Below are 56,066 nucleotides of genomic sequence, written 5' to 3'. Positions count from 1 at the left end.
TGGTTAACTGCCCGTCGTAGTTCTCCGTGGTGTGCAGCGGTACAAAAGCATCCCCAATGTAGTGGCCCAAGTCGGCGGAAAGATTGATAATGGCTACTGTGTCGCGCTTCTTGAAGGCTTCGGTTAGCTTTTCCTTAATCTCTACCACCGTCCATGGCACGGTACCGTACTTGTGCAGGGTATCGGCGGTGTACTTGGCCGTGGCCTTCTCCCAGGCTTTGGGCATGGCGCCGAAGGGGTCCTCACCGAAGTGGTCCATGTCGATGAAATGCTTGCTTGCCTCGCTTGGGTCCTGGTCGCGGCGCTCATCGGGGGCAGTACTGAGCTTCACTAACTCGCCCATGTGCCGGTAATAGAAGCCCCGCATGGAAGAGGGTAGGGCGTATACGGCTAGCTGGGCGATAGTACGGTGAGCAAAAAAGCCCCAGCCCGGCGACAGTAGCGGGCATAGCAGCACAATGAAAAGCGTGAGAAACAGTTTTTTCATAGCAACAAGAGAAATCCGCAGACCGCGGGTCCGTAAAGTTCGGAAATTGTTGCGTATCAAGTACCAAATCCGGTTTAACACTTGCGGTACTGCTGTACTATTCCAAGTAGGCTAGATGGCCAGCAAGTGGAGGAGTAGCGCTTGCTTATAGATGTGTACTAGGTGTAGCCTGCCAGTGCTTGGCTGAGCGCGTAGCTTAAAAGCAAATAGGCTACTTTGCCTGCTCTCACCCTCTTCTGCTGAAAAGACGTGCCCAGCATTTCCCGCAAGAAACTCAACTACACCATTCAGCCGCCCCTGCGCGAGTACCTGCATCGCTACGACCGAGAAATCGTGCTGCCTGTGTCGTACCGCGACTTGCTGCACATCAGCGGCGCTTTTCCGCTGACTGACCGGCAGGGGCGTGATACGCTATGGGAAACTGTGTTTTACGAGCCCCAAACGCTACGTGAACTCAGCCAGGGACTTGCTGAAGTATATGCTCTGCTAAAAACGGCCGGCGACTTATCATTCACAGAGCACCTACTAGCCGACCGCATTGACTACTGCCGTTTCGGAAATAGTAATCCGTTTCGGGTGCGCATTGTCAATCAGCTGAACGACAACTACGACTACTTTTATATCAAGCAGGCCGATGCGTCTCGGGTGTATGGGTTAGAGCTAGAGCACCTGCTCTCTCCCAACCGCCTGAGCTACTTGGTGAGTGGTGATACGCTGGTGGAAGAGCACATAGCCGGCGTGCCCGGCGACGATTTTATTCGGACCCGGTTGCCCAAGCTGCAATTCAACCAAGTACGCTTGGCCAAGGAGTTTGTGAAGTTTAACGAGCGGTGTTTTGCTCGCCTACTTGGGGATATGCGCTCCTACAACTACGTAGTAGACATCACGCCCGACTTTGAGGATGAGCAGTACCGCGTGCGAGCCATTGACTTCGACCAACAGAGTTACGAGGGCCGCAAGTCTATGTACTTGCCTCAGTACTTCAAGGACAACCGCCCGGTAGTGGATTTGTGCAGCCGTTTCCTCAAGCCCGAGAGTATTCGGCAGTACCAAACCGAGGAGCGGGTGCTCATGCTGCGCCGGGTGCGCTTGGAGCGCTACCGCCTCAAAGCCCTCATGGACTGCATGCGAAGAGATGACCTAGCCCCAACAGAAAAGCTGCAGCAGCTTCGTCTGGAGCTAAACCACCACCACGGCACCACTAAGTTCGACCACTGCCACACCATGGGCGATATGGTGCGCCTGAACTTGCAGTTGATGCTGAGCCCCTTGGATATCCGGCAGCGGTAGGACGCTGGCTTAAGCCGAAGCGGGCGCTACTTGGTGGCGGTCTAGCAACTCAGCTAATTTCTGGTAAATAAACTCCGTGGCCTGCTGGCGAATAGCGTCGCTGGAGCCATCAAACTGCTGCCGGTATTCGTGAGCGTGCTCCAGGAACAGAATCGTGACGAATACCGTGCCCACGGGCTTATCGGGCGTTTCTGATTGCCCCGGCCCGCACAAGCCCGTCACGGCCACGCACACATCGGCCTTAGGCAAGTTCTTGTGCAAGCCCAGTACCATCTCGTTGGTAGTTTGCTGGCTTTCAGCGGAGTAGGTATCGAGGGTAGCTGGTTTAACCCCCAGTAGCTGCTGCTTGGCATCGGTATGGTACGTAACGACGGAGCCGAGCAAGACTTCACTCACGCCTTCTGCCGGAGCTAGCTGGGCTGCTGCTAGGCCGCAGGTGCAGCTCTCGGCCAGGGCTAGCGTGAGCTTGTGCTTGATAAAGTCTTTGATGAGAGCAGTAGGGGCAACCTTTTTCATAGCGAGGGATAAACAGCGAAGTCCCAACAGTACGCGCGATGCAAGAGCATGGGTATAGCTCAGCTTACGCAGCAGTAAGGCTAATTTGTAGTATAAAGCAGATGATCAGTAGGTTATAAAGAATGAGTTGGGCTGCTAAGGCGAAAGTTTTCTGCAAATAGCCTTATTGTATTCGCTCTACTCTTGCCGGTATACTACTCCTTGCTTCATCACAAAGCGCACCTTCTGCATGGCTCCTATATCCTGTAGCGGGTCGCCCTCCACCGCCACTACGTCGGCGAGCTTGCCTGGCTCTAGCGTCCCCAGGGAAGAACTCTGCCCGAGTAGTTCGGCGGCGTGTACGGTGGCACTGCGCAGAGCTTGCAGCGGCGGCATGCCGGCTTCCACCATGTAGCGAAACTCCAGAGCATTCACTCCGTGCCGGAATACGGCGGCATCGGTACCAAACGCAATTTTTACTCCTGCTTTGTAAGCCCGCCCAAACGTTTCTTGGAGCTTAGGCCCGATGGCTAAGGCCTTGGGTGTCACCAGGGGCGGGTAGTAGTCTGGGATTTTGGCAGAGTCTGCCACCGATTTGCCGGCTGTGATAGTGGGCACGTACCAAGTGCCGTATTTCTTCATCAGCTTCATGGTCTCGTCGTCCATGAGGGTGCCGTGCTCAATGCTGGTCACACCCGCCCGAATGGCCCGTTTCATGCCTTCCGCTCCGTGCGCGTGGCAGGCTACTTTGAGGCCAAGGTCGCGGGCGGTTTCCACAATGGCCCTGATTTCCTCTTCCGTCATTTGGGCGCCGCTTCCATCCTTCGCCACGCTCAGAACCCCGCCCGTGCTGGCAATCTTAATGAGGTCGGCGCCACGCTTGTACTGTTCGCGCACAGCCTGCCGGCACTGGTCGGGGCCGTTGGCTACGCCTTCACTGGGGCCCGGAATGCCCATTAGGTCTTGGCGGTACCCATTGGTGGGGTCCATGTGGCCGCCGGTGCCCGAAATAGCCTTGCCTACGGTAAAGATGCGCGGCCCCACTACTTCGCCCCGGGCTACCGCATTGCGTAGGGCCAGGTTTACCCCCGAGCCACCCAAGTCGCGCACGGTGGTAAAGCCAGCCATGAGTGTCAGGCGCGCATGGCTAAGGGAGCCGAATGCCACATCGGCGGGATTCTGGGTAAACTCCTGCAAAAATTGGTCTTTGCTGGTTTCGCCTTCCAAGTGCACGTGGCAATCGATGAGGCCAGGCATCACCGTGCGGTTCTTCAGGTCAATAACCTTGTCATTCCCAGTGGTAGGGGCGGTGTAACCACGCTCCACGGCCACTACCCGGCCGTTTTCCACCACCAGGGTCATCTCCGGCTGCAGGCGGTCCTGGCGCATATCCAGCAGGCGCCCGCAGTGCATATAGGTTTTTTGCGCCAAGGCCGGCGTGGTTGTCAGCAGGGAGAAGCCTACCCACATGGCGGGGAGTAAGCACAGGCGGGTACAGGTAGCAAGCATATGTAGCAAGTGAAGAGGAAGTGATAGGGCGGAAGATACAACGGAAAAAAACGCTGCATGCAGCACAAAACCCCACCGAATACGTACCTTCCGGCCAGCGGCCCGGCGGCCGTTTGCGTACTCGTTATCTTTTCACTTCCTTCTCTTATGGCTACGCCCGAAGAATTCGAAGCCGCTGCCCAGCGTGCTCAACAGCTCCCTAGCAAACCTTCCAACACTGTGCTGCTCCAACTATACGCCTTGTATAAGCAAGCCTCCGAAGGCGACGTAACCGGCGACCGGCCGGGCGGTTTCGACTTCAAGGCCATTGCTAAGTACGACGCTTGGAGCGGCCTGCGCGGTAAGGCCCAGGATGAAGCCCGCCAAGAATACGTAGAGCTGGTAACTTCCCTGTTCCAAAACGCCTAGTTGGCACTAGCCCGCCACTACAAAGGCCCGCTTCCAGCAGTTGGAAGCGGGCCTTTATGCTATGTATTGAGCTGGCACCTAGCCTAGCGGCTGGGCTCCAGCATCGGGAGCAGCCGGGGGCGGGGTGGGCTTTGCCGGAGCGGCGGGCGTAGGCAGGTCGAACGCTACGGCGTTGTGCTCAAAGTGGCCTTTGTGGGAGCCGTCGCAGAAGGGCTTGTTAGACGAGAGGCCACAACGGCAGATGCTTACCCGCTCGCGGCCACCTAGGCCGTAGGGCTGGCCTTGGGCGTCCACAATTTCGAAATCTGTGCCCTCTACGCGAAGAGAGCCGTTGCTGAGAACAGTGAGCTTAGTAGCCATGAGATGCGGTGCTGGTAGAAGATATGATGGATGCAAAAGAAAGTAGGAAGCCCAGCCGGAAGTAGCATATAGCCAGGCTTACTTGAGTCAGAAGAATGCTGTACGACTGCTTAGGCGTGCAGCTCCTTACGTAGTACGTAATCATTCATCCAGTAGGGGCCAATGGGAATATCTTCCTCCCGGTGCTGCTGGTACCCCAGGTGCTCATAGAACGCCAGCGCCGGGTTGTGGCGGTTTACGTTCAGCTCTAAAGTATGGCCGCCAGCTTGGCGCACGGCTGCCTCCACGGCCCGCACCAGATGTTGCCCGAGGCCTTGCCCTTGGTGAGAGGGTAGCACATAAATCTTGTGCAGCTTGTAAAGGCCATTGGTAGGCTGGGCGGAGAAAGAGGCGTACCCACTGGCCTCATCCTCAGTGTAGAGGAGCAGGAAGGTGTGGCCCTGTTCCGTCATTTGCCGAGTGAGCGAAGCCGGCGTGTAAATCACCCGGTACATGTACTCAATTTGCTTCCGCGAAATGATAAACCGGTAGGTAGGTTCCCAGGTAGCTTCAGCTAACCCAATGATGGTAGGAATGTCCGCCAGCGTAGCGGGTTGGATGTGCAAAGAAGCGGCGGCAGAAGCTGACATAGCCTGCAAAAAACGGTATAATTTAACGTAAAACCGAACCCTAATCGGGCTTGGCTTCGTTTTTGGGCCGGATATTGCCTGTTCTGCTAGACGACAGCAACTGCGTTTGCCGTTGTACTTCATTCACCCACCCTTGCCACATGAAACATTTCCTGCTTTTACTTACTGCCGGCCTGTTTACTGCCTCTGCCGCCTTTGCGCAGCAAACTCCCCCTGCTTCCCGGCCCCGCACCACTACCACGAGCAAGACCACTACCACGAGCAAAACAACGGCCTCCGTGGAGCGAGACTTGCGAGACTTCAGTGACTGGGTAAACGCTAAGCTAGATCAAGCGGAAGTAAGTGTACGACGTGAGATGCCCCGTATTACCGCCGAGTACGACCGGCAGAGCAAGCGCCTTGACCAAGCCGTGGATAGCCTATCAGTAGAAGGGAAACGGGAGTACGCCACGCAGAAAAAACGCTATGCCAACTGGTCGGCGCGTCAGGATAGCCTCAATAAAGCAGCCCGGCGCCCCGAAACAGTTCAGCAAAGCCAGCGCCGCCTGCTCGGTGAAGACGTCGTCATCAGCCGGGCGCGGGCCACGGAATTACCTGACCTCTACTTCCGGCTGGTAGAAACCATGCGTACCGAGCGCAAAAACTGGACGCAGACCGACTGGAGCGCTGCCAGTGCCGTACTAACCAACCTGAACGCCCGCTACGAACAGCTCCGCGACCAACTCCCACTGGAAGAGCGCCTGCGTATTCGGAGCCTACAGGGTGAGTTCCGGACTTTAGAGAAAGCGCGGGACGTAAAAGACGTCATGAACGAATAGGCAGGCTGGTAGTACTTCACTAGCTCTTGATAGAAAAAAGCCCGCTGGTTTGCCGTTTAAGTGCGCAAAGCCAGCGGGCTTTTTCTGTCCGGCACGTTACAGCGGGATGGGCCCGTGCTGGGAGCGGTACTGTAGGCGCAGCCACTGCCACGCCGTGGGCACATCATGAAACAGCTGAATAGGAAGGTATTGCTTTACCCGCTCAAAAAACTGAATGCTAGCCAGCTGATTGTGCATGTCGGGCGAGAAAACGTAGGCTATGGCTCGTAAGCCCTCCCCGGTGGCATCAGGTAGCCACTCGTATTCCAGCCACGACATGGCTTCGCTCCAGTCGCCGGTGGCATGGCTTTTATCATTGAGCAGGAGTGGATAATGCAGAACACTTTCATACGTAAGGTAGCCTTGGGCGCCAGTTATTACCTCGCGGCTAGTAAGATTGCCGTACCAGGTGGCATACATCAACTGATGGGTAGGGACCTGCTCCAGCTTTACTAATAGGCGGCCGTGCGAATCTAACAGCGTGCCTAGGGGCTGCAGGGGAATGGTATGCATTGGGAGGGGAGAAGTAGGTTATAGTAGTGCGTTGGTTGTAAGGAGTATATATATCTAATATAGGTATTTATATGCCACCACCTAGGGAAGCAGCATCGTTCCGGAGGAACCGTTACTTTTGCATCCCCCAATCCTTTTTCTCGTCTTCCGCGCTTCACTCATGCATATTGCAATCGTCGGCAACATTGGCGCCGGCAAGACCACGCTGGCCAACAAACTGGCGCATCATTTCAACTGGGAGGTGTTCCTGGAAGATGTCGATCATAATCCTTACCTCAAGGATTTCTATGACGACATGCCCCGCTGGGCGTTTCACTTGCAGGTATATTTCCTCAATAGCCGTTTTCGCCAAACCCAGCGCATCAAAGAGCTGCAGCAGGCAAGCAAAGGCGTTATTCAGGACCGCACTATTTACGAGGATGCTCACATCTTCGCGGCCAATCTGCACCAATCGAGCCTGATGGCGGAGCGGGATTACCTGAATTACCTGGGCTTATTTGAGTCCATGATTAGCATGGTAGAGCCCCCCGACCTGCTGCTTTATCTGCGGGCCGATCTGCCGAAGCTGGTGTCGCAGATAGAAAAGCGCAACCGCGACTATGAGAACAACATCAAGATTGAGTACCTGCGCAACCTCAACGAGCACTACGAGCACTGGATCAGCAACTACAAGCATGGTAAGCTGCTCATCGTTGATGTAAACAACCTCGACTACGTGCACAACCCCGAGGATTTGAGCGTTATCATCGAGAAAATCAACAGCACCTTGTTCGGGCTGTTCTAAGCAGCTTACATGTAGCGACCAGTAGGTAACTAACAAACTGCCCCTACCTCTCTCGAAAGCAAACGCCCCGCTGTGCACAGGCACAGCGGGGCGTTTGCGCATAGTAAGGCGTTGTGCTGTAGCGTTAGTCAGCGGCCATGGCTTCGTTGAGAAAGTGTACAAGTGGTAGTGCAGCTCGCCAAGCGGCCAAGACGTGGGTGGGAAAGTCGGGGCGCAACACTTCGGCATCCGGTACAGGTTGCCACACAAAGAAGCTCTTGAGGCGGAGCCACTCCACATCGGGGTCAGCGCGGTCGTAGCCTTTGGGAGCTGTTTTGAGCGTTTGCGTCATGTCTAGGCCCGCGGGAAAGTAGCGCAACAGCTCTGCCTCTTGGCGCATTGCGTGGAAGGCCTCGGGATTGTAGTGGATTTCCTGACGCACGCGGGCCAGTTGGGCGGGCTCGGGCAGCCAGCGCCCCGCTCCAATATAAGTTTCGCCGTCGGGCTGCACAGCCACGAAAAAACCAGCCCACGGACTGTGACGGCCGCCGCGCTTGATGCCCGCTCCCATGTGGCGCTTATAGGGCTCGTCGCTCTGCTGAAAACGGTCGTTCTTATTGATGCGAAACATAACGTCTTGGGGCTTAATGCCCGTAAGGGCGGGCTCTAGCTGCGTAGCTCCACGAAGCAGCTCTGCCACAAAGCCCGTGTACTCGGCCCGGGCGCGCTGGTAGTCGGCTCGGTGGGCATCCATCCAGGCTTTGTTGTTGTTGGCGGCCAGGTCCCGCAGAAAGGGCAATACGAAGTCTAGTGGCATAGCAAAAGGAAAAAGCGCCGATAACAGCACGGTCCAAATAACACCGCCCCGCACCGGGGTAACGGTACGGGGCGGATAGCAGGCGGGTTCTGAGTGTAAAAGCTAGTGTTGGCCTAGGGCTTGTGCATTACCAATGGGGGTGCGGTCATTTAAAGCCCAGCTAAACGATTGGTATTCAATGGTAGCTGTGGGTTGAATAGGGGTGCGGGCATAGCGGTTCAGGAAAGCAATGAGGCTGTTTCCGTACCGAACTCTGCCGAGTAAGCATCAAATAACCCCGACACCTGTACTTGCCCCGAGGCAAGCTGATTGAAGGTCGGGTCGTTGATAAAGCGCCGCGCCTGGGCGTCCAACTGCTGATTGATGCGGGTGCCGTCGTAGGCTTCTGCTAAGGGCGCCGGGGCCGATGCGGCCGTGTAAAGCAAGCCAAAATGCACGCGCGGGTCGTGAAATTGTGCTGTGAGCATCTGGCGCTCAATCTGGTTGAGCGAGTAGGACTGGCCGCCTACTTCTACTACTGGCGCGTCCCAGGGCGACTTTTGGCCGCCTACTGTCTTCACCCGGATGTCGTTGATGCTGCTAATAGGGTAGTACTGCAATACCAAATAGGTAGCAGCAGCATTGTAGGTATTCAGCCAAAACGCCTTCGCGTCGTTGGAAGACCAAGCCGGATTACGCGGATTCACTTTACGCAGACTCAGCAGATAATCCAAAAGTTTATCCTCTTCTTCAAGCATGCCTTGGTAGTCTACGTGACCATCAAGGGTGGAATGTTGCATGAGCAAGGCGTTCCACGGCTCGTGTAAGAGTTCCAATGCATTGTTATCGTCGGCTTGGGCGGCAAAGCAAGGAAGCATGAATAGGAATAGTCCTCCCAAGAAGCGGTACAGTAGGCGTGATACGGTAGGCATGCAGTAGATGAGGGCAAACAAGGACAGAAGCAGGCGCTTTTACAGGCATATGTAAAAAGCACAAGCTGGGCAGAATATTCCTGACCAATGAAGCAAGGTGGTCAGGAATGGATTATCTGATGAATCAGTATTACAAAAGTATAATGAACATTCTATGTTTACAAATGGCAATTGTAATTTGCAGCTATAGTATTGCAATATGTGTAGTGACATTAGTTTGATTACTAAAATCAACGCCCTTGCGGGGTGCTAGCAAGCCTTTTCGTTGGGTTAACCCATACACAAGCGGTTATAGTCTTTGATATAATTTTTAACAAAAACGTAAAGAGTACAGTAACTGTCTCTAGAGGGAGTTGTTGATTAATTGCACTTAGCTGGTGTTTTGGTTGTAAGTGAACAGGGGTTTATACTGTGTATAATGCTCGAAAAATCCGATATTTGATGTTGCTTAGCTGCCAGTAGGCTATTGAGTATTTACCTTACGCCCAGTAGTATGGATTCCGTTTCAGCCCTTTCTCCTGCTTTGCCTGCTACCCTGGCAGAAGCACATGCTGAAATTCAGTTGCTCCGTGAAAAGCTAGCCGAGCAACGCATGCTAGCGCGCATACCGGCGCAAAATCCGCATCCCATCTATCGGCTTGGGCCTAATCAGCAGCGGTTATATGCTAATCCTGCCGCCGACCGCCTAGCCGCAGGATTGACGGAAGAAGAGCTGGAGCAGGCGCGTGAGCAAGCCTTCGGGTGGGCCATGGATGCGCTACTAAATGGCCAAGATGCCCGGCATGAACTGCGCATCGGAGCCCGTCAGTTTCAGGCTTGCATTGTGCCCTTCCCCGAGGAGGAATACGTAAACTTGTACTTGGTAGAAGAAACTGAGCGAGTAAAAGCCCAACAACTGCGCGCTGCTCAGCAAGAGTTTACTCAGCAGGTGCTAGATACCGTTCCTATTCTGGTGTACGTGCGCGACGCCGAGGGTAAATTCATATTCGAGAACAAAGCAACGAGTGAGCTAGGCGAGCAATTGGCCGCAGCTTCGCTGATATCCACAAATGTGCGGGCCGCTCAGCGCCAGCAACAGGAGCATTACAAAGCCAGCGACGCCAGGTGCTCTTGACGGGTAAGGAGCTTATTGTAGAAGATCCATTAACGCTGCCCTCCGGCGAGCAGCGTTGGCTGCACACTATCAAGCGGCCACTACAATGGAGTGATGGCAACGTACATGTGCTGGGCGTAAGCACCGACGTAACTGAGCTGAAGCAGGCTACGGAAGCTGCCCGCGCTGCGGCCCGGGCGCAAGAAAACTTCTTGGCCAACATGAGCCATGAAATCCGCACGCCTTTGAACGGCGTGCTCGGCATGGCGGCACAGCTCAGCAAAACTCAGCTCGATGTACGCCAACAAGAGCTGCTTACTATCATTCGCTCGTCCGGTCAGCACCTGTTGGGGGTTATCAATGATGTGCTGGACATGGCTAAGATCAGCTCGGGCAAGCTGGAATTTGCCCAGGAGGCCTTTAACCTTTGCGATTCTATGGGCCAAGCAGTGCAGCCGCTTGCCCTACAGGCCCAGGAAAAAGGCATCAACTTCGAAGGTACCCCGCTTCGTAATTCCTGCCCGTACCCCTGGGTTATTGGAGATGCCCATCGGCTCAACCAAATTCTGATTAATCTGGTTAGCAACGCCATCAAGTTTACCCCAGTTGGGGGACGTATCAGCGTAGGAGGCTACCTGCTAGCCGAAACCTCGGACTATATTGAGGTAGAATTCCGGGTTACGGATACTGGGGTTGGCATTGCGCCAGATAAGCTGACGCGCATTTTCGAGAACTTCACCCAAGCCTACGCGGATACAGCCCGGCACTTTGGCGGCTCTGGTTTGGGCCTGAGTATAAGCCGCGCCCTTGTGGAACAGATGGGTGGCACGCTACAAGTAGAAAGCCAACTGGGTAAGGGCAGCACCTTTACTTTCCAGTTGATGCTACCCCGCTCTACTCCCTCGGCGCCGGTAGCCTTTGCTCCTAGCTACGACACGGGCGCCCTGCGCGGCAAGCGCGTACTACTAGTAGAGGACAATGAAATTAACCGTTTGCTGGCCGGCTTGCTCCTTGAAGAATGGGGCGTGACAATGGACGAAGTGGAAGATGGCCCCACGGGCATCGAGCAGCTCCAGCAGGCCGCCTACGACGCCGTGCTGATGGACATACAAATGCCCGGTATGAGTGGCTTGGAGGCAACGGCCGCTATTCGCCAGCTTCCCAACCCGCATCATGCGCGAATACCTATTGTGGCGCTTACTGCCAACGCTTTCGCCAATGACGCGGAGCAGTACCTAGCTGCTGGAATGAATGCATGCGTGGCCAAACCCTTTGATGAGGCTCTGCTCTTCAACACCCTGGCAAACTTATTTGGCCACTAAGCTCCGAGTAGGGAAAGCCAACAAGAAACAACGCCCGCGTACTTGCTACCAAGCACTGCTGCATTATTAGTAGTGCTTGGTAGCAAGTACGCGGGCGTTGCAGTAGTTAGACGCCGGCGTACTCGCTAGCAACGGCTGATTTATAGCTAGTGACAGTCAAGGTATCCCCGACGCGGATGTTACCGGAGGTAGGGCCCGTCACGTTTTGCCCAAACATGACTTTCCCTCTTTGGGTGCGGTAGGAGGCCAAGGTGCGCAAGGGTTCCGCAGCAGGATGCTTAGTGGCCGTGCGTTGATCAATAGTTGTGAGAACACAGCGCCCGCAGGCGCGCACAGCTCGGAAGGCTACGTCGCCGATGTAAAATTCCTGCCAGCTATCCTCAGCGAAAGCCTCACCGCCGGCAAATACTAGGTTGGGCCGGAACCGGTCCATTCCCACAGGCTCAGCCAGACGGGCGTTCAGATCCGTTAACGATTTCTGTCCAATGAGCAGGTAGGGGTATTGATCCGCAAAGCTCACCAACTGTCCCTCGGGATTTAGCTCGGGCTCCACATCGCGCCGCACCATATCCGACATGTAAACGAGCTTACAGGGCTGGCCTAATGCTTCGGAAAGCCACTCGTCGCATTCCGGACGCGCGCGTGAGGCAAAGACCATGTCGTCCCAAATAGTCACGAACAGTGTTTTATCCGGTGTAGCTGCGAAGGGCACAAAGAGCGGTAGCAGATCGGGCCGAGCTTGGTGCCGAAGCAAAAAGCCGTTGTAGGCGGGCTCTACCTTCAAGTGAACCATGGCGGCTGTTTGCCGTTGGGTCATGAACTGGTTGCGCTCATTCACAATCAGCCAGCGCCGGTCGTGACAAAGACCGCGGGCTCCTACTGCCGCTTCGGTAAGCCGGATGCCGCCGAGTGATTTAACCGGATAAATGTACAGGTCGGTGAGGACGAGGGGAGAAGCAATAGACATACCCCAAAGGTAGGGGGTCTTCCTGTTTTATGCGCGCCAATTAATGGAGGGGACGCTTTTTGATCATACCTCCCTTCGTGTCCTTTACCGAGTGCATCACCATGAAGGCTTGGCGGTCGATGAGTTCGACCTCTGTCTTCAGCTGGCTGATTTCCAGACGGGTAATTACGGTAAACACGATGTCTATGGGGTTGGGCTGCTGGCCGTGCGTACCAAAACCGCGCTTACCATTGTACACCGTAGCACCACGGCCGAGCTTTTCCGTAATCATGCGCCGAATGGCGTCGGAGCGCCCCGATACGATAGTTACCCCCGTGTACTCTTCCAAACCATCAATAACGAAGTCGATGGTTTTGGCTGCCGAGAGATACGCCAGAATGGAATACAAGGCAGTTTCAATGGATAGCACCCAGGCGGCTACGCCAAAAATGAGAATATTAAATACCAGAATGATATCACCCACGCTGGCGCTGGACTTTTTACTGAGGTAGATGGCCATTATTTCGGTGCCATCGAGTACGCCGCCGCCGCGCATGGCTAGGCCAATACCAGCGCCCAGGAAGAAGCCGCCAAATACGGAAATCAGCAGTTTGTCGGACGTGACAATGGGGAAAGGGACGGTAGCCAGCACAATAGCCAGCCCAACGATGCCTAGCAGAGTACGAATAGCAACACTGGGGTCAAGCTGCCGCCACGCCATCAGCACGAAGGGCAAGTTGAGCACTACAATAAGAACCGGGAGCGGCAAGTGAAAAATGCGCGTAACCAACAGGGAAACACCAGTTACGCCGCCATCCAAGAATCCGCTGGGTAGTAAAAAGCTTTCGAGCCCGAACCCGGCCGAAAAGACGCCCACCACCATCAACAGCGTATTGGTAATCTGCCGTCTCAGCCAGTTTGGATCGGCGTTTGTCTCGTCATCGCCACCGGGCTGCGGAGGACGTGGGGGAAGGGGAGTAGGGGTATTAGACTTTCGTAACTTATTGAGAAACATGAGTTGGGGAATGAGCATAGGCAGCAAGTAAAGTCATGGTTTGATCTATATCCTGTACGACCCCGGAGCTGTAATGTTAATACTAGACAAGTGTATTGGCAGAGGATTGCGCCGGTTGGCGCGGATTTTGGTCCGAAATAGTCAGCCAATATTGTTCTGGTTTCTAGGAAAGCGTATCCGCTGTTTAGAAGATGCCCTCCGTTAGTTTTCCACTATCTCGTCCGCCGCGCCGATTAACCCAGTACGCTTTTCTGAGAGGCTATCGGGGGCGCGCTCAGTTTGCTGCCACTGTGCTTCCCGTGGCTGGTATGTTGGCTGCATACCCCGTGCTAGCCTCGGGCGAAATCATGCAGCTTGTACTAGCCGCTGGGCTCATCGTCATCTGCACCACCGTGCTGGCCTTACTTGCTGTGCCTCGTTTTCACGATGTGGGCCTGAGTGGGTGGTATACCCTGTTGCTGTTGATACCCGGCCTGAACATCCTGGTATTAGGCGCCTTACTTATCTGGCCGGGGCGCCCGTCAGGAAGGTGGCAGCAGGAAGTGAAAAAAGTGGCCTACCCATTGCACAGCACCCAGCAAGTGCAGTCAGCAACCTAACGAAAGACTACGTAGTAGCTGCACAGTAAAGCTGTAAACCAACTCAGGCCCGCATATGTAACCTATGATAGGTAACACATGCGGGCCTGAACTGAATATTGGGCTAAGATGGTTTACTGCGCTACCTGCTGGCGGGCTAGCTCCACGGCGCGGTACAGATTTACTACCCCGCCAGCCTCCGACAACTCCCGAAAATCAACGGTCTTGTTGGTGCCAGGCTGCTGCACTTGGGTATGTACTGGCGTAGCCGACGCCATAATGATGGACTTGAGCTGGGTGGCCGTTAGGGTAGGGAAATAGGACTTGAGCACTGCCGCAATACCCGATACCACCGGGGCAGCCATACTGGTGCCGCTCTTGTTGCCGTACTGGCTGCCGGGAAGGGTAGAGTAGATCTGGTTGCCGGGCGCAAATACGTCCACCGCATGGCGGCCGAAGTTGGAGAAGTCGGCGGCTAGGCCTGCGTCATTGGCGCGGGAAGATGCCCCCACCGTTAGCATGTTCGGAATGCGCTGCCCGTTTTGGAAGACCGGCGCGGGGTACTGCATGGTCTGATCGAGGTTCTTGCTCTCATTGCCAGCAGAATGAACGAGTAGCACTCCCTTAGAGCCGGCGTATCGGATAGCCTCTTCTACCGCTGGGCGCTGAGGCGAGTAGTACTTGCCAAAGCTCATATTGATAATGCTGGCCCCGTTGTCTACGGCATAGCGAATGGCATTGGCCACGTCCTTGTCCCGCTCGTCGCCGTTGGGCACGGCGCGCACAGCCATGAGCTGCACGTTGTTGCTCAGGCCCATGATGCCAACAGTATTGGTGCGGTCGGCCCCAATAATGCCGGCTACGTGGGTGCCGTGGCTGGGGTCGGGTCCGTACAGGTCGGCGTTGCCATACCGGCGCTCCTTCACATCATCCGGATGATCTTGCACAACAGTGCGCGGATCAAACTTCAGATTCAGCGAGTAGTCGAGCTGGTTTTTGGTATCTGTCACGGCTTCTTTGATTTCGGCTAGTACCGCATCAAGGGAAGGGTAGCCTGCCTCACGCAGGTTTTCGTAGAGCCCAGCCGTGACGCGCAGCAAGTTGGGGTCTTGCGTGGGTGGGTGGTGGAGCGTGGCCGTGTCGAGTTGAGTAACGTTCAGCGCCTGCTTGAGCATGGAAATGCCTTGGGCATTCTCGTCGTAGGCTTTCTGCATGTCGGCCAGGCGCTGCGTGTTCTCCTTTAACTTTTCGTCGTAGCTCTTTTTCACCTTCACGTAGAGGTCGTAGTCGGCACGTTGGGCTGCGGGTACGCTGGTGCGCGCTTTGCCTTGGAAGCGGGGTTGCAGCTTAGCTAGCACGCGGGTGTCCTCGTACGTGTCAATGTCCACGTTGCGGCCGTCGGGTCCGCCCAGAAAGCTCCAGCCGTGCACGTCGTCCACGTAGCCGTTCTGGTCATCGTCGCGCTTGTTGCCGCTAGTTTCCTTGGTGTTTTTCCACAGCAAGCGCTTCAAATCCACGTGGGCGGTGTCAATGCCGGCGTCGATGATAGCCACGGTTACCAGCGTAGGTACCCGGTCTTTCAGAAGCTCCTGGTAAGCCCGGCGGGCACTGACACCCATTACGCCGTCTTGCTGAGGATCAAGAAGGTACCACTGCGGGTCGTTGGTGGGGGAAGCCGGGGTGGGTGCTGAGGTAGGGGTTTGTGCTACGGCTAGTGTGGGCAGCAAAAACGCCAAACCCAACAGGTTCCGGCGAAAGGAAAGGGGAAAGGACATTGGGAGAAATAAGAGGCGAGGGGTAAAACGGCCTATACGAAGGCTGGAAGAGGAAAGGCTGATTCGAACAACGTAGATTCAAGGTGTTTGCTACAGACGCATATTTCAGGCCATAGACGCATTCAAATCGGATTCTAAGGGGAAACCCTGTATAAGCTGATGAGTTAGGCTAGGTTAGCCAGCGTAGGGCATCAAGACAGTGCTACATTAGCTTTACCGCTTGGTCTCGATAGCCACGAGAGCTAAACAAATGCCGCCGCCGCTGTTTATGCTGCAGTGGCGCCGGGGGTATGCCCTGGGTAAGCCCCCTCTCCTGACAAGAGTGGCTGCAACCTGCCGCCACGGCCTGTATCTTTACCGCTCTGCTACCTTCCTGACTGAACCGAATGCGCCTACGTTCCATTGTTGCGGGGGCTTTGCTGGCCCTGCCGCTGTTGCCGGCTGCTGCCCAAGCGCCCAAAACGTATTCTTCCTCCGAAATTCTATTAGGGCTTAAAAAGCTCAATGTGTTGGGCTCGGTGCTCTACATGGCAGCTCACCCCGACGACGAAAATACGCGCCTCATTGCTTACATGGCCAACGGCCGCCTGCTAGAAACGGGTTACCTCAGCTGCACCCGCGGCGACGGGGGCCAGAACCTCATCGGTCCGGAGCTGCGCGAGCAGCTCGGCGTTATCCGGACCCAGGAGCTGCTGGCTGCCCGCCGTATTGATGGAGGTCGGCAGTTTTTTACTCGCGCCAATGATTTTGGCTTCTCTAAAACGTCCGACGAAACCTTTACCATCTGGGACAAAGAGCAGGTATTGGCCGATATGGTGTGGGTGATCCGGCAGCGGCGGCCCGACGTGCTCATCACCCGCTTTCCACCCGACCCCCGCGCCGGTCACGGCCACCACCAGGCCAGCGCCATTCTGGCCGCCGAAGCCTTTGATGCTGCCGGTGACCCCAAGCGCTTTCCCGAGCAGTTGAAGTATGTGCAGCCTTGGCAGCCTAAGCGCCTGCTCTGGAATACTGGGAGCTTCTTCGTGAAGCCGGGCGAAAACATGGATGGCTACCTGAAAGTAGATGCCGGCGGCTACAACCCACTACTGGGGCAGAGCTACGGCGAAATGGCCGCCCGCAGCCGCTCCCAGCACAAAAGCCAGGGCTTCGGCTCCGCTGCAACCCGTGGCGAGGCGCTAGAGTATCTGCAATACGTGAAAGGAGACAAGCCTAAGTCCGACCCCTTCGAGGGCGTTGATATGACTTGGAACCGGGTGCCCGGTGGGGCGGCCGTGGGCAAGCTCGTAGACGAGGTGATTCGGAAGTACGACCCAGCAAATCCTTCGGCAAGTGTAGCAGGGCTGCTAAAGGTAAGAGCAGGAATTGTGAAGCTTGACCAACAAGCCAAGATGTTGGGAGGGTCAGTAAGCTCTAAAAAACCAGACTATCACTGGCTCAAAAGCAAGCAGGAACAGATAGAAGAACTGATTCGGGCTAGTTTAGGCCTCTACCTTGAAGCTACTATCTCGGAGCCCACGGTTGCTCCCGGTCAGGCAGTAGCCGTACGCCTTGATGTGCTCAGCCGCTCAGTCGTACCTATAACTGTGCGTGGCGCAGGCGCCCTGGGCTTCGGCCGCGACACTACGGTGAATGCTACGCTGAGCGCTGAGAAGGTACTCTCCCTGCGGTTGCCCATCCGATTTGCGGCCCAGCTTTCAACTTCACAACCCTATTGGCTTCGCGAAGCAGGTACGGTAGGAATGTACCGTGTGCCAACTGAATTACTGCTTGCGGCAGGAGGAGAGCGGAAAGCGACGCAACTACCTGGTGTGGCTGCAGCGCCTTCTGAGCATATACCAACTGGGGAAGGAGGTGCAACAACACAGGAGCGCAACGCTATGCTGCTGGTCAATCAGCAGAACCTCATTGGGTTGCCTGAGAACCCAGCGGCTGCCTACATAGGACTACAGATAAATGTATTGGGAAGTCCGTTGTTCTATAGTGTGCCAGTCCAATACAAAAGCACCGACCCGGTAGAAGGGGAGAAATACCGCCCACTGGCCGTGGTGCCACCTGTGGCAGTAAATATTGGCGGGCGCGCCTACGTCTTCGCCGACAACCAACCCAAAATCGTTCCGGTAACACTGCGGGCTGGCAAGGCCGGGGTGAAAGGAGCAGTGACCCTTACGTTGCCCAACGGCTGGAAGTCGGAGCCGGCGAGCTTCAACTTCGACCTCGCCAGTAAAGACGCCGAACAAACTGTGCAGTTCCGGGTGCAGCCCGGCGTGGGCGCCGCGGAGGGCAAAACGGAGTTGCGCGCCGTAGCCACTGTGGATGGACAGCAATACTCGCGCGGCTACCAGGCCATCGAGTACAACCATATCCCAACTCAGGTGCTTTTTCCCGAAGCTATAGCTCCGCTGGTGAAGCTAGACCTTAAGCGCAAGGGCCAGGAAATTGGCTACCTCATGGGAGCCGGCGACGAGGTGCCCGACGCCTTGCGCCAGATTGGTTACAACGTGACCTTACTGAAGCCCGAAGACATCACCGACCAGAACCTGCGTCGCTTTGATGCTGTGGTGCTGGGCATACGCGCCTACAACACCCTCGACCGACTCAAAACTCTGCAGCCAACGCTGTTGAAGTACGTAGAAAACGGTGGCAATATGGTGGTACAGTACGTGGTGAACCGCGGCACCGTCATCCCCCAAATTGGCCCTTACCCACTTACCCTGTCTTCCGACCGCGTGACGGTAGAAAATGCAGCCGTCACGTTCTTGAAGCCCCAGCAGCCCCTGCTGAATACGCCTAACAAGATAACTGCCAAGGATTTTGAGGGTTGGGTGCAGGAACAGGGCCTGTACTACCCGTCGCAATGGGACCCGAAGTACCAGACCGTGCTTAGCTCCCACGACCCCAACGAATCGGCTAAGGAAAGTGCCATCCTGGTGGCTGACTACGGCAAGGGCCACTACATTTATACCGGTCTTAGCTTGTTTCGGGAACTGCCTGCTGGCGTGCCCGGTGCCTACCGCCTGCTTACCAACATGGTATCGTTGGGTAAGTAAGCCTGCGGCCGATAGTTAAGCCATAGTCACTACGTGCGGCAGGGCTGCCTTTTGCTGCCGCACGTAGTGGTGTATCATCGAGTAGCCTCATGCCTTTGTTGCAGGAATGAGGTGTTGTTTGTTGCTCTACGTACTGCCTCATGCCCACCCACCCTGAAACCGATGATCAACCGCCGCTGCTTCCCTCGTGGCGGGCGTGGTACTGGCTGGTGCTAGGCGCCTTGACGGCTGAAATTGGCTTTTTTGTGTACCTGACGCGGCTATTCGCATGAGCACACTCGATTGGCTGGTGCTGGGTAGCACGTTGGCACTCATCATTGGCTACGGTACTTGGCGTACTCGTCGCGAAGGGCAGTCGTTGGACGGGTACCTGCTGGGGCAGCGGCAAGCGTGGTGGGGCATTGGGCTCAGCATCATGGCTACCCAGGCCTCGGCCGTTACGTTTCTTAGCGTGCCCGGCCAAGCCTACGCCGATGGCATGCGCTTTATACAGTTCTACTTTGGGTTGCCGGTAGCATGGTGCTCATTGCGGTGGTAGTCGTGCCCATTTACCACCGCCTGAAAGTATATACTGCGTACGAGTACCTGGAAGGCCGATTCGACCGGCGCACGCGCACGTTCACGGCCCTCCTGTTTCTGGTGCAGCGGGGCCTCAGCAATGGTCTTTCGCTCTACGCACCCGCCTTGGTGCTATCGGCTATTCTGGGCTGGAATATTACCCTGACGGTGTGGCTAATGGGCGGGCTGATGATTGCCTACACCGTATCGGGTGGCACGCGGGCCGTCACGGTAACCCAACACGGCCAGATGGCCGTCATTTTTGCGGGCATGGTGGCTGCTGGCTACTTGCTGGTGCACTACCTCCCAGCCGGCGTAGGCTTCACGGAAGCTATGCAGCTAGCCGGTCATCAGGGCAAGCTCAACCTGGTTGACTTTCATTTCGACCCCAAAGACCGCTACAACTTCTGGTCGGGGATGACGGGCGGCTTGTTTTTGGCCTTATCGTACTTCGGCACCGACCAAAGCCAAGTGCAGCGCTACCTAGCGGGGCGCAGCATCACGGAAAGCCGCTTGGGCTTGCTGATGAACGGACTACTCAAGATTCCTATGCAGTTTGGTATTCTGCTAATTGGAGTGCTGCTGTTCGTGTTTTATCAGTTCAATGCCCCACCTGTTTCCTTCGATCAAGCCCTTTTGAATCAGGTGCGTAGTAGTCGGGTAGGGGCGACTATTCTGCAGGATGCCCAGGAAAACCACGATGCCTTATTTGCCGCCAAACGTGCCGCTACCTTGGATATGGTAACCGCTCTGCGTTCGAGTGACCCTGGCTTGGTTGCCGCAGCTCAAACGCATACCCAAGCTGTAGATGCTGCCTTGGCTGGGCAGCGAGCGGCCGTTTGGGAAGCTCTTAAACGCGTTACTGCCACTAAGGAAGGCCCAGCTACCGACTACATCTTTCTTACCTTCGTGCTCAAGTACCTGCCGCGGGGCGTGGTAGGCTTGCTCATTGCCGTAGTACTATCCGCCGCTATGGGCTCGGCGGCGGCTGGGCTTAACTCTCTGGCTTCTACGTCGGTCATTGATATGTACCAGCCCACCCGCCCCGGCCGCTCCGATGCGGAGTACGTGCGCGTCTCGCGGTGGGCCGCCGTGGGGTGGGGCGTGCTGGGTATTGGCTTTGCTACCTTTGCCGCCCGCCTCGAAAACCTCATTCAGGCCGTCAATATTCTGGGTTCTCTCTTCTACGGACCTATTCTGGGCATTTTTGTGGTGGCGTTCTTCCTGAAAAACGTGGGTGGCCGCGCCGTGTTTTGGTCCGCGGTAGTGGCGCAGGCCCTAGTGCTACTCCTGTTTTGGCGCACCGATATTGCTTACCTCTGGTACAACATCATTGGGTGTGTGCTGGTGGTAGTAGGCAGCGTGCTAGGAAAAGCTGACCAGCCAGCCGCAGCCTAAACGTAGCGTGGCATCTACCGCCCGCCGCAATGCAAACGCGCCCGATTCCAACTGGAATCGGGCGCGTTTGGTAGCTAGGAAGCCAGAAGGCTACTTCTTCTTGCTGGCGTTGTTAGCGCTTACGATCAGCATCTCGTTCATTTTCACGTAGTCTGTGTTTTTGGCTTCTGTTGCCAGCTTCTTTGACTGCTCGGCGGCGGTTACGGCACCCTTGTAATCCTTCATCTTCATGCGGATTTTGGCTTCCGTGTGGAGGTTCCAGAACTTAGGGTCAGTGGCGTTGGCCTTTTGCATCCAGGTCAGGGCTTGCTTCAGGTCCTTATCGTTATCGAAGTAGTACACGGCGGCGGCAGCCAAGTCACCATTGGAAGGGCTAGCACTCTTGGTCACCTTCTCATCAATCTGCGCCATCACCTTCGACTCCACGTCCGTCATAATGCGGAACTTGGCGCTGGTGGTTTCCCACTGCATATCCACAGTGGCAGTAGCGGGCGTGAGGTCGGTGAAGTTGATGGTGAAGGTTTCTACCTTGGTTGGCAACTTGCTGGGCTTCACCGTGAAGCTAGCCACGTTTTCGTCGTCTTTGAAGCTGGCTACGTCGGCACCGGCTTTGGTGCTTTTGTTGAGCACTACCGTCCAGGAGGCCTTGCCCGGAATGGTATAGATGCCGTACTCGCCCGCGGGTACTTTCTTGCCTTCGATGGTTACATCATCCGAAAACTTAATGCTGGTAGTGGCATTGGCACCCGTGCGCCAGCGCTGCCCAAAAGGTACCACTGCGGCAGTAGTGCCCTCGCCGAAGCCTACGCGGCCCCGGAGGCTAGGACGTGAATACGTGATAGTAACATCCGTAAGGCCTACGCGCTGCTGTATGGTGCTCTTGGGAGAGGCCTGAGGAGTAGCAATTTGAGCGTGGGCACTGCTGGCGAAAAGCAAACCGCTCACGAGCAGCGTAGCGCCCAAAGAACGGAAAGAAGATGTCCGGGAAGTGGTGGTCATCATGAGGCAAATACGATGGAAAAGGGTGAATTGCGGTAGTAAAAATAGGTAAATCCTCACACTAGAGTGGTAAGCAAGGGGCAGTGAGAAATGCTGTGAGCCGCTTACCCACTACACTCGGCGCTGCGCAATGTGGTGCTGGGTGAGGAGTTGCGCCACCATAGCCGGGGTAGCCGGAGCCTGCAAGCAGCGCATGTTGAGGTAATAACAGGCCGTTTCGGTAGGATAGAGTAGGAGCCAGTCAGGCTGCACCCACACTGCCCACCGAATTAGGCTCCACTTACCCGAAAATTGGCCCAATGTGTTGCGGCCGCTGATTTCGGTATCCGTGAGGGTAAAATCGGTAGGCTGGTGGGCGGCCGTGTTCCTCGCGTACCCCCGGCGTAGCTGGTAGCGCACTAGTCCAAAGCGCAGCAGCGCGTATAGTACCGCTACCGCCAGAAAAATAAGGGAAGAGGATGAAGGAAACTGGCCGTTCTGGTATACTTCCAGTCCCACTCTCAGGGCTAGCAACCCCACCGCCGCACCCAGAATCCAGTGGTTCAGGCGGGTGCGGGGGCGGGCGCGCCAGAGCCGAAAGTTCACAGCCACAAACTCATTGGCGGAGAGCTGTACGCCGGACAGAATGATGGGGTGTAGCTTCATCAGGAGGCGAAGGTAGGCCCCGACCCGCTTACTTCCTGTTTGCCAATCAAAGCCAGCACATCTATGGCCGTATAGGGGTCTGGCACTTGCCGCAAATCCAGGTAATAGCAAAAGTCGGGGCCAGGGTAGAGCAGGAGCCAGTCGCCCACCTGCTGCACGCGGGTCAGGTCGGGCCAGCGCAGCCGCTGCCAGCCCTGGGGCCACTGCACAGCAAGGCCTGCCTCTGCTATCTTAAACCCCAGTGGTCGGGGCTGCGCTTGGTAGGTCCGGAATACCCGGCGGTATTCTAGCCACTGATGTAACAGCCCTGCCACCGCGAAAAGGGTCATCACTATAGCGTAAAACAGCGCAAGTCCCGGCTTAAACCAGAAAGCAATTCCCACGCTCCCAGCCAGGGAGGCCAGCCACACCTTCACCTTGCGTTTCCACGAGTCGGAGGTAGCTGGCTTCTGCTAGTTGCCCAACTCCGGGTAGCGCTGCCGTTGCTGCGTCTGGTGAATTAGCTGGTACTCTTGGAACGTAGGAGGGGTAGCGGGGAGGCTAATTATAGGGGTATTGTCTCCCATTTATATATAGCTCTGTTCTGGGCTCAAGGTTGGTTAAGAGGTTATACAGCCGAAAGATTGATATGTCCATAGGACGCTTAAAGCATATAAAAGATACAGCATCACGGGCTTGCTGATCCACTCGTTCCGCAGGTATACCATTCTCTATCACTCCAAAAAAAATATCTGCTACCTCATCGGCCAACAAAGCATTTCCCTTCATAACAACAGTAATACGAGTTGTAGACATATGATTGTGTGTATACAGAGTTGTCAAATATAAAAACGGGCGACGCACAATGCGCCGCCCGTTTTGGGTAGTTCGTCTAAATCCACACCTTACGTTAGCTCAAACTGCAGCTTGAGCAGGTTGGCATAGAGGCCGTTTTCGTCGTTGCTGAGTTGCTCGTGAGTACCTTGCTCCGCGATGCGGCCACCCTCAATCACCAGAATCTTATCCACCTTGCGGATGGTGCTGAGGCGGTGGGCAATGATGATGCTGGTGCGGTTCTGCATAAGCTCGTCCATGGCCTGCTGCACCAGTTTCTCGCTTTCCGAGTCGAGGGCGGAGGTAGCTTCGTCGAGGAGCAGGATGGCCGGGTTTTTCAGGATGGCGCGGGCAATGGCAATGCGCTGGCGCTGTCCGCCCGAAAGCTTAATGCCTCGCTCGCCTACTACCGTATCCAGCCCTCGGGGAACGACTGAATGAACTGCCAGGCATTGGCCCGGCGGGCGGCATCGACAATATCAGCCTCCGGCGCGCCGGGGCGGCCGTAGAGAATGTTTTCCCGGATGGTACCGCCAAACAACATCGTTTCCTGGGGCACAATGCCGATGTGCTGACGCAGCTCCGTCAGGTCTAGGGTATTAATGTCGCGGCCATCAACGCTGATGGTGCCGCCACTGAGCTCGTAGATGTGCATCAACAGCTGCACAATGGTACTTTTACCGGCCCCCGAGGGCCCCACCAGAGCTACCTTCTCGCCCGCTTCAATACGGAAGCTAATATCTTTGAGCACCGTAAGGTCCGGCCGGGTGGGGTAGCGGAACTGCACATTCTCGTAGCGGATGTCGCCGTACACCTGTAGGGAAGTTGCACCAGCCGGCCGGGGCTGATGCACTGGTTCCGATTCCTCGTCCAGGATTTCGAGAATGCGCTCCGAAGCGCCGAGGCTGCTCTGAATCTTCCCGTACATCTCACCCAAGCCACCCACGGAAGCCCCAATGAACATGGTGTACAGAATAAACGATACTAAGTCGCCCATATCCAGGTGACGCGGGTCAGTCTTGGGCAGCTCCACGTAGGTAGCGCCCCGCCAGAGCACCAGAAAGATGCCACCGAAGATGGCTACGATAATGAACGACACGAATGCGCCGCGGTAAATGCTCGATTTCAGAGCAAACTGCACGGTGCGGTTTAGGCCAGCCGCGTACCGACTCACCTCATGCTGCTCGCTGGTATAGGCCTTCACGGAGTTGATGCCCTGCATGGTTTCCTCTACTACCACGTTGGTTTTGGCTAGCTCATCCTGGGTTTGTTTGGAGAACTTGCGAATGCTGCGCCCGAACAAAAAGGCCAGCAACACCAGGGGCGGAAACGTAGCCAGCATAAACAGCGAGAGGCGCCACGACTCCCACATGATAAAGGCCACGCCAGCCAACAGCGTCAGAATCTGGCGCATAAACTCAGCCAGGGTCAAGGTGAACGTATCCTGAATGTTAGCTACGTCGGACGTCAGGCGGGAGGTGATTTCGCCCACCCGGCGCTGCTCAAAAAACGGAATCGGCAGCGTTACCAGCTTCTGGTAGAGCGTGCGCCGAATGTCGCGCACCGTAAATTCGCTGACCCGTGAAAAAAAGAAAATTCGCCCGAAGGAGAACAGGCCCTGTACTAGCACTACCCCAAATAACAGCAGCGCCACGCCTGTAATGGTGCGAGGTAGGTAGGCCGGTAGCTTGGTAGTTTGGTGATTAGCGATGTTGACCAGATAGCCCAGCATCTTGGGCATTACCATGGTGGAAATGCTGCTAAGCAGCAATAGCAGCAGCCCCGCAATAAATGGGCCTTTGTACGGCAGTACAAAGCGGAAAATCCGCAGTCCACGTTGAAAAGTCTCTTTCGTAAGCTTGACCTTGGGGGCATCAGCCTCCGTTTGGCCACTGGTATTCATTCCGCTTCTGGCTGCCATTTTTGTATAGAAGCGAGAAGTGAGCAGTAGAAAGCGATAAGCAAGAAGTGAGAAGTACAACCAACTGCTACACGAGTCTGATTCTTACTTCTCACCTCTTATGCTTAACTTCTAGATACTCACTTCTCCATCAATTCATTATTCAAATTTGTTTTTGCCCTGTTCTACTTTTACATCAGTAGAGTTGCCGAAAGGTACGGGCAGGCGCACCTGCACGGCTACCGGCTGCCCCTTGCGGGTAGCTGGTTTCCAGGCGGGCATTTGGCCCAGCACCCGCAGGGCCTCCGTGTCGCACTCCGGGGAGAGAGGTTGCAGCACGGTGGGGTTGGTGAGGTGGCCGTCGGCTTCCACGGTAAAGATCATGACCACGTTGCCGCTGATTTGCTTGACGCTGGCCGCTTCCGGATACTTTAAGTTTTGCTGAAAAAAGGTGTTCAAGCCCTGGGCACCGCCCGGAAATTGCGGGGGCGCGTCGGGGCGGTTGGCGGCCGGTTTGGCCTGGGCCTGCATGCGCCCAGCCCGCAACTCAATGGGCTGCTTGGCAGGAGTAGCAGGTGACTGGGTTTGGGCCTGTGCCCCGCCGGCGGCCAAAGCTACGAGCCCGAAAATGAAGAACAGATGTTTCATAGGGTAAAGGAAGGTAGCGCCCGGTGCGAAAGCTCCGTGCGGGGGTGTAAAGGTACACCTCCCTAAACAACGCCTATGCTACGGGGTTCAATTCTAGGTTGCGCGGACGCGAAATAGCCAGCAAGCCCAGGAATGTAAGTAAACCGTTCAGTATCAGGATTTCGAAGCCGAACTCGTACCCCCACCAGTCTTTGGAGTTGGCATTGATGAACCAGGTCAGCAAGGGTGCCACCACGCAAACGGGTAGCACCAGCTTGTCGTGGAGGCCGCGGCTAGTGAAAATGCCGAAGGAATACAGGCCCAGCAGCGGCCCATAAGTATAGCCCGCCGCCTTAAATACTGAGGTAATCACGCTCTGGTCGTTGATGGCCCGGAAAATCAGGATGATAACGATAAGAACTAGCGAGAAGCCAAAGTGCGTGAGTTGGCGCACGCGCTTTTGCTGGGCCTCCGGGTACTGCTTAATAGTAAGCATATCTACACAGAAGGAGGTGGTCAGGGCCGTAAGGGCCGAGTCGGCGGAGGCGTAGGTAACGGCAATAATGCCCAGGATGAACACAATGCCCGCGAACAAGGAAAAGTGGCTGGTAGCCAACAGTGGAAACACGTTGTCGCCAATAACTTTACCAGTAGTTGGGTTGGTAGGCAGGCTGATGCCTTTGGCCGCCGCAAATTGGTAGAGCAGCACGCCCAACGACAGGAAAAACACGTTTACTACCACAATGGCAATAGTAAACCAGAACATGTTCTTCTGGGCATCCTGGAGGTTGCGGCAGCTTAGGTTCTTCTGCATCAAGTCCTGGTCGAGGCCGGTCATGACAATAGTAATGAAGGCGCCCGATGCAAATTGCTTCCAGAAAAACTTGTCGTCTTTGGGGTCGGAGAAGTAAATCTGCGACATGGTGCTTTCCTTCACCGTTTTTACCAAGCCCGCAAAGCCCAGATTCAACTCGTTGGCCATTAGGTAAATACTCACAGCTACGCACACCAGCATAGCCAGCGTCTGGAAAGTATCAGTCCAGAGGATGGTCTTGAGGCCGCCGCGGAACGTGTAGAGGTAGATCAGGAAAATGCTAACCGTCACTGTTACGGCAAATGGCACGTTCAACTGGTCGAACACCGCAAACTGGAGCACGCCCGCCACCAGAAACAGCCGGAAGGCCGCCCCCACTGCTCGTGAAATAAGAAAGAACAGGGCTCCGGTTTTGTAGCTCCAGAACCCAAACCGCTGCTCTAGGTAGGTATAGATGCTCACTAGGCGCAGGCGGTAGTAGAGGGGCATTAGCACCGTGCCAATGACTACGTACCCCACCGTGTAGCCTAGTACTACGGCCATGTAGCTCCAGCTCTGGGAAGCCACCATGCCGGGAATGGAAATGAACGTGACGCCCGACAGGGAGGTGCCAATCATGGCGAAGGCCACCATGTACCAGGGCGCGTTGCGGTTGGCAATGAAGAACGACTCGCTCGTGGCCTTGCGCGAGGTGAGGTAGGCAATGATGATGAGGACGACGAAGTAGCCCGCAATCAGGCTCAGAACGAGGGTAGGAGACATTGCTAGTGCTTGGTGGTGTGAGCTCAGGTTGAGGTCAGAGACCAGGAAACCAAAACTTCATACCTCAAAGCTACTCTCCCCCGCTGACAATAACGCACCCACCTCGTTGGCCACCACCATCGTGCCCTACACGCCACGCCTCCTAATTTGTGCCTAGCGTGCGAGTACCCGCGTAGTAATACAGCTCAGCCAAGGTTTTCTCGTAGCTGGCCCGCATGCTTTCCTGCTTCAGGCGCAAGTCAATAAGCTTGGTTTCGCGGCTGTTGATAAGGAAAATAGTGCTTTCCCCTAGTTCGAACTTTTGAAGCTCGGCCTGTAGCAGAAGCCGTTGGTTGGCAATAGTTTGAGCTTGTACAGCGAGTTGGCGCTCGTAGGCCTTTAGGGTGTTGTATACCGCGCTTACTTGGTTGAGAATGGTGCGGCGGCTCTGTTGTTGTTCCAAGGTGGCATCCTGCACCTTGATGCGCGTTTGCTGCAGCTTGCCCCGTTCCTGGCGTAAAAACAACGGAAAGGCAAAATCCACCCCCAATTTGTAGTTGTCCCACCCGAAATCGTAATAGGCTGGCACCTCGGAGCGGTAAAAGTCACCGCGGCTCAAGAGCGTACCGCTCACGTTTATCTTGGGCTTGAGCAACTCACGACGGTAGCGCTCCTCCACACCCAACTGCCGAATTTTGGCGTCGAGCTTAATGAGGGTAGGGTGACGAGCCCCGGCCAAGGCCACCAACTGCTCAAATTCCGTGGAGTCTACTGACCCAAGGAGGGGGCGTTGGGGTACGGCATAGGTAGGCAGCTCTACCGGCTGGGCATCCTTGTTCCACAAGTGGTTCGAGAGTACTAGGCGGGCATTTTGGAGGTCTACTTGCAGTTGCTCGGCTTGCACCTGCCGGTCCTGCACCGTAATCTGTGCTTCCACCGAGTCGATGGGAGCTTGGTCGCCGAGGAGGGCGCGCCGGCTGATTCCGCGGAAGCGGGTGTCCGCCAGCTCTACCCCTTCCCGAATGAGAATAGACTGCTGGTAAGCATAGTACCAGTTCCAATAATCCTTGGAAGCCTGAAGCCACACCTCGTTGATTTGCTTTACCTGGTCAGCCTCGGCAGCCGTTACCAAAATGCGGGCTTGGCGCAGGGTGCTGCGGCGGGCATCGATAAGCAGTCCCTGCCCCAGCGGTACCGACAAGCCTACGCCCGCCAGTCCGTCCAGAGGGGTGCGGTATTGGGGGTTGACGTAGGTACCCACCATACGGTCGTAGCCAGCTTTCAAGTCGATGCCGCCCGGCCAGAGGGGTACTTTCAGTTCGTTGGACCAGTTGTTATAATAGTCGGTACCCCCGAACAGCTTCCGGTCAAAGCCAGACCCTACTTTGGGGTCGAAGCCGCCGCGGGCTGCCAGCACCTGCGCCTGCGCATCGGCGCTGAGCAGGGCAGCTTGCTTGACCACGGGGTGGTTGGCAAATACCAGGTCGGCGAGGTCTTGTAAGGAAAAGATACGGGCCGTATCCACGGGAGGTCGGTCGGCGGCTAGCTGCCGAGTTTGCACTGGTGCGGGCTCCAGGCCGGGAGCTTGGGTAGGGAGGCGCGGCGTCTGGGCCGAAGCGAAGAAGCTAGCCAGCAGCAGTACTACACCCAGGCTGCCCGTAAACGAAGTTTTTATCATCGTTCTACTACTTCTTTTCGGCGGTTGCTTTCACGGGAGTGTCCTTGGGTTCGGCCTGTAGGCTAGGGGGGAAGCCATTGAGCTCCCGCCAGATTTCGTACCACACTGGCACAGAATCCAGAATTACCCAGCCGTACACGCCCGAGCCTAGGCGCAACTGTGCGGGCCAATCCCGGTCCTTTTCGTGATGCTGGTCGGGGCGTACCAGCAGGCGGTAGCGCCCATTGGTGCTGCTCACTACGTCAATCACCGTTACGGTGCCGCCAAAGGTGCCCACGGCTACCGATGGCCAGCCCGAAAACTGCACGGCCGGCCAGCCATCGAACTGCAAGCGTACCTGGCGGCCCGGCTGAATCAGTGGCACGTCCATGGCCCGCACGTACAGCTCCACGGCCAGTACGGGCGCGTCGGGCTGTAGCGTAACAATGGATTCGCCTTCCTTGATGGTTTCACCAATACCAGCCTTGAGCGTGCGTACCACATAGCCCGCCTGCGGGGCCCGTACTACGTACAAGCCGCGGCGCACCTCCACGTTGCTGATCTTGTTGCGCAGTGCGGCCACTTCGCCCTCCGAAGAAGCGCGGCTTGATACGGCAGAGCTGCGGTCCGATAAGGTTTTAGCCAAGTCTTGCTCGTACTTGGCTCGCAGGTTGGCTAGCTCAATTTGGGCATTTGCCAACGACTGCTTGGAGTTCAGTAGCTTGTTGCGCTGAGCCGTTACCTTGGCTAGGTCTTCTTGCAGCTTCAAGCGGCGCGATTCAATGTCCGTCAGGGAAAACAGGCCATTCTTGTAGCCATCTTCGTAACGAACTAATCGGGCCTGGGCTATTTGGTAGGAGTTGTTGACAGCTACCAGGTCAGCATTGTCGATGGAAACCGTGTTACGGGCTTGTTCCACCCGGTTGCGAGCGGCTTCTAACTGAACGCGCAGGGTGAGCTGCAGCGCTTCAATCTGCTGGTCGGTAGCTTGTATTTTGGCCGCGTTTGCCGATACATTGCCCTGCTTGGCGGCAAGCTGCTCGCGCAGACGCTCGGGTAAGTTGGGGTCAAAGTATTCGTCTTTGATTTCCGAGATGGTCAGCAGCGTATCGCCTTTGGCTACCAACTGGCCTTCCCGCACGGCCCAGTGCTCAATGCGGCCCGCAATGGCGTTCTGCACGGTTTGGGGGCGGTCCTGAGGGCTCAGGGTCGTGAGCGTGCCGGAGCCCTCAATGGCTTGGCGCCACGGCAAAAACAGAATAATAAGGAAAACGATGGCTACGGCCATTAATACGCGGCCCAGCAGTCGGCTGCCTTTGGGCTCGAGAAGCTCTTTATGGGAGCGTTGCAACTCCTCTTCCCACACCGCGTCATCTACGTTCTGGTTCGATAGATTAAGCATGAGTTCCAGTAGTTTTTTTCTCGTCTAGGGGTAGGTCGGTCACGGCAGCCAGCTTTTCCGTGCCCGTCAGCATATCAAACACAGTGCTCACGCCGGTCATCAGCTTTTCAATAGAGCCGCTGATTTGCACGATAAGTACTTCGGCGGCTACAAACTGGCCCAGCGTCATTTGCCGCGACACCACAAACAAGGTGCCCGCAATGAGCAAGCCTCCTGTGAGAATGGTGCGCAAGGCCACGGCCCAGCTAAAATACTGGCGCAGCACCCGGAAGTGGCCGTTGCGGGCCCGCAGATAATCGGCCGTCAGCTCGTCGGTGCGCTCTAGGGCCCGGTGCTGCTCGTCCGGATTGTCGCGAAACTTGGGCAGTTCGCTGGCTACTTGTTCCAGCCAATCTACCGTCTCGTACTTGTGGGCTGATTCCTCGATGCTGGTGCGCAGGGCCCGCCGGTAGTTTATCACATAAATGAACCCTAGCATCAGCAAGGTAAACAAGCCAAAGCCAATGAAAATGGGGTGGTAGAAGGATAGTACAATAACCCCAAACAGGATCTGGATGCCGGCAAACATCAGGTCGATCAGGAGCTTGGTGAGACCTTTCTGTACCGTCAGGATATCGAAGAAGCGGTTAACTAGCTCAGGCGGGTTCTGGCCTTCCAGAGCCTTGGGCTCAATGCGGGGTAGGCGGTAAGCAAACTCAATGGCTGCTTTGGCGAATAAGCGTTGCTCAATGGCTTCCACCAATGTAAGCTGGCCCACTAGCAGGACGCCGCTCAGTAGCACACCAAGCACTACAACTGCAATCAGGATGTACGTGGAGTTGAATACAGCTCCCGTTGATACCAAGTTGAACACGGCCTGCGTGCCCAACGGCAGCGTTAGACTAATGAGGCCCGTGGCAATGGCGTAAAAAAGAATGTAGCGGATCGAACGCCGTTCCGTATCGAGCATACGGGTAAGGCGCTGCCAGGGGGTAGGTGGGGGGAGCGATGCAGAATGTGATGCCATAGGGGTACTGGGTAGCGTGACTACCGGAGGCGCTGAAAATGATTCGGACGGCTTATTACTGTCGAGCTAGTACGTGAAAAGTACTAGAAAAGCTGACTCGAATGGTTTCCTCCAGTGCTGCTACTCTGTTGAGTTAGTTATTCTTCAGAACTGAAATGGCAACACTAGCAAAATTGTTCTCAAATTTATAATTAAAATCGTATTAAATATAAATATAACAAGTTTGTATTGAACTAATATATAATATTTAATGCTATTTTAACAATTTTGTTAGACCCAGACTTCCTTCTGCACGTCTTGGAGGCCTCTATTCCCATTCTTGCCAGCGAAGTACCTCGCCCACGGCTGGTGCGTGCAGTTCTCCGCGCAGCATGCTACCATTGGCTACTAAGTGCAACTCTCGCAACGGTTCGGAGGCCGGCTCATCACTCAAATCGAAGGTGCCGTAGTGCATGGGCACGATGTGACCAGCACGCAAAATATTTACGGCCTTAGCGGCTTCGTGCGGGTTCACGTGGCTTTGGCTCATCATAAAGGCCGGCTTGTAGGCACCAATGGGCATTAGCACAACGTCGAGAGGACCAAACTGCTTTTCAATTTGCTCGAAGTGGTCGGCCATCGACGTGTCGCCAGCGAAGTAGATGGTCCGGCCGTCGGGCAGGCGTAGCAGGAAGGAGCCCCACAGCACCGTGTTCAGATCGAAAAGGCCCCGGCGGTGCCAGTGCGAGGCAGGCAGGTAAAAGAGTTCAAATGGGGCATCGGCTCCTAAATCGAACTGCTGCCACCAGCCAGCCTCCTGCACAGGCAGGAGCTTAGCCATACCACGTACCAGGCCGGCCATACCCAGCGGCCCGAAAGCACGCAACAGCGGATTCTGCCGCGCCACCAGTTGCACCGATTTCTCGTCCAGATGGTCGCGGTGACCGTGGCTGAGCAGCAGGTAGTCGATGCCGGTGAGATCTTCAAGGCGGCAGGGGAGGGCGTGGCGGCGGCGCAACCCCAAAGACGAAAACAATACGGGGTCGGTGAGCAGAAGCTTGCCGCTCACGCGTAACAGAAACGAAGCGTGCCCAAGCCACACCAGCCATCTTCTTGGCTTTGTAAAAAAGCGGTGCAGTCTACTACGTCTGGCGCCCACGTATCAGCCTTCTTCTCTTTCTTCTGAGGGTTTTCGTTGAGCTGCCAGCGAATGACCGTCTTGAAGCTGGGCTCGTATAACGCTTCGCCGTTGCAGTACTCATTGCCAATCATCTTGTTGCCCGGGTAGTTGGGCTTGATGATGGGCAGGCTTGGGTTGGAAACGAAGCGAGGAGAAGCCATGAAACAGTCGTGAAAATGAAGGGGCCTTCAAAGAAACAAGAAAGCCCCGGAAGCTTCCCGAGGCTTTACAAAAAGTAGTAGAGCAATGGGGCTACCAGCCCACGCCCGGCCCATACAAGGGAGAGTAGGCCCCGGGGTAAGCCGTAGCACCGTTGCTCACCCGCACTCCACCCGAAACCGAGAAGTTCTCAGTAATATGGTAGTCGGCGCGCAGGTTCACCCCCGAGCCCAGGTTGCCCCCGAAGCCCGCATAAGGATTTACCGTTAGCCCATTGGTAGGCGTCAGGTCTTTCCAGGCGGAGCCCGTAAGGGTAAGGCGGGGCGAAAGAGCGTATTGCCCGCCACCTTGAATGAGGTAGCGGTTGCTCACGGAAGGCAAACCAGCATAGGCGCCCTCAGTAGTCCCAAATGGGCGCGCAGTGCCGGCCACGGTACGCAAGTACGTAACGCCGCCAAATACTGAGAAGCGCGGCGTCAGGGGTAGCGACACCATGGGGCTGAGGTAGGTAGCTGAACCGTAGCGGCCCGCAAAGGTGGCGCCTGCGTTTAAACTATACGAAGGGTGTAAGCCCAAGCGAGACGCTACTGGAGCCTGCGCCTGCACAGAACCAGCCAGCAGTAGCCCTAAGGAAACAAGAAAAAACGAACGAAGCATAGCAAGCCGGCCGCAGCCGTAAGGTAATGGAACACAAGATACGCAACAGCACGGGAGAAGCTACAGTGCCCGGCCTCTACCAATAGAGTAACGCGCAGTGTTCGAAAAGTTGCACCTTCACCACACTTTCCTTTGTAGCCTGATGTCGGAATTTCAAGCTTACCAACGCTTTCCCAACGTGGAAGTAGCCCAGCCGCTGCTGCACCTGCTTTACCAGCACGGCATTCCCTACGAAACAAAGCTCGACCAGCCCAGCATCGACCCTTCGTTTGCGTTCAATGCCACCAGTACTTACTTCCTGGTGCTAGTGCGCCCCCACGATTTTGAGGCCGTGCGCAAGCTAGAGCTAGACACCGACGAAACTCTCACTGCCCAAGCCCCTGCCAACCATTACCTGTTCACCTTCTCCCACGATGAGCTGATGGAGGTCTTGCTGAAGCCCGATGAGTGGAGCAGCTTCGATGTAGCATTGGCTCGGCGTATCCTGGGCCAGCGCGGCCACGAGGTACACCCGCCCTTGTTAGAGCACCTGCACCAGCAGCGTCGCCTCAAGATGGCCCGGCCCGAGCCGCGTCAGCAGGCATGGGTAGCGTTGGGCTACCTCGCAGTAGTAGGCGGTGGTATTTTGGCCGTACTCATTGGCTGGCACCTGTATGCCCACCACAAAACCCTACCCGACGGTCAGCAAGTACCCAGCTTCCAAGCGCCAGACCGGGCCTCCGGGCTGCGCCTCATGGTGCTGGGTAGTATAAGCTTTGTTGTGTGGCTAGCCTACCGGTTTTATCAGGAGCAGTAGCAAACTGAACTAGCACAGTAGTCTATATAGGAAACCAACGCGTTTCTATATTTTGCTGAGGTAAATCATAATTCTCAACTACTTACCTATTTCTTCCATAGACGAATTTGTACCCGAAGAGCACAGCACCGCGCAACCCCAGATAAGCATCAGTGCTGAGGATGCATCTCGCATTCAGGGAGCCTTTATACGGCAGGTTTATGGCTGGATGGCTATTGCCTTGGCTCTTAGTGGCGGGGTTGCTATGCTGGTTAGCTCCTCACCAGAAATTATTGAGCTGGTAGCTGGCCAGCGCTTCGTGTTTTTTGGGTTGCTGCTGCTCGAAATGTTTGTGGTCGGCTACGTCTCGGCCCGTGCTTTCGATATATCAGTAGGGGCGGTGACGGGCGCTTTTATTGCTTACTCCCTGTTGAACGGCATCACCTTAAGTATCATTTTCTTGGTGTTCACCCAAGACTCCATTGCCTCTACCTTCTTTGTTACCGGTGGTACGTTTGCCGTTATGAGCTTGTATGGTTACTTCACCCGGACCAACCTGTCTCATTGGGGCAATGTGCTCCTGATGGGCCTTGTAGGTCTGTGCATAGCTTCGGTAGTAAACCTGATCTAGCTAAACTCAGTGTTATACACCATCACCTCTTTCGTCGGGGTCATTTTGTTTGTGGCTCTCACGGTGTATAATACTCAGAAAATTAAAGAGTTATCTTTTGTAGGAATAGGAAACGAAGATACCGACCGTAAAGCAGCCGTACTCGGCGCCCTCACGCGCTACCTCGATTTCGTGAACCTCTTCTTGTTCTTGCTGCGTCTTTTTGGTCGTCGATAGTTGCAGTGCCGCTATGGTTTCCTGCCCCGCGTAGGTGTACAAACCATAGTAGCGCGCTAAGCTAGAGCAAAAAGCCCCCGCTATTGGTCCAACTAGATTGTAAGTTGGGCCAATAGCCGGGGGCTTTTTGCTCTGATACAGGTAAAACGGCGTGGGCGTAGTCGACGCTTAAGTTAAGCTGGGCTTATTTAGCCTTGCCATTGAGCCAGGCCGCCCGAAACTTCTTCTGAGCCTTGGTGAGCGGGCGCCCAGCCAGTTCGTAGGGTACTACTTCAAGATCTGAGTTTTCCTGGAGGGTGATTGGTACGGTTCGTACTCCTTCCCGGCCGCGAACTTCTACTTGTAGAACGTCGCCGGGCTTGTGGGCGGTCAAGCGTTGCTGCATTTCCTTGGCATTCGTAGGCTTCTTGCCGTCTACTTTCAGCAGTACGTCCTCTCGGTCGAGGCCAGCTAGGTAGAAGGGGCTACCCAGCAGGGTAGTACCCAGAGTGGCACTGCTATCGGGATTAAACTGAAGACGGGCTTGTAGCGTGGCCTGGCCAACGTGCGCCCGGCGTACCAAGAAGCCGGCCGGTGCCATCAACTGTTCATAGTTGGGTAGCTCGTGGCCGCTGATATGCTGGCGGAAAAACTGGCCGGCAAAAGCCGTATCCTTAGTTACTTCACCAAGCACCCGTTGCAGGTCCTGCAGCGTGTAGGGCTTGGCTGGTGCGTAGTTTTGCTGCTGCCCGTGCTGTTTCCAGAGCGTACGCATGTAGGTATCGAGGTCGGTTTTAAAGCGCTGCCGCAGCTCCAGATCCAAGGCCAGGGCGTTGCCCGCCCCAATGTAATAGTAGCTCAAGTAAGTATTCGAGCGGTTATTGGGGTCAATAGCAGCAGCAGCGTCCACGAAAGGTGCCTGCTGGCTCATGTACACAGGCGAGTAGCGCTTGGGCCCCGGCATAGTGAGCATGGCATCAACTATGCCGCTGAGAGCTTCCTGGCAGTACTGCTCATCGGAATACACGCCCGCCCGGCGTAGCAGCAGTTCCCCGTAGTACTGGGTGAAGCCTTCGGCAAACCATAAGTTGCTGCTCATATTGGCCCGCTCGAAGTCAAACGGCTCCAAATCCTGGGGGCGGATGCGCTCCACATTCCAGCTGTGGAAAAACTCATGCGAAACGGTGCCCAGATTGTCGAGGGTGCCGGTGCCGCGCAGGGGGCGGTTGCTGGTGAGGGAGGTGGAGTTACGATGCTCCATACCGTCGCCGCTGGTCTGGGGCAGATAGTTTGCCACGAAGGTGTAGCGGCCAAAGTCGTACTCGGGCAAGCCGCCGAAGATGGCGGCAGCTTCCTTTACTACCTTCTTGGTTTGCCCCACGTACGCGTCCAACTCGGCGTCGGTACCCTCGTGCAGGACTTGCATTTCAATAGTGCGGCCTTGTTCCTGCCAGCTGCGCACCTTTTGTGGGCCCAAGGAAGTAGGCGAATCCATTAGGTATTGCAGGTGGGGCGCGTAGTAGGTGCCTCCGGCATCGGGGCGCAGTTGCGATGCTACTGTCCAGCCCGCGGGTAGTTCAAACTTCACCTCAGCGGGGCGCTGCTCCAAGCCACGGGCAAAAGCCAGCGTGGCGGGCATATTGAGGTGGGCATGGCGCTGGTCGATACCAGCGTAGGTGCCGTCGGTTCGGTCGCCGAACAAGGTATAGGTGAAGGTAACGGTACCGTCATGACCGGTCACATCCCAGCCGTAAGGGTCTGGCTTTACCACGCTCAGGGGTTTGCCCTGGGCAGAAGTGGCCTGCACATCATACACGTTCTTCGCAAACTCATGAAGGGCATAGCGGCCGGGAGAGGAGCGGGCCATGCGCACGTGCAGGGGGCCGGCCGGTACGTCGCGAAACGTTACGGTTATGCGGGCTTCGTGGTGCGCAGCATTAGGGAAGGCTACGGTGTAGTGTACGGGGGCCTGAGCTGCGGCCGGCCGGCTTAGGGCCAGCGGCAGGCTCAGTAGCAATATGGCGGCAGATTTCCGCATCATCAGCATAGCGAGGAGTAGAATGGAAGAGGCCTAAAGGTAGCGTCGAGGCAGGAAATACCGCTACCCCAACTATGGACCTCTGCACACTAGGCAGGTTGCACAGCCAGAAATAATGGTGCCGCACGTGCCCGCTACCACTCTGGGAATTTTGCTTGAGCTAGCACCTAGCTTAGTGGGCGCTCTACTTACCTCATTCCTGCGTCCACTCTGCTGCTTCTACCATCGCCCCGAAGAAGGTGCCTACTACCCGCCGCTGCATTCCCAGCTGCCCCAGTGCCGCCTCAATGGGTGGGCGCTGGCGCGCACTGATGCCAGTGGTCAGACCAAAAAACCAATACATCGTAGCAAGCAAGACCCGGTGCCACCACGTACGAGGAACCCCAAAGTCGGCTACCAACCACGGCGCGGCGCGGTGGCGCGCCGCGTACAGCCGACTAGTTAATAGGCGCAGGCGGCCAGGCTCAAACAGATCGAGAAAGAAAAAAGTAATGATAGCATCGAACTGCTCCGTAGTCTGCAGGGCTGCTTCGGTACCCAAGCGGAACTCTACCTGGGCGTAGCGAGTAGGCGCTTGGCTCCGCAAAAACTCTTGGCTTCGCGCTATCATTCGGGGCGAAGCTTCCAAGTAAACTATACGGGCCTCAGGCCGCCGCTTCAGGATTTCGCCCAGCACCCAGCCCGTTCCACCGCCAATTACCAGCACCTGCGGCGCCCCCTTCGGTAGGGCAGTCAGCGCAGCTTCTTGGGCCCGTTGCAAGGCCCGCCCGTACACCAACCGGGCCAGCGGGTCGTAGAAGGCCGCTACAACATCGAAACCTGAATCGGGGAGGGGCATGTGTGCTGATGGGTACCGGGTTGTGCTTAAGTAAAGCGCAGAGTATACGGTTGCGCGTTCATCTTGTGCGCTTGAACTGAAAAGTTGAAGCTTCTGGTGCAGTTTTTTCGTACGTAATAGTTTTCCACGCCTATGACGAGTCATTTGCAGCGCCTACTGGCGGGCCTGACCTTATTTATTACGGAGTTTGCCATTACGCTGGTGCTGGGTGCGCTGGGCGTGGTGGTGTTTCTAGCCATTGGGCGCGAAGTGTTTGACCAAGATGCTGCTTCTTTCGACGCGGCTGCGTTTCGCTGGACGCGGGATTTGTTTGGGTCAGGTCGGCAGCAATGGGTTGAGGGCGTCACGTTTCTGGCCTCGCGCAACTTCATTACCATAACCGCAGGCATCCTGGTCAACTGGTTTCTGCTAATGCGGCGGCACCGCTGGTACTCCCTGCTGGTGCCCGTAGTAGCTTTAGGCAGTATTACGCTTAATCTAGCCCTCAAATACCTGTATCATCGGCCTCGGCCATTGCTGCCCCTTGTGTCGGCTAGCGGCCTGAGCTTCCCTAGTGGGCACGCTATGATTTCGGCCTCTTTCTATGGCTTGCTTATATACTTAGTCCAAACCCACGTGCGGCGCCCTCTCTGGCGCTGGACGCTCACCGCCGCACTCGTAGTGCTCATTGCGCTCATTGGCCTCACGCGGGTGTACCTGCGGGTGCACTACGCCACCGACGTACTTGCTGGCTTCACGGCAGGGGTAGTGTGGCTGGTAGTGGCCATTCCCCTACTAAAACAGCTGGAAAAACGAGTGAAAAACAGATTTAAAAAGCCACTACAATCAACTGAAAAACAGCCTATATAGCGCAGAAATGACTTTTTTGTAACGACTTTTTTGCGGTTTTTTTACGTCGAAGCTTGACACACGTCGAAAAAGGCGCCTATCTTTGCAGCATCAAATGGCACTCCAAACGGGAAATTGGCATTTGAACGATTACTTGCGCTTGTGGCGAAATTGGTAGACGCGCTGTCTTCAGGCGGCAGTTCCGAAAGGTGTGAGAGTTCGAGTCTCTCCGAGCGCACGAAAGCCGATCCAGAAATGGGTCGGCTTTTTTGTTTTCCTACCTTCCCGGAATATCAGGCAGTACACCGTTGCGAGGAGCTGCGTTATAAGTAAAAAAACCATGTAGTCTGTGAAGAGGAAGTCATTTTCAGCGCGCTTAACCACTCTGGTGAGCTTCCTAACCGTGGAAATTCTGCTGGTAAGCGGGGTGTTTGTAGCTGCTGCGCTGCTCTTTTTCTACCTCACCCGGGTCGTGTTTGTGCAGCACTCCGTCACATTTGATCAATGGGCTTTTCAGCAAGTAGATAGAGCGCGAGCCGCATGGCCCGCGTTAACTGGGGTAATGCGGGTAGTTACGTTTTTTGCTTCGCTGCCTTTCCTAGTGCTGGCCGGTGTGGGTATTCCCTTAGGGCTCCGAATGCGCGAAAAACGCCGCGAAGCAGTAGAGGTATTTTGGGCCGTGGCTGGGGCGGCGTTATGTAACCAACTCCTCAAAACTCATTTTCACCGCCTACGGCCCAGTTCGGCCTTATTGCCGCAGGCTGGCTTGAGCTTTCCCAGCGGGCACGCCATGATTGGGCTAGCTCTTTATGGGTGCTTAGGGTGGCTGCTCTGGCGCCACCGTCGTCATCCTGTGTGGGCTACTCTGCTGCTACTGTGGGCTCTTCTAATCGGTTTGAGCCGGGTGTACTTGCACGTACACTACGCCACCGACGTATTGGCCGGGTTTGCGGTTGGCTTGGTGTGGCTTATTCTGCTGCGCACCGCATTGCGGTTGTGGTGGCGGGAGAAACAGCAAGTAGAAGGGTGAAAAAGCCGCTTACAACCTTCTGGGAAGGCATGCAAGCGGCTCTTTTTAGTTAATTCTCACTTTTACACGCAAGGCAAGTAGGCCCTTCACGCCTTGCAACTCTTCTAGCTCCAGATGCTCCAAGCCGGGTTCCAACAAGTTTCGGTCTTGGAGGTAGTCGATGTACTCCGAGTATTCGTCGGCTTCCCGTTGCTGGGAATACACCAGCGCGATGTAGCCCGGCTGAGTAAGCCGCTCGCCAGTGCCTTGCACGGTAGCCTTATCAATTCGCTTCTTAATAATCTCGTAGCGAATGTTGTAGGCTCCATCCACGTCAAACTGGCGTTCGTCTTGGCGGAAACGGATGCTCAGCGGCTGGCTATGAATTAGAATAAGCTGGGTAGTATCCAGGGGTACGGGAAGCTGGGACTTGAGGGCCGCAGTGCGCCGCGTAATCTCTACCATCACCAGCAACTGCCACAGCCGCAAGTTTTTCAGGAACACCAAGTCAAAGGGCTTGTGCTCAACTAGAGAAGCGCCCACGTAAATATTGTGCTCCACGCCATCGGTTTTGAACCGCTGGAAGTAGTGCGGGAACATCTGCTGAGCCAGCTCCTCCTGCTCGTCAAGGTAATCACTTACGGTGTCGTTAAGAATGGTAGTGCTTTCCTCAAAGGCCTTGCGCCGCTTGTACAGCACCCCCAGCTCCGGGTCAATGTTGCTCCAGTACTCATTGATGATGGCCCGTAACTCCGGGTTGTTTTGGCCCAGGTAGGCAAACAGCGGTTCTACTTCCGTCCGCAACGACTCGAAAATGCTGACCTCGTCGCCCGTCAAAATACCTTGACGCAAGCGGCGTAGGTTTTTATTGACGTAGAACTTCAGCTCGTCGATGATGGGTAGGTGCTGCAGCTCAGAAGCCTTTTTCAACACCTTGTTAGCCAAAGTCAGGTGCTCAATCAAGTCGCCCTGAATGGCTTCGTTGCGGGCCGTGCTACTACCCCGAATATCGGAGGAGCCGTGCAGCGGGTACACTTCGTGGAAGACGATATCCTCCATCACGGCGTTTTTGTTGCCGTCGTCGAGCTGCTGAAGCAGATTTTGGGCCGCGTCGGTGAAGCGCCACTCCATGGTGGGGTGAATAGCCGTGAACTTCTCCTTGATAATGGCCTGCACCCGGGTTTGAATTTCCTCGGCGTTGCGTTTCACTGCTACCGCAAACAGAGGTACAAACTGGTTTACGTTTTCCAGGCTGAACTCGTCCAGGTCGCCCACATTGGGAGAGCCTAGCTCCAAAAGGCCCACCGTATCGTCGCCGTAGGGAAGTAGGGCCAAGATGGCCGACCTGATTCCCAGGCTCATGATCTGCTGGCGCAAATCCTCGGGTATGGCAGCTTTTTCAACGTCTTCGAGTACCAAGGGCTGGCGGTCTTGCCAGAGCTGGCTGTAGATCTGCCGAAAGCCCGAGCCCGCATCTTGGTGGTGAAGCTGCTTGGTCAGGAAGCTGTGGTTGATTTTACGGCCAAAATCCACGAACGCCCGCTTCTTTTCGTCGTAGGCGGCAATGCCCAGTTGGAGGAAAGGGCGGCCAAATAACACCCGTAGCTTTTCCTGAATCTGCTCTAGGCGGTCGGAAGCTTGCAGCACGTCCCGCTCCAACAGGTCGTATTTTAGCTCCGAGAGGATTTCCTGCTCTGTTACATCCACCAAGTGCAGAATGTTGAAGCCTTCCAAGGAAAACTTCTCGGGAGGTAGGAGTTGCTGCCACAAGTCGGAGCGGTGCGGATTGCGGGCCAGATACTCCAGCTGCTCTGGGGCTAGTTCTGGCTTTTCACCCTCTACCCGAACTTCCAGAAAAGTAGACGTAAATTCTACGCTGTAGTGCCGGTAGAGACCAATGCTGTAGTCGGGCACGGTGAAAATGATATTGCCCTGCAAGGGAAGCTTCACCCCGTACACCTTCTCTAAAATGAGCTGATAAGCCATTCGAGTGGTGTAGGTGTCCAGCATCCGCATATCAATATTAAGCGGCTGCTTAATAGTTTTGCTGGCATTCAGCAGCACGTCGGAAAAGCGTGGCGTGTGGTAGAAGCTATAGCGCTGAAACGGCGGAATGGCGCCAATAATGTCGTTGTTGAAAGCGGCAGGGGAAAACACCGCCATCATGAGCGTTTCTACCAAGTCGCAGTTACACTCTAGCTGGGCCATGTCCGTGATGGGGCCACGCGCCCAGTCTGCTGCAGCTACCTGCTCGCCGATAAAGCGAGCGAGCTGTGCTACGCCCACATTGGCATCTTGTTCGCGCGTTTGCCAATACGTTATGAGCGGCTCGAGGCTGAGCGTGGTGCGAAACGGGAAAGTGACAGTGGCAGGATGGGCAATAGGTTCTTTTACCATGGGGCCAGGGAAGCGGAAGCTCACATAATCCGGTGGGGCAATGGGCCTCAAGCAGGAGCTACGCCAATATACGTAACACCAACGCGCCTGGGTACGTGCCACTAAGTGGTTTATGCTCGAGCTTACGCAACCGTGCTACCTAACACCGCAACCGGCAACCTTAGCGCCGGACGGGAATGTATACGGCTGTGTTTTCGCCGGAGGGGGCCGTGGCTACGAAGGGCGTGCGGCTACCATTGAGGTAGACTTCCTTCTTGGTGTTCTGATAGCAAGTGCAACACCCATCAGCTTGGTACTTGTTATCTAGATTGGTGCTGTCAACTACAAACCGAAAGGTGGGTGTTCTGCGCGTGCCTAGCAAGAGCTGATAGCCATAGCGGTCGACCTTACGCCCACTAGATTGCACAAAAGGGGTGTTGTTGTTGATGATAACAGGATCATACGCCCGCGCTAGGGTACGGCTAAGGGCTACCGTGTCGCGAGCGGGCACTCTGGCCGTGTCGTTAAGCAGGGTGCGGACCAGGTACACCGCCTGTAGCTCTGGCCGGGTAAAACCAGTAGTAGCCAGCGTGTCGAAGCGCAGAAAAAGAGCGTCGGCGTACTCGTCATTGCAGTCGCACGCTACGGAGCCGCAGCAGGCAGACAGGAGAGCAGCAGTGACTAGGAGAACAAACCAGGTAAAGAGGGGGCGCAACATAGGGCGTAAAGATAGTCAGGTAGCGCATCTGCACTTGTCAATGCCGGAGCACGCGCGCAAAAAAGCCTACCCCGCGCGGAGGTAGGCTTTGTAACGGTAGTAAGGAGAGTATTATTTCCTTGCCTCAGCTAGCGCGCAGGCAGTGCTACTCCTTCACGAAGCGGCGCGTTTCGGCCCCATCCTTAGTAGTAATCTTGAAGTAGTAGGTGCCATTGGGTAGGTCGGCAACGTTGATGGCAAGAGTGTGGGGGCCTTTTTCCTGCTCGGTCTGTTGCGCTACGGTACGGAGCGTATTGCCGCGGCTATCAAGAAGCTCCACGGTAACGGAACCATCCTTTTTCAGGTCGTACTCAATCTGGCTGACGGCGGTAGTTGGGTTAGGATACACGCTCGTGGTGCTGGTGCTGCGGGCCGCGGGAGCAGGCTTATTGGGGTCTAGCAACAAGAAGGCGCCGGGCCGGAAGTAGCGTACCATGGTACCAGCGCGGTGCAGCTTGCGGTCCTTGCGGCGGCCCAAAGCTTCCGACTGCTCGGGTGTGAGGGTGCGCGCTAAAATGGTTTTGGTATCGGCGGCCCACTTTTCCTTCTGGGGCTGCACTTCCTGGGCGAGCTTGGCAATTTCAGTCTGATACTTCAGGCCTAGCTGTTCTACGTTCTGCAAAATAGCTTTGGTTTCGGCCCGCAGTTGCTCGGTTTGTTGCTTCTGGGTTTCGGTGAGGGTAGAAGTAGTTTCACCGGAGGCAGGGCTGCGGAAGCTGCGCCGCAAGGCTTGGCTTTTCTGGCGGGTTTCACGCAGTTGGGTGCGGTAAATGGCCAGCTGGACCTTATCGGAGGTGGTGAGTAGGGCTTCCAGCTTCTGGCGCTGCTGGCGCACTACTGGTAGTACGTTCTGCTGTACGTAGGCGCGTAGCTCTTGGCGGGCGGGGGCCGTGGAGCTTTGCGCAGGAGCGGTTTGTAGATTCTGTGCTACTGCAGCTGGGCCAACTAGCAGGGCCCACAAAGCTAGGGTACAGGTAAATGCTTTCATTCGGCGAGCTAACGTTGGTAGGGTAACGAAGGAATACCAGGTTTCAGTCTCATAGATGTAGGCCGTACACCAAAGTTTAATCAGAAAACAGAAAAACCGCTCTGGTTAACAACCAAAGCGGTTTTTCTATATAGAAGCAGGCCCAGCGTACTACATGCAGTTGGAGCTAAGCGTAGCCGCAATAGGACCAGAGTGCGCGGCTAAACAATACCAAAGACACTTGCCTAGCGGAAGGTGTCTTTGGTGTCAACCACCTTTACGTCGGTTACATTTAGCTTGTAGGTAGCTACTTGCGCGTCTTCAGCCACTACCTCCTGGGGCAAGCCCGCCTTCACTACGTTGGCGTAGCTCATGGGAGAAGGAGCGTTAGTTTTTAGTACGTCGGCTAGGGGTTGCGCCTCGCTGTCATCCGTAACAATGGTTACGTACATGTTTTGCACTTGCCAGTATTTGCGAATGGCACGGTTCACATCGTCACGGTGAGCTTGGCTAGCTGACCATCCACATCGTTGAGCCAGTCTTTACGGCCGTAGAAGCGCGAGTCGAGCAGGAAGCCGAGCTGCTTGGCCGGCGTGGTGCCGTAGAGCTTCACGTAGGAACGCAGGAAGGTGCGCGTACGCTCAAAATCTTCCTTGCTCAGGCCATTCTTCACAACGTTGTCCATCTCTCGAACGGCTAGGCGCAAGGCAAACGGAGCATGGCCCACCTTCAAGTCGCCTAGTTCGGTGGGGTACTGCTTGCGTAACCCCTCGGCAATCTGCACCGGGCGCAGCCACAGGCTGGTGTAGTTGGCGTGGCGCGGCACGCCCGGTACGGGTAGCATATTGGAGCCCCCAGCCTCGTACCACTCCACGTAGCTGTAGTCGCCGTAGTTCATGGAGCGCGTCGTCCGAATCTTGTCGTAGAGCTTGCCGTAGCTTTTGCGGTGCTCGCCCAGCCAAGAGTTGGCTACCATCAGTGCCGCAAAATCGTCCTGGGCGCGAGTAGTCTGAATGGGGAAGCCCGCATACACCGCCGAGCCCAGGGCATCGGGCTTGCTAATGATTTCTATGTGCACGCCGTTGGGCATGGCCGCCACGGGTACCGCCGTTTTAACCGAGCTTTTGGGTAGCTTCTTCAGGTCGGATTCCACTTGCTTGGCAAATGAAGTTGGGTAGTTGCCGGCCAAGCCAATGGTGAGGTTATCGTTGCCAAAGGCCGTGGCGTAGTGCTTTTGCACATCGGCCAGGGTAATGCTCTTGACGCCCGCCGCCGTGCCTCGCGTCATGTGCTGGTAGCGCGTACCCCGAAACAGCTGGTCCTCCAGCGCAAACTTGCTGTAGTCCTCGTCCGAAGAAGCCCGAATTACTTGCTCTACATAGTTAAGCTGGTTGCTTTTGAGGCGGTCAAAGTCTTCCTGGGTGAAGCTCGGCGTGAGCAGCAGGCCCCGCAGCACTGGGTAAAACTTAGCAATGAAGTCGCGGTGAAACTCAAAGGTGAAGGTGGTGACTTCCTTATCGGTAGTAGCGTAGTAGCGCGCCGCCATGGGGTAGAGGAAGTTCTTCAGCTGAGCCGAGGTCATGTCCTTGGTGCCGCCCTCGGTGAGCAGTTGACTGGTCAGGAAGGTAAGACCTTCTTTGCCCACCGGGTCGGCGGCAGAGCCATTGCGGAACTGTAGCTTCACGACCACCTTGGCGGCGTTGGGCTGGCGCAGTTCCACTACCTCGGCGGCATGTACCGGGGCGGCCACTGCCGGCCCCAGCAGCGCAGTAACCAGCAGAATGCGAAAAAATGTATGTTTCATGGAAGAAAAATCAACGAGAAAGAAAAGCCAGGAGCCCTATAGCCCGCCCGTAGCATTGGGGCCAATGGTACCTACCGTAAGGTGCTCGGGCACGAAGTACTTCTGGGCCGCTGCCTGAATGTCTTGGGGCGTCACTTGGTCGTAGAGGGCGTAGTAGCGGTTCAGGGAGTTGGCGTCGCCGGTAAGCCAGATAAACTGGGCCAGGGCATTGGCTACCTGGTCAGGGGCGTCTAGGCCCATTAAGAAACCATACTTGAGCGCCGACTTGGTATCGGCAAGGCGCTTGGCATCTACGGGTTTAGTCTTTAGCTCATCAAGGGCCTGTACAATCTGGTCGCGCACGTAGGCCATGTCGGCTGGCTTTACTACCGAGGCCCGCATGGTGAGCAGGTATGGGTCGCGGGTATAGTTGGGGCCGCCGCCCACAAAGCGCACTTTCTGCTCCTTCACCACCAGCTTTTCGTACAGCGGCGAGTTCTCAGCAAACAGCATGGTAGTCAGAATGTCCAGGGCGGGAAAGTCTTTCTGCTGATCGGAGAAAGCCGGGGCGCGGTAGCTCAGGCTCACCATAGGTGGAAAGTTGGCGTTCTGAATGTGCACACTCCGGGTGGCCGTTTGGGCAGGCTCCGGCTGAATGCTGGGCTGGTAGCTACCCCGCTTCCAATTTGCAAAGTACTTGTCGGCCAGCTTATTCACTTCATCCGGCTTCACGTCGCCTACTACCAGCAGCGTAGTGTACTCGGGGCGGTAAAACCGGTCGAAGAAGGTGCGCGAGTACTCATACTGATTGGGCATGTCCACGATGTCTTTGAAGAAGCCCATTGTAGTGTGCTCGTAGGTGTGCTTGTCAAAAGCGGCGTCGGCTACCTTCTCGTTGAGCTGAGTGTAGAGCGAAGCGGAGTTCTTGGTGTACTCGCCCTTCACAGCCCCGGCTTCCGCTTTGAAGTCGTGCTCTGGGTACTTTAGGTTTTGAAACCGGTCGGCTTCCACCTCAAACATCTTTTCCAGCATGCGAGCGTTGCCCGTCATGTGGTACACGGTGCGGTCTAGGGAGGTGTTGGCGTTGGCGGAGGCCCCAATGCTTTGCAGCACATCGTTGTACTGGTCTTTGGAGTACTTCTCCGTGCCCCGGAACATTACGTGCTCAAAGAAGTGAGCAAAGCCCGTGTGGCCCGGCTCTACTTCGTCGCGGGAGCCCGCGCGCACTACGAGGAAAAAGGAAGCGAGGCCCGGCGAATCGAAGGGCACCGTTACCACCTGTAAGCCGTTGGCCAACTGCCGTTGTTGAATAGGGTAGGGAAAGGCCGGGGCCGCGGCCGCAGTAGCGGCCGGGCTCGTGGCTTTGGTAGCTGCCTTCTTCTGCGCCTGTGCGGCGGGCGCAGAAAGCAACGCCGCGCCCAGCAGCAAGGCTGGTAAGGAGTGTCTCATGCAGAAATAAAATGAGCGTGAATACCCCGTTCCCCGCGGGAAGGGGGTGCGGCAAAGTAACCAGATTCGCTTGAAAGGTTGCCTGCGGCCCGCTAGCGGCACCTAGTAATAGTCCCCAATGCAAACCGCCTGTCATCCGGCCCAGGAGGCAAGACGACAGGCGGGATAAAAGCCTGCGTGGGCGTTGTAGTTCTTATTCTGCCGAAGATGTTTCGATGACCTCCTCCGAGGGGCCTGCCGCGCGCAGCAGCTGGCGGAGCGTGTCGGCGTCGGCGTCAAGTTGAGGCCGAATCTGGTCAAGAGCGAGGCGCAGGCCCTGCACATCGGAAAGGCGGGGTGCCTTGCTCTGGCCGTAGCGTGGTACATGGCTACCCGCACTTTGCTGCGGCCCTGCCCAGCGTAAGTGCCAATTATTTCACCCTTGGAATTGATGATTTGCACCTCCGCTTTTACATTGGTACGGTACCATTCCAAGGGAATGCCTAACAAGCTGGGCGTCATCATTGTAATCATCTGGAAAGCCTGCAAGGCCTTGCCGGGGCGCGTTACTTCGGCTTCGGTTACTACCAGCTTCGCGTACCCGAAACTGAGGCTATCCTGGGGCTCAGCCATATGGTAAGCCAGCTCCTGGCGGAACACTTTGGGCGCATCGTCGGGCTGGGCGCCTTCCGTACTGCTCAGCGGCCCCTGTTCTATTACGGGCTCTAAGCGCGGCAAACTGCCAATTGCTACCGAGTGTTGGCATGAACAAGGCCATAGATTGCTTTCTCACTAGACTTGCAGCCAGCTAACGCTACGGAAGCTAGCACAACGAAGAAGAAACGATACGCAAGCGTCATATGGATCAGATGATTAAGGTCTGAGCTGAACTTCAAAATTAGCTGCTTGGGTTCCGTAAATATAGAAATAGGTGTATAAACATTCTTTAAAGATATAGTACATAATTTATGCCTAGCCGCGCGCTATCGTTAGGAGCCTGTTAGATATTGACAGAATGCAAAAAGGGCACCAGGCCCCCTCCGACCCGATGCCCTTTTCTGAGGGTGCGCAGCGCAATTAATGCGCCGATTGAGCTAACACGCTGTCAGGTTCGGCTAGCTGTTCTACCGTGGTTGGGGCCACGTAGTTGTCAATAAATTCCCCTTCCCACCGGGCTACTACCGCTGAGGCCAAGCAGTTGCCAATAACGTTTACGGCCGTGCGGGCCATATCCATCAGCGCGTCGATGCCCAGGATGATGAACACCGGCCACGCAGGGAGGTTAAACGAGGCCACGGTAGCCAGCAGAATCACGAGGGAGGCACGGGGCACGCCGGCTACTCCCTTGCTGGTAAGCATGAGGGTAAACACCATCACAAGCTGTTGCCCAAACGACAGCTCAACCCCAGCTGCTTGGGCCACGAAAATAGATGCCAGCGAGAGGTAGAGCGTGGTACCATCAAGGTTGAAGGAGTAGCCCGTGGGCATTACGAAGGCTACAATGCGACGCGGTACGCCAATGCTTTCCATGGCCTCCATGGCGCGCGGCAGGGCTGCTTCGGAGGAGGTAGTAGCAAACGCAATGCTTACGGGCTCCGCAATGGACAGCACAAACCGCTTGAGCGGGATGCGAGCAATAAGAGCAATAGGCACCAGAATGAGCACAAGGAAGGCCGCCAGCGCCCCATACAGAGTTAGCAAGAGCTTAAAAGCATTGAGCAAAGGGGCAAACCCCATTTTGCCTACCGTGTAGGCCAGTGCTCCTCCTACTCCCAGGGGAGCAAAGAACATTACCACGTTGGTAAACTTGAACATTACCTCCGAGAGGCTTTCGGTCCATTGCAGCATGGGGAGGCGGTGCTTCTGGTGGACCATGGCTAAGCCAATAGCGAAAATGATGGCGAAGATTACTACCTGTAGCACCTGCCCTTCGGCCACCGACTTGGCAATGTTCTCGGGGAAGATGTGCAGGATAATGTCCGAGGTTGTCTGCTTAACGGTAGCCAACTGCTCCTGATCGGCTTGAATGCCGCTACGGTCTACGCCTTCGCCAGCCCGGGTGAGGTTGATGGCTCCCAGCCCGATAAATAGCGCGAAAGTGGTTACAATCTCAAAGTAAATGAGAGCCTTGAGGCCCATACGGCCTACCTGTTTCAGGTCGGCGTGGCCGGCAATACCAACTACCAGCGTAGCAAATACCAGCGGGGCAATAATCGTTTTTACCAGCCGTAGGAACACGTCGCTGAGCACTTTCAGGCTCACTGCTTGCGCGGGGAAATCGTGCCCAATCTCGGCCCCGATAAACATGCTCACCACAATCCAAAACGTGATGGAGCGGCGCTGGAAGGCCAGCACCAGCATGGAGAGAAGAAACAGCCAGCGGGCTACCAAAGGCACCGTCGGGGATAAGGCGCCGCCGTTGGCAACTAGGGCCGTGAGGGCAGCAGCCACAATGAACAGAATAAAAACAAGGAGTGCGAGTCGCGAAAACTTCATGCGCAGCAGTCGGGGAAGTAAATGGCAGGAATGCAGCAAAGATAGGTTTTTGGCGCGGGCAGTACAGTGTAGCTGCCGCCGGAACATAACTACCATGTGGAGAGCTACCGTATAGCAAGAAAACGGACCACTGATTTGCCTGGGGCAAACCTACCGTTAAGTTCTCCTGTACTACCTTGGTTGTTCATTTGCCTACTCCCTCAGCTCCCGTTCATGCTTGTCTGGTCGCTCACCCCTCTTACGCTACCGCTTCGCTACACCTGGAAAATTTCCCGCAACGCTGCCGATGTTAAAACCAACCTGCTCCTGCACGTGCTGGATGAGGCAGGCGGACCAATAGGCTGGGGGGAGGCCGCACCCAACGTGCGCTACGGCGAAACCCCGGAAGCACTACAGGCCGAGTTTGAAGCACTGGTAGCAGCAGGGTTAGGGCACTGTCGTTCCCTGCCCGAGCTAACCGAGTTCCTAAGCGTGCGGCCTCCAGCCCACGCGCTCCGCTTCGCGCTGGAGTCGGCGCTGGTGCACTGGGAAGCCGCCCGGGCGGGACAATCCGTGGCGGCGTGGCTGGGACTACCTCTGCCCGCGGCGGCCGTACCCACGGCGGCTTCTTTGCCCATTATGGAGCCGGGTGCAGTAGCGGCGTTTGTGCGGGAGCACAACATCGGCCGTTTTCCACTCCTGAAAATTAAAGTAAACCGCGAGGGAGCCGTAGACTTATTACGGGAGGTGACGCGCCTGTTTCCCGGCCGCGACCTACTCATTGACGGCAACGAAGCCTGGTCCGACGCCGACAGCTTCGCCCGCGACTGGGAAAGTATTCGGGCCTTGCCGGGCCTGCAAGTTCGGCTGGTGGAGCAACCCCTGCCGGCCAACCAAGCTGAGGGCTACCGGGCCTTGAAGGGCAAAGTGGGCTGCCCCGTGTTTGCGGATGAGTCGGTGACAGACGTAGCGGACTTTGCCGAAATTGCCCGTCAGTTCGATGGCGTCAATATGAAGCTGATGAAGGCGGGTGGCTACCTCAACGGCCTGCGTATTTTGCGCGAAACGCGGGCCCACAGTCTTCAAACCATGCTTGGTTGCATGGTAGAAACCTCCTTGGGAATTTGGTCGGCCCTGCAAGTCAGCTCCCTAGCCGGCATCTGTGACCTGGATGGCTTCCTAATTCTGCAAAATGAGCCGTTTGAGTTGGTAGGAGAGGAGCAAGGATTCTTGCGTCCGTACGGAGAGCAGCCCGCTTTATAGCGAAGCGGTGCCCGGTTTGCTACCACCTAGCCGAACAGAACCTGTTGGTGATGGCGGCCAGGCTCCGTGTATGTATAGCGCAGCGGTAGGCCGCAGTGGGTGCATATCTGCTGCACGAGAGTTAAGCCTAAGCCTACACTTTCGGCCGGGCTATCGGGGGCGGTACGCATGCGCTCAAACAGCCCCGTATCCAGCAACGACTGAGCACGCCCCGTATTCTCTATCGTGAGCGAACTGGTAGTAAGAGTTACGGCAAGCTGCCCATTTGTATGGTTGTGGCGAATGGCATTGACAAGCAGGTTACTGACCAGAACTTCCAGCAGCACGCGGTGCATGCGTAGCGGAACGGACGCGGCCAAGGAAGTAGTCAGCGTAATACCTCGGGCCGAAAGCTGATCTTGCAACTGGACTAACTGTGCCCGGACAACACCCGCCATATCAACTAGTTCGGTGGGGAAATACAGCTGGCTGTCGAGCTGAGCCAGGAGCAGCAAGCTTTTAGTAAGGTGAGTAAGCCGGTGCGTCACGCCCATCATGCGCTCAATGTAGCCGGCCTGTTCCTCCGTGAGTCCCGGCGCCTGCACCAGCAAATCGAGCTGAGCACGCAGGATGGCCAGCGGTGTTTGTATTTCGTGGGCGGCGTTTTCCGAAAACTCTTTCTGGTGCCGGTACACCCGCTGGTTTTGGCGCAGTAGCAGTTGTACTGCCTCGTACAACTCCCGAAATTCTCGCACTTGAGTGGGCGGCAGCGTTATGGGCTGGCTGCGGTTGAGCTTATACTTCTGCAACTGGTTGAGAAGGTAGTAAAAAGGCTGCCACAAGCGGCGGTTAAGCACCACCTGCAAGCCTAGCATACCCAGACCCAGCACTCCAAACAACCCAACTCCCGTAAGGGCCATGCGCCACAATAGCCCTTGCGTATCCAGCAATGACAAGCGGATTTGTAATTCATAGGGCCGTCCCTGAAATGTAATGGGGGCCGCAAGTTGGCGGTAGGGCTGCACCTTGCCAGTTAGCTCGTTGTACATGATGCGCTGGCCGATGCGGTCGGGCTGGCGGGCTGGTAGAATAGGCAGTGGCACGAACTCCACGTTGTGGTCGAGCTGGTGCCAGTAGGCCAAATCAGCGGGGCTGTGCAAGTAGAGGCGTAGGGCCTTGAGCACCCGCAGTTTGCGCCGGCTCAGGGTGCGGTCTACGTAGCCATAGTACAGTTTATGAATAACCTCGAAGTATACGAACGTGCCCGCCCCCGCCACCACACTAGCATATAGCAAATAGATTAGCGTAGTACGGGTTAGGAGTTTCATGGGCGTGATACAATGCTGTGGCAGGTAGGCGGCTACCCCTGTTCGGCGTCGAAGCGGTAGCCCAGGCCATACACCATGCGGATATAGTTAGGCGCGCCGGCTTCCGTGAGCTTGCGCTTGAGGTTCTTCACGTGGGCATATACCGTTTCAAACGTGTCAAATTGCTCGGCCGCATCCCCCGATAAATGTTCGGCAATGGCACCCTTGCTAATAACCCGGCCTTGGTTGGCCAGCAAGAGTAGAAGCAAGTCGAATTCCGTGCGGGTAAGGCTGAGCGGCTGGCCGGCCACTGTAGCAGCGCGGCGTGCCACCTCTACCAGCAGCTCCCCCACCCGCACCTCGTTGGTACCATCAAAGCGGCGGCGCCGAACGATGGCCGCCACGCGAGCACTAAGCTCGGGCAGGAAGAAGGGCTTGGGTAGGTAATCGTCGGCCCCGAGGTGCAAACCCGCAATTCGGTCGTCAACCGCGCTGCGGGCGGAGGTGATGATAACCCCCGCCGCCGGACGCTGCCGCTTTAGCTCCTGTAGCAGCGTCAGGCCGTCGCCACCAGGCAGCGTCAGGTCCAGCAGAATACAGTCGTACTCATACAGTAGCATTTTTTCCTGGGCTTGGTCGAAGGTAGCCGCTAGCTCGCACACGTAGTGCTGCCCCCGTAGGTAGCTTTCCAGGCCTGCCGCCAGCTCCGGCTCGTCTTCAACAATCAACAGTTTCATGGCTGGAGGAGGGGTAGGGTAGTGGGTAAACGGGCGAATAAGTAACTGCTCACTTTTAAAAGCAGGCAAAAGCAGCGTCTTCCAAATGTATTCTAAATCGACGAGTACTATCGCTCTATGATTTGGCTACGCGCCGCTGCTCTAGTCTCATTCCCACCCTTTACTCTCATCCAATGCTCTCATTGCTAGGCTTTCTAATGATCAGTACGTTTATGTACCTGATCATGTCCAAGCGCATGTTTGCCATGACGGCGCTTATTCTGATTCCTATTTTGTTTGCCTTGATTGGCGGATTTCGGGCCGAGATTGGGGATATGATGCTGGACGGCGTGAAGAAGATTGCCCCCACCGGGGTCATGCTCATCTTCGCAATTATGTATTTCGGTATTATGACCGACGCGGGCCTCTTTGACCCCATCGTAGCCAAGATTCTGAAAGTAGTGGGCGGCGACCCGCTCAAGGTGGTTATTGGAACGGCCGTGCTGGCCCTGGCCGTGTCGCTGGATGGCGACGGGACAACCACCTACATCATTGTGGTAGCAGCCATGCTGCCTCTCTACCGGCGCCTGAACATGAACCCGCTGGTGCTCACCGCCACGGCTTTTCTGTCGAGTGCGGTAATGAACATTTTGCCCTGGGGCGGGCCCACTGCCCGCGTGCTTTCGGCCCTGCACCTCGATAGCTCCGAGGTATTTACGCCCCTTATTCCGGCCATGGTAGTAGCCGCCGGCTGGGTACTATTCGTGGCCTATATCTTCGGTAAGCGGGAGCGAAAACGCCTGGGAATCATTCAGATTGATGAGAATGCCGAGGAGCTGGTGGCCGAAGCCAACCACGAGGATGTAAGCCTGCGCCGCCCCAAACTGCTGTGGGTAAACGCCCTGCTTACGCTGGCGCTGCTAGTAGGCTTGTTTATGGATGTGGTGCCGCTACCCGTGCTGTTCATGACGGCTTTTGCCCTGGGTATGCTCATCAACTACCCCCGCCTGAGTGAGCAGCGCAACCGCCTCAACGCCCACGCCGGCAACGCATGATTGTGGCCGGTATGGTCTTCGCGGCCGGTATTTTCACCGGTATTCTGGCGGGCACGAAGATGGTAGATGCCATGTCGCTCACCATTGTTACGCTCATCCCCAACTCCTTAGGGCCGCACTTGCCCATTCTTACGGGCATTACCAGTGCCCCTTTCACCTTTTTCATGAGCAATGATGCCTACTACTTCGGTATTCTACCTTGGTGACCAAAGCGGCCACGCAGTTTGGGGTAGGGGTAGCCGATATGGGAAAGGCCTCCTTGCTGGGGCAATCGGTGCACTTGCTGAGCCCATTGGTGCCCTCCACTTACTTGCTGGCTGGCTTGGCTGGTGTCGATTTTGGTGACCACCAGCGCTTTACGCTGAAGTGGGCTTGCGGCACCGTGGTCGTCATGCTCATTACCTGCTTGCTGCTCGGGGTAGTGCCCATCTAAGCACTGCCTAGCTACCCACTTTCTAGCGCCAGAAAATGCCTCCGCCTGGCGGGGCGTATGGCTCCCTGTGCTTACGGGGGAAGGAGTGGGACAGGCCCCACCGAATCTATTGCTGTCTTCTTCCCACATCCCACCACAATTCCCATGAAACTGAATGTACTTTTCCTAGTAGTAGGTGCCTGGCTGCTGACTACTACGGCGCTGGCGCAAGGCGATAAAGCCAAGTACAGCAGCTGGCTGCAATACAACGGCACCTGTGCCTTAGGCCCGCGCTTCGACGTAAACACGGTGCTGCAATACCGTAGCTACAATACATTTGGCGATTCGCGCCTCTTGCTGGGTAATGCCAACTTGCAGTATAACCTCAAAAGCCTACCCGCTTCCGTAGCCGCAGGCTACATGTACCTGCAACTGCGGCCATTTTCTAACCCGGAGGAAACGGAGAAATTTGACCGCCGCGAAAACCGGCTGTACCAGCAGCTCATCGTCAACAACAAGTTTGGCCGCTCCCGCCTGTTGCACCGCTACCGCGTGGAGGAACGCTGGACGGCCGCTGGCTTTGCCATGCGCTTTCGCTACCTCGCCTCCTTACGCGTACCGCTGGGCCCGCGCACTATTGAAAACGCCTCGTGGTACGCTACGCTGAAAGACGAAATTCGCATTAGCGACGGCCCTCAGCCCTTCGATAGTAACCGCATTTGGGCCGGTGTAGGCCACGTGTTCAACAAGAACCTGGGGGTAGAAGGCCTGTGGATGACCCAGCTTGAGGCGGGCGGCAACCATAATCATTACGTAGCCCTACTCATTCGCCACGACTTTGGGTGGCCGGACGCGTTGCCTACTCGGCGGCCGCGCTTCCTACCGCAGTAAATATTCTTTTCCATTCCGCATGAACAGCCACCTGCAAGAAATACTCGACAATCCTTTGGCGGCGCTAGCCATTGTGGGTAACCTCGTTATCATCGAAAGCCTGCTCTCCATTGATAACGCCGCCGTGCTGGCCACTATGGTCGGCGATTTGCCTAAGGAACAGCGAAAGAAAGCGTTGCAGTACGGCATCATTGGAGCCTACGTGTTTCGGGGGCTGTGTATTCTGTTTGCTTCTTACCTCATTCAGTTCTGGTTTCTGAAACCTCTGGGTGGCTTGTATCTATTCTACCTAGCTGCCGACCACTTCCGGTCGAAGGATGCGGGTTCAGACGATGATGAGGGGGTTGACAAGCAGCAGAGCTGGTTTTACCGCAGTACCCTGGGCCTATTTGGAAAGTTTTGGGCCACGGTGGCGCTGATTGAGCTGATGGACTTGGCCTTTTCCATCGACAATGTGTTTGCCGTGGTGGCCTTCACCGACAACCTAATTCTGATTTGTGGGGGCGTATTCATTGGCATTCTGGCCATGCGCCTGGTGGCGCAGGCCTTCGTGCTGCTGATGGGCAAGTACCCGTTTCTGGAAACGGCTGCCTTCGTGGTCATTGGTATTCTAGGCCTGAAGCTGCTACTTTCCCTCTTTGAGCATTTCCAGCCCCACCACCCCTTCAGCCACTTCCTCAGCAGCGAAGCCGCCGATGCAGGCCTTACTGTGCTTACCGTAGCCGTGTTTGCCGTACCCCTATTCACCTCCTGGGTAAAGCAGCAGATAGCCAAATAAAATTGCCCCTACTCCGCGCGTAGCTGGAGTAGGGGCAACACTATTGGTATGCCTAGGAAAGACTACACGGCAACCGCCACGGTGGGGGCGCCAGCCAGGATATCAGCAGTGGCGAAGTCGGCAAATTTGTGGAAGTTAGCCACAAACTGCTCGGCCAGTTCGGCGGCCGTTTTGTCGTAGGCGTCCACGTCGGCCCAGGTCTGGCGCGGGTC

General features: G+C 56.0%; 55 protein-coding genes, 1 tRNA gene and 2 pseudogenes (1 of these 58 running past the window's edge). 22 read left to right on the top strand and 36 right to left on the bottom strand.

Translation table 11 applies throughout. From position 1 onward, the window contains the following. On the bottom strand, positions 1-487 hold the 5' portion of the coding sequence (locus VI25_RS10660) for a zinc dependent phospholipase C family protein (RefSeq protein ID WP_055562489.1). Its footprint begins 743 nt before the window's first position; the window shows 487 of its 1,230 coding nt (coding positions 1-487); it begins with the start codon at positions 485-487; its stop codon lies beyond the left edge, outside the window. A 249-nt stretch (positions 488-736) separates the two neighbouring features. Here VI25_RS10660 and VI25_RS10655 point away from each other — a divergent pair, with 249 nt between their 5' ends. After that, entirely contained in the window at positions 737-1,777 is a 1,041-nt protein-coding gene (locus VI25_RS10655; RefSeq protein ID WP_045686997.1) for a hypothetical protein, read from the top strand. Between the two features lie 9 nt (positions 1,778-1,786). Here VI25_RS10655 and VI25_RS10650 read toward each other — a convergent pair whose 3' ends face one another. Both VI25_RS10650 and VI25_RS10645 read right to left on the bottom strand, forming a co-directional pair. Beyond that, positions 1,787-2,293 carry a CinA family protein gene (locus VI25_RS10650; RefSeq protein ID WP_055562488.1) on the bottom strand — a complete coding sequence of 169 codons (507 nt, stop codon included), beginning with the start codon at positions 2,291-2,293 and terminating at the stop codon, positions 1,787-1,789. A 177-nt stretch (positions 2,294-2,470) separates the two neighbouring features. After that, the gene (locus VI25_RS10645) at positions 2,471-3,781 is read right to left on the bottom strand and encodes a metal-dependent hydrolase family protein (RefSeq protein WP_045686998.1); all 1,311 of its coding nucleotides are present in this window, start codon (positions 3,779-3,781) and stop codon (positions 2,471-2,473) included. 147 nt (positions 3,782-3,928) lie between these two features. On the opposite strand from VI25_RS10645, the gene VI25_RS10640 reads away from it, so the two are divergent. After that, entirely contained in the window at positions 3,929-4,189 is a 261-nt protein-coding gene (locus VI25_RS10640; protein WP_045686999.1) for an acyl-CoA-binding protein, read from the top strand. 78 nt (positions 4,190-4,267) lie between these two features. On the opposite strand, the gene VI25_RS10635 is transcribed toward VI25_RS10640, so the two are convergent. Continuing rightward, on the bottom strand, positions 4,268-4,549 hold the full coding sequence (locus tag VI25_RS10635) for a CDGSH iron-sulfur domain-containing protein (protein ID WP_236705006.1): 282 nt from the start codon (positions 4,547-4,549) through the stop codon (positions 4,268-4,270). Positions 4,550-4,659: 110 nt separating this feature from the next. After that, positions 4,660-5,178 (bottom strand): GNAT family N-acetyltransferase, encoded by a 519-nt coding sequence (locus VI25_RS10630; protein ID WP_045687000.1) that lies wholly within the window; start codon positions 5,176-5,178, stop codon positions 4,660-4,662. Positions 5,179-5,318: 140 nt separating this feature from the next. Here VI25_RS10630 and VI25_RS10625 point away from each other — a divergent pair, with 140 nt between their 5' ends. Beyond that, positions 5,319-5,996 (top strand): DUF6565 domain-containing protein, encoded by a 678-nt coding sequence (locus VI25_RS10625; protein WP_045687001.1) that lies wholly within the window; start codon positions 5,319-5,321, stop codon positions 5,994-5,996. Between the two features lie 96 nt (positions 5,997-6,092). Here the strand turns inward: VI25_RS10625 and VI25_RS10620 are convergent, their stop codons facing one another. Beyond that, positions 6,093-6,548, bottom strand: a complete 456-nt coding sequence (locus VI25_RS10620) for a hypothetical protein (RefSeq protein WP_052694897.1) — start codon at positions 6,546-6,548, stop codon at positions 6,093-6,095. A 160-nt stretch (positions 6,549-6,708) separates the two neighbouring features. On the opposite strand from VI25_RS10620, the gene VI25_RS10615 reads away from it, so the two are divergent. Further along, positions 6,709-7,332 (top strand): deoxynucleoside kinase, encoded by a 624-nt coding sequence (locus VI25_RS10615; RefSeq protein ID WP_045687002.1) that lies wholly within the window; start codon positions 6,709-6,711, stop codon positions 7,330-7,332. 124 nt (positions 7,333-7,456) lie between these two features. Here the strand turns inward: VI25_RS10615 and VI25_RS10610 are convergent, their stop codons facing one another. Both VI25_RS10610 and VI25_RS10605 read right to left on the bottom strand, forming a co-directional pair. Continuing rightward, positions 7,457-8,128 carry a DUF2461 domain-containing protein gene (locus VI25_RS10610; protein WP_045687003.1) on the bottom strand — a complete coding sequence of 224 codons (672 nt, stop codon included), beginning with the start codon at positions 8,126-8,128 and terminating at the stop codon, positions 7,457-7,459. A gap of 218 nt (positions 8,129-8,346) precedes the next feature. Next, positions 8,347-9,039, bottom strand: a complete 693-nt coding sequence (locus VI25_RS10605) for a DUF547 domain-containing protein (protein ID WP_152981572.1) — start codon at positions 9,037-9,039, stop codon at positions 8,347-8,349. Between the two features lie 493 nt (positions 9,040-9,532). Between VI25_RS10605 and VI25_RS10600 the strand changes: the two genes are divergently transcribed. After that, a complete protein-coding gene (locus tag VI25_RS10600) occupies positions 9,533-10,153 on the top strand; it encodes a hypothetical protein (protein ID WP_055562486.1) in 621 nt (206 codons plus the stop codon). After that, positions 10,060-11,454 (top strand): ATP-binding protein, encoded by a 1,395-nt coding sequence (locus tag VI25_RS10595; protein ID WP_316934310.1) that lies wholly within the window; start codon positions 10,060-10,062, stop codon positions 11,452-11,454. Before VI25_RS10600 ends, VI25_RS10595 begins: the two co-directional genes overlap by 94 nt. 106 nt (positions 11,455-11,560) lie before the next feature. Here VI25_RS10595 and VI25_RS10590 read toward each other — a convergent pair whose 3' ends face one another. After that, positions 11,561-12,421: an MOSC domain-containing protein gene (locus tag VI25_RS10590; RefSeq protein WP_045690341.1), complete on the bottom strand. Its 861-nt coding sequence runs from the start codon at positions 12,419-12,421 to the stop codon at positions 11,561-11,563. A gap of 40 nt (positions 12,422-12,461) precedes the next feature. Next, entirely contained in the window at positions 12,462-13,433 is a 972-nt protein-coding gene (locus VI25_RS10585) for a YitT family protein (RefSeq protein ID WP_052695633.1), read from the bottom strand. A gap of 173 nt (positions 13,434-13,606) precedes the next feature. Here VI25_RS10585 and VI25_RS10580 point away from each other — a divergent pair, with 173 nt between their 5' ends. Continuing rightward, positions 13,607-14,014 carry a DUF805 domain-containing protein gene (locus VI25_RS10580; protein WP_082455485.1) on the top strand — a complete coding sequence of 136 codons (408 nt, stop codon included), beginning with the start codon at positions 13,607-13,609 and terminating at the stop codon, positions 14,012-14,014. A gap of 113 nt (positions 14,015-14,127) precedes the next feature. On the opposite strand, the gene VI25_RS10575 is transcribed toward VI25_RS10580, so the two are convergent. Beyond that, on the bottom strand, positions 14,128-15,768 hold the full coding sequence (locus VI25_RS10575) for a S8 family peptidase (protein WP_082455484.1): 1,641 nt from the start codon (positions 15,766-15,768) through the stop codon (positions 14,128-14,130). Positions 15,769-16,154: 386 nt separating this feature from the next. On the opposite strand from VI25_RS10575, the gene VI25_RS10570 reads away from it, so the two are divergent. The 4 genes and pseudogenes from VI25_RS10570 to VI25_RS28865 all read left to right on the top strand — a co-directional run bounded on the left by VI25_RS10570 (position 16,155) and on the right by VI25_RS28865 (position 20,774). Then, positions 16,155-18,818 (top strand): PIG-L family deacetylase, encoded by a 2,664-nt coding sequence (locus VI25_RS10570; protein ID WP_045690180.1) that lies wholly within the window; start codon positions 16,155-16,157, stop codon positions 18,816-18,818. A gap of 140 nt (positions 18,819-18,958) precedes the next feature. Beyond that, entirely contained in the window at positions 18,959-19,090 is a 132-nt protein-coding gene (locus VI25_RS27730) for a hypothetical protein (protein WP_262489942.1), read from the top strand. Next, positions 19,087-19,916: pseudogene (locus tag VI25_RS28870) on the top strand (sodium:solute symporter family transporter); the annotation flags it as partial. The gene VI25_RS27730 and the pseudogene VI25_RS28870, both read left to right, overlap by 4 nt. Further along, a complete protein-coding gene (locus VI25_RS28865) occupies positions 19,902-20,774 on the top strand; it encodes a sodium:solute symporter family transporter (protein WP_410503430.1) in 873 nt (290 codons plus the stop codon). The pseudogene VI25_RS28870 and the gene VI25_RS28865, both read left to right, overlap by 15 nt. 90 nt (positions 20,775-20,864) lie before the next feature. On the opposite strand, the gene VI25_RS10560 is transcribed toward VI25_RS28865, so the two are convergent. From VI25_RS10560 to VI25_RS10505, 13 genes are all read right to left on the bottom strand, one after another. Then, positions 20,865-21,776 carry a DUF2911 domain-containing protein gene (locus VI25_RS10560; RefSeq protein ID WP_045690182.1) on the bottom strand — a complete coding sequence of 304 codons (912 nt, stop codon included), beginning with the start codon at positions 21,774-21,776 and terminating at the stop codon, positions 20,865-20,867. 108 nt (positions 21,777-21,884) lie between these two features. After that, positions 21,885-22,418 (bottom strand): hypothetical protein, encoded by a 534-nt coding sequence (locus VI25_RS10555; RefSeq protein WP_045690183.1) that lies wholly within the window; start codon positions 22,416-22,418, stop codon positions 21,885-21,887. Further along, complete coding sequence (locus VI25_RS10550; RefSeq protein ID WP_152981570.1) at positions 22,418-22,747, bottom strand: hypothetical protein; 330 nt, start codon at positions 22,745-22,747, stop codon at positions 22,418-22,420. The genes VI25_RS10555 and VI25_RS10550 overlap by 1 nt, the downstream gene beginning before the upstream one ends. A gap of 555 nt (positions 22,748-23,302) precedes the next feature. Next, positions 23,303-23,491: a hypothetical protein gene (locus tag VI25_RS28465; protein ID WP_316934307.1), complete on the bottom strand. Its 189-nt coding sequence runs from the start codon at positions 23,489-23,491 to the stop codon at positions 23,303-23,305. A gap of 146 nt (positions 23,492-23,637) precedes the next feature. Further along, positions 23,638-25,152, bottom strand: a complete 1,515-nt coding sequence (locus VI25_RS10540) for an ABC transporter ATP-binding protein (protein WP_316934306.1) — start codon at positions 25,150-25,152, stop codon at positions 23,638-23,640. 138 nt (positions 25,153-25,290) lie between these two features. Continuing rightward, a complete protein-coding gene (locus VI25_RS10535) occupies positions 25,291-25,779 on the bottom strand; it encodes an energy transducer TonB (protein ID WP_052695583.1) in 489 nt (162 codons plus the stop codon). A 73-nt stretch (positions 25,780-25,852) separates the two neighbouring features. Then, positions 25,853-27,334, bottom strand: coding sequence for a sodium:solute symporter (locus VI25_RS10530; protein ID WP_045690185.1), 1,482 nt, complete (start codon positions 27,332-27,334; stop codon positions 25,853-25,855). Between the two features lie 142 nt (positions 27,335-27,476). Beyond that, on the bottom strand, positions 27,477-28,991 hold the full coding sequence (locus VI25_RS10525) for a TolC family protein (RefSeq protein ID WP_072144795.1): 1,515 nt from the start codon (positions 28,989-28,991) through the stop codon (positions 27,477-27,479). A gap of 7 nt (positions 28,992-28,998) precedes the next feature. Further along, positions 28,999-30,372, bottom strand: coding sequence for an HlyD family secretion protein (locus VI25_RS10520; protein WP_045690186.1), 1,374 nt, complete (start codon positions 30,370-30,372; stop codon positions 28,999-29,001). Then, entirely contained in the window at positions 30,365-31,378 is a 1,014-nt protein-coding gene (locus VI25_RS10515) for an ABC transporter transmembrane domain-containing protein (protein WP_045690187.1), read from the bottom strand. Before VI25_RS10515 ends, VI25_RS10520 begins: the two co-directional genes overlap by 8 nt. A gap of 307 nt (positions 31,379-31,685) precedes the next feature. Continuing rightward, positions 31,686-32,426, bottom strand: a complete 741-nt coding sequence (locus VI25_RS10510; protein WP_236705005.1) for an MBL fold metallo-hydrolase — start codon at positions 32,424-32,426, stop codon at positions 31,686-31,688. Continuing rightward, a complete protein-coding gene (locus tag VI25_RS26765; RefSeq protein ID WP_236705004.1) occupies positions 32,423-32,698 on the bottom strand; it encodes a hypothetical protein in 276 nt (91 codons plus the stop codon). Before VI25_RS26765 ends, VI25_RS10510 begins: the two co-directional genes overlap by 4 nt. A 91-nt stretch (positions 32,699-32,789) precedes the next feature. Further along, entirely contained in the window at positions 32,790-33,353 is a 564-nt protein-coding gene (locus tag VI25_RS10505; RefSeq protein ID WP_055562483.1) for a hypothetical protein, read from the bottom strand. Between the two features lie 142 nt (positions 33,354-33,495). Between VI25_RS10505 and VI25_RS10500 the strand changes: the two genes are divergently transcribed. Both VI25_RS10500 and VI25_RS10495 read left to right on the top strand, forming a co-directional pair. After that, on the top strand, positions 33,496-34,149 hold the full coding sequence (locus VI25_RS10500; RefSeq protein ID WP_045690189.1) for a hypothetical protein: 654 nt from the start codon (positions 33,496-33,498) through the stop codon (positions 34,147-34,149). A gap of 64 nt (positions 34,150-34,213) precedes the next feature. Next, a pseudogene (locus VI25_RS10495) lies at positions 34,214-34,975 on the top strand (Bax inhibitor-1/YccA family protein). A gap of 184 nt (positions 34,976-35,159) precedes the next feature. On the opposite strand, the gene VI25_RS10490 reads toward VI25_RS10495, so the two are convergent. Further along, positions 35,160-36,995: a M61 family metallopeptidase gene (locus tag VI25_RS10490; protein WP_082455486.1), complete on the bottom strand. Its 1,836-nt coding sequence runs from the start codon at positions 36,993-36,995 to the stop codon at positions 35,160-35,162. 190 nt (positions 36,996-37,185) lie between these two features. Beyond that, on the bottom strand, positions 37,186-37,830 hold the full coding sequence (locus tag VI25_RS10485; protein WP_045689017.1) for a class I SAM-dependent methyltransferase: 645 nt from the start codon (positions 37,828-37,830) through the stop codon (positions 37,186-37,188). Between the two features lie 132 nt (positions 37,831-37,962). Here VI25_RS10485 and VI25_RS10480 point away from each other — a divergent pair, with 132 nt between their 5' ends. The 3 genes from VI25_RS10480 (at position 37,963) to VI25_RS10470 (ending at position 39,688) form a co-directional block, all read left to right on the top strand. Next, entirely contained in the window at positions 37,963-38,679 is a 717-nt protein-coding gene (locus VI25_RS10480) for a phosphatase PAP2 family protein (protein ID WP_052695293.1), read from the top strand. A gap of 135 nt (positions 38,680-38,814) precedes the next feature. After that, positions 38,815-38,896 (top strand) — tRNA-Leu (locus VI25_RS10475). Positions 38,897-39,046: 150 nt separating this feature from the next. Next, positions 39,047-39,688 (top strand): phosphatase PAP2 family protein, encoded by a 642-nt coding sequence (locus VI25_RS10470; RefSeq protein ID WP_052695292.1) that lies wholly within the window; start codon positions 39,047-39,049, stop codon positions 39,686-39,688. A 45-nt stretch (positions 39,689-39,733) separates the two neighbouring features. Here the strand turns inward: VI25_RS10470 and VI25_RS10465 are convergent, their stop codons facing one another. From VI25_RS10465 to VI25_RS10430, 8 genes are all read right to left on the bottom strand, one after another. Beyond that, positions 39,734-42,064 (bottom strand): GAF domain-containing protein, encoded by a 2,331-nt coding sequence (locus VI25_RS10465; protein WP_045689021.1) that lies wholly within the window; start codon positions 42,062-42,064, stop codon positions 39,734-39,736. A gap of 160 nt (positions 42,065-42,224) precedes the next feature. Further along, positions 42,225-42,761 carry a hypothetical protein gene (locus VI25_RS10460; protein ID WP_045689016.1) on the bottom strand — a complete coding sequence of 179 codons (537 nt, stop codon included), beginning with the start codon at positions 42,759-42,761 and terminating at the stop codon, positions 42,225-42,227. Between the two features lie 145 nt (positions 42,762-42,906). Continuing rightward, complete coding sequence (locus tag VI25_RS10455) at positions 42,907-43,788, bottom strand: T9SS type A sorting domain-containing protein (RefSeq protein ID WP_045689015.1); 882 nt, start codon at positions 43,786-43,788, stop codon at positions 42,907-42,909. Between the two features lie 224 nt (positions 43,789-44,012). After that, positions 44,013-44,258: a hypothetical protein gene (locus VI25_RS10450; protein ID WP_045689014.1), complete on the bottom strand. Its 246-nt coding sequence runs from the start codon at positions 44,256-44,258 to the stop codon at positions 44,013-44,015. Beyond that, positions 44,255-45,571, bottom strand: a complete 1,317-nt coding sequence (locus tag VI25_RS10445; RefSeq protein ID WP_045689013.1) for a M16 family metallopeptidase — start codon at positions 45,569-45,571, stop codon at positions 44,255-44,257. Before VI25_RS10445 ends, VI25_RS10450 begins: the two co-directional genes overlap by 4 nt. A 36-nt stretch (positions 45,572-45,607) precedes the next feature. After that, positions 45,608-46,999 (bottom strand): M16 family metallopeptidase, encoded by a 1,392-nt coding sequence (locus tag VI25_RS10440; RefSeq protein WP_045689012.1) that lies wholly within the window; start codon positions 46,997-46,999, stop codon positions 45,608-45,610. Between the two features lie 132 nt (positions 47,000-47,131). Next, positions 47,132-47,716 carry a hypothetical protein gene (locus VI25_RS10435; protein WP_055562482.1) on the bottom strand — a complete coding sequence of 195 codons (585 nt, stop codon included), beginning with the start codon at positions 47,714-47,716 and terminating at the stop codon, positions 47,132-47,134. A gap of 339 nt (positions 47,717-48,055) precedes the next feature. Next, the gene (locus VI25_RS10430) at positions 48,056-49,474 is read right to left on the bottom strand and encodes a dicarboxylate/amino acid:cation symporter (protein WP_045689020.1); all 1,419 of its coding nucleotides are present in this window, start codon (positions 49,472-49,474) and stop codon (positions 48,056-48,058) included. Between the two features lie 213 nt (positions 49,475-49,687). Between VI25_RS10430 and VI25_RS10425 the strand changes: the two genes are divergently transcribed. After that, positions 49,688-50,716, top strand: a complete 1,029-nt coding sequence (locus VI25_RS10425) for a dipeptide epimerase (protein WP_045689010.1) — start codon at positions 49,688-49,690, stop codon at positions 50,714-50,716. 26 nt (positions 50,717-50,742) lie between these two features. Here VI25_RS10425 and VI25_RS10420 read toward each other — a convergent pair whose 3' ends face one another. Next, positions 50,743-52,023: a sensor histidine kinase gene (locus tag VI25_RS10420; protein WP_045689009.1), complete on the bottom strand. Its 1,281-nt coding sequence runs from the start codon at positions 52,021-52,023 to the stop codon at positions 50,743-50,745. 32 nt (positions 52,024-52,055) lie between these two features. Then, positions 52,056-52,739 carry a response regulator transcription factor gene (locus VI25_RS10415; protein WP_045689019.1) on the bottom strand — a complete coding sequence of 228 codons (684 nt, stop codon included), beginning with the start codon at positions 52,737-52,739 and terminating at the stop codon, positions 52,056-52,058. 173 nt (positions 52,740-52,912) lie between these two features. Here VI25_RS10415 and VI25_RS10410 point away from each other — a divergent pair, with 173 nt between their 5' ends. The 5 genes from VI25_RS10410 to VI25_RS10400 all read left to right on the top strand — a co-directional run bounded on the left by VI25_RS10410 (position 52,913) and on the right by VI25_RS10400 (position 55,854). Further along, a complete protein-coding gene (locus VI25_RS10410; RefSeq protein ID WP_316934304.1) occupies positions 52,913-53,773 on the top strand; it encodes a citrate:proton symporter in 861 nt (286 codons plus the stop codon). Continuing rightward, complete coding sequence (locus VI25_RS28460; RefSeq protein ID WP_316934303.1) at positions 53,770-53,979, top strand: hypothetical protein; 210 nt, start codon at positions 53,770-53,772, stop codon at positions 53,977-53,979. Before VI25_RS10410 ends, VI25_RS28460 begins: the two co-directional genes overlap by 4 nt. Next, positions 53,973-54,206 (top strand): hypothetical protein, encoded by a 234-nt coding sequence (locus tag VI25_RS28455; protein ID WP_316934302.1) that lies wholly within the window; start codon positions 53,973-53,975, stop codon positions 54,204-54,206. Before VI25_RS28460 ends, VI25_RS28455 begins: the two co-directional genes overlap by 7 nt. A 144-nt stretch (positions 54,207-54,350) precedes the next feature. Then, positions 54,351-55,076, top strand: coding sequence for a DUF2490 domain-containing protein (locus VI25_RS10405; protein ID WP_052695289.1), 726 nt, complete (start codon positions 54,351-54,353; stop codon positions 55,074-55,076). 19 nt (positions 55,077-55,095) lie between these two features. Beyond that, on the top strand, positions 55,096-55,854 hold the full coding sequence (locus tag VI25_RS10400) for a DUF475 domain-containing protein (RefSeq protein ID WP_045689008.1): 759 nt from the start codon (positions 55,096-55,098) through the stop codon (positions 55,852-55,854). Positions 55,855-56,066 lie beyond the last annotated feature (212 nt).

It is taken from the genome of Hymenobacter sp. AT01-02 (genome assembly GCF_000961955.2).
Classification (GTDB): domain Bacteria; phylum Bacteroidota; class Bacteroidia; order Cytophagales; family Hymenobacteraceae; genus Hymenobacter; species Hymenobacter mucosus.
This window is presented reverse-complemented; position numbering and strand designations above follow the sequence as displayed.

Bases quoted from the DNA above. Each gene is read 5' to 3' on its own strand.
- VI25_RS26765 (WP_236705004.1), bottom strand. From the start codon at position 32,698: ATGGCTTCTCCTCGCTTCGTTTCCAACCCAAGCCTGCCCATCATCAAG.
- VI25_RS10550 (WP_152981570.1), bottom strand. From the start codon at position 22,747: ATGACCCTTTTCGCGGTGGCAGGGCTGTTACATCAGTGGCTAGAATAC.
- VI25_RS10490 (WP_082455486.1), bottom strand. From the start codon at position 36,995: ATGATGCGGAAATCTGCCGCCATATTGCTACTGAGCCTGCCGCTGGCC.
- VI25_RS10415 (WP_045689019.1), bottom strand. From the start codon at position 52,739: ATGAAACTGTTGATTGTTGAAGACGAGCCGGAGCTGGCGGCAGGCCTG.
- VI25_RS10410 (WP_316934304.1), top strand. From the start codon at position 52,913: ATGCTCTCATTGCTAGGCTTTCTAATGATCAGTACGTTTATGTACCTG.
- VI25_RS10555 (WP_045690183.1), bottom strand. From the start codon at position 22,418: ATGAAGCTACACCCCATCATTCTGTCCGGCGTACAGCTCTCCGCCAAT.
- VI25_RS10570 (WP_045690180.1), top strand. From the start codon at position 16,155: ATGCGCCTACGTTCCATTGTTGCGGGGGCTTTGCTGGCCCTGCCGCTG.
- VI25_RS27730 (WP_262489942.1), top strand. From the start codon at position 18,959: ATGCCCACCCACCCTGAAACCGATGATCAACCGCCGCTGCTTCCCTCG.
- VI25_RS10505 (WP_055562483.1), bottom strand. From the start codon at position 33,353: ATGCTTCGTTCGTTTTTTCTTGTTTCCTTAGGGCTACTGCTGGCTGGT.
- VI25_RS10615 (WP_045687002.1), top strand. From the start codon at position 6,709: ATGCATATTGCAATCGTCGGCAACATTGGCGCCGGCAAGACCACGCTG.
- VI25_RS10440 (WP_045689012.1), bottom strand. From the start codon at position 46,999: ATGAGACACTCCTTACCAGCCTTGCTGCTGGGCGCGGCGTTGCTTTCT.
- VI25_RS10645 (WP_045686998.1), bottom strand. From the start codon at position 3,781: ATGCTTGCTACCTGTACCCGCCTGTGCTTACTCCCCGCCATGTGGGTA.
- VI25_RS10560 (WP_045690182.1), bottom strand. From the start codon at position 21,776: ATGATGACCACCACTTCCCGGACATCTTCTTTCCGTTCTTTGGGCGCT.
- VI25_RS10610 (WP_045687003.1), bottom strand. From the start codon at position 8,128: ATGCCACTAGACTTCGTATTGCCCTTTCTGCGGGACCTGGCCGCCAAC.
- VI25_RS10485 (WP_045689017.1), bottom strand. From the start codon at position 37,830: ATGCCCCTCCCCGATTCAGGTTTCGATGTTGTAGCGGCCTTCTACGAC.
- VI25_RS10420 (WP_045689009.1), bottom strand. From the start codon at position 52,023: ATGAAACTCCTAACCCGTACTACGCTAATCTATTTGCTATATGCTAGT.
- VI25_RS10600 (WP_055562486.1), top strand. From the start codon at position 9,533: ATGGATTCCGTTTCAGCCCTTTCTCCTGCTTTGCCTGCTACCCTGGCA.
- VI25_RS10630 (WP_045687000.1), bottom strand. From the start codon at position 5,178: ATGTCAGCTTCTGCCGCCGCTTCTTTGCACATCCAACCCGCTACGCTG.
- VI25_RS28460 (WP_316934303.1), top strand. From the start codon at position 53,770: ATGATTGTGGCCGGTATGGTCTTCGCGGCCGGTATTTTCACCGGTATT.
- VI25_RS10500 (WP_045690189.1), top strand. From the start codon at position 33,496: ATGTCGGAATTTCAAGCTTACCAACGCTTTCCCAACGTGGAAGTAGCC.
- VI25_RS10605 (WP_152981572.1), bottom strand. From the start codon at position 9,039: ATGCCTACCGTATCACGCCTACTGTACCGCTTCTTGGGAGGACTATTC.
- VI25_RS10430 (WP_045689020.1), bottom strand. From the start codon at position 49,474: ATGAAGTTTTCGCGACTCGCACTCCTTGTTTTTATTCTGTTCATTGTG.
- VI25_RS10590 (WP_045690341.1), bottom strand. From the start codon at position 12,421: ATGTCTATTGCTTCTCCCCTCGTCCTCACCGACCTGTACATTTATCCG.
- VI25_RS10515 (WP_045690187.1), bottom strand. From the start codon at position 31,378: ATGGCATCACATTCTGCATCGCTCCCCCCACCTACCCCCTGGCAGCGC.
- VI25_RS10445 (WP_045689013.1), bottom strand. From the start codon at position 45,571: ATGAAACATACATTTTTTCGCATTCTGCTGGTTACTGCGCTGCTGGGG.
- VI25_RS10530 (WP_045690185.1), bottom strand. From the start codon at position 27,334: ATGTCTCCTACCCTCGTTCTGAGCCTGATTGCGGGCTACTTCGTCGTC.
- VI25_RS10480 (WP_052695293.1), top strand. From the start codon at position 37,963: ATGACGAGTCATTTGCAGCGCCTACTGGCGGGCCTGACCTTATTTATT.
- VI25_RS10620 (WP_052694897.1), bottom strand. From the start codon at position 6,548: ATGCATACCATTCCCCTGCAGCCCCTAGGCACGCTGTTAGATTCGCAC.
- VI25_RS10465 (WP_045689021.1), bottom strand. From the start codon at position 42,064: ATGGTAAAAGAACCTATTGCCCATCCTGCCACTGTCACTTTCCCGTTT.
- VI25_RS10525 (WP_072144795.1), bottom strand. From the start codon at position 28,991: ATGATAAAAACTTCGTTTACGGGCAGCCTGGGTGTAGTACTGCTGCTG.
- VI25_RS10640 (WP_045686999.1), top strand. From the start codon at position 3,929: ATGGCTACGCCCGAAGAATTCGAAGCCGCTGCCCAGCGTGCTCAACAG.
- VI25_RS10575 (WP_082455484.1), bottom strand. From the start codon at position 15,768: ATGTCCTTTCCCCTTTCCTTTCGCCGGAACCTGTTGGGTTTGGCGTTT.
- VI25_RS10400 (WP_045689008.1), top strand. From the start codon at position 55,096: ATGAACAGCCACCTGCAAGAAATACTCGACAATCCTTTGGCGGCGCTA.
- VI25_RS10625 (WP_045687001.1), top strand. From the start codon at position 5,319: ATGAAACATTTCCTGCTTTTACTTACTGCCGGCCTGTTTACTGCCTCT.
- VI25_RS28865 (WP_410503430.1), top strand. From the start codon at position 19,902: ATGAACGGACTACTCAAGATTCCTATGCAGTTTGGTATTCTGCTAATT.
- VI25_RS10455 (WP_045689015.1), bottom strand. From the start codon at position 43,788: ATGAAAGCATTTACCTGTACCCTAGCTTTGTGGGCCCTGCTAGTTGGC.
- VI25_RS10425 (WP_045689010.1), top strand. From the start codon at position 49,688: ATGCTTGTCTGGTCGCTCACCCCTCTTACGCTACCGCTTCGCTACACC.
- VI25_RS10580 (WP_082455485.1), top strand. From the start codon at position 13,607: ATGCCCTCCGTTAGTTTTCCACTATCTCGTCCGCCGCGCCGATTAACC.
- VI25_RS10520 (WP_045690186.1), bottom strand. From the start codon at position 30,372: ATGCTTAATCTATCGAACCAGAACGTAGATGACGCGGTGTGGGAAGAG.
- VI25_RS10535 (WP_052695583.1), bottom strand. From the start codon at position 25,779: ATGAAACATCTGTTCTTCATTTTCGGGCTCGTAGCTTTGGCCGCCGGC.
- VI25_RS28465 (WP_316934307.1), bottom strand. From the start codon at position 23,491: ATGGACGAGCTTATGCAGAACCGCACCAGCATCATCATTGCCCACCGC.
- VI25_RS10405 (WP_052695289.1), top strand. From the start codon at position 54,351: ATGAAACTGAATGTACTTTTCCTAGTAGTAGGTGCCTGGCTGCTGACT.
- VI25_RS10460 (WP_045689016.1), bottom strand. From the start codon at position 42,761: ATGTTGCGCCCCCTCTTTACCTGGTTTGTTCTCCTAGTCACTGCTGCT.
- VI25_RS10650 (WP_055562488.1), bottom strand. From the start codon at position 2,293: ATGAAAAAGGTTGCCCCTACTGCTCTCATCAAAGACTTTATCAAGCAC.
- VI25_RS10540 (WP_316934306.1), bottom strand. From the start codon at position 25,152: ATGGCAGCCAGAAGCGGAATGAATACCAGTGGCCAAACGGAGGCTGAT.
- VI25_RS10635 (WP_236705006.1), bottom strand. From the start codon at position 4,549: ATGGCTACTAAGCTCACTGTTCTCAGCAACGGCTCTCTTCGCGTAGAG.
- VI25_RS10585 (WP_052695633.1), bottom strand. From the start codon at position 13,433: ATGCTCATTCCCCAACTCATGTTTCTCAATAAGTTACGAAAGTCTAAT.